Here is a 57,671-nt window from a genome sequence, read left to right as displayed (position 1 = left end):
ATCCTGAGGAAGATTACTTAAATGAATTGACTTTGTGTTTAGAACAAATTGCTTTTTATATTCATAAATTATTTCATATGCAAGCAGTTATCGGCTTAAGCGACCATCATAAAAAGCTTTCTGACTTGCGTTTTGCTTATAAAGATGCAATAACGGCATTAGAATATAAGGTTTTAGAAGGCAGCGATAAAATTATAATTAAATCCAATATAGAAAAGAAATCTTCTTTTGCTTTTCATAAAATAGATGAGCAATTATTGAAACTAGAGTATTCTATAAAAGTAGGAGATTTAGAAACCTTAAAAAAAAATATAGAGTACATTTTTTCAGTAATAAAACATGAAAATATTGATATTAATGACTTTAGAACCTTGTTACTTAAAATGATTATATCTATATATAAAGCATATAATGATATTCGCTCCACAGAGGAACAGGAAGAAATTATGGAATTTGCTATATTTAGCAAAATATTTGAAATGAATGATTATAAAGAGATAAAGAATTATTATATAGATTTATGCGAAAAATTGTCAAATAAAATTAGAAATATTAGAGAAAAAGATGAAAAAAATTATGTAAAAGAAGCTTGTGATTATATTGAATTAAATTATTCTAATCCTTTTCTAGACTTGGAAGAAATATGTAAGGAATTATTCTTAAGTCCTGGGTATTTTAGTAGGCTGTTTAAAAAAACCACTGGGATAACCTTTGTAGACTATTTAACTAATGTAAGAATGGATAAAGCAAAATATATGCTAGCAAACACTACTAAAAAAATGTATGAAATATCAAGAGATATAGGCTATGAAGATCCTAATTACTTTAGCTATAATTTCAAGAAAAATGTTAATGTAACACCTTCGGTATGGCGCAAGAAAAGTGGGTATAACAATGAAGTGGAGTAAAAGTAAAATTTCAAGTCTTCAAACCTTAATTGCTTTGTCTTATTCTATAGTTATAGTTTTAATGATTAGTATTATTGGGTTTACCTCTTATGCTTTTACTACAAGAACTGTTGAAGAAAATACAAATGATTATGTATTTCAATTGGTTACACAGATTAATTATGATATAGAGTATTATTTAAGGAATATTGAAAACACTGTTAATACTCTTAAATCTACTGAGGATGTTAAAGAATATTTTAAAATAAGTGATGAAGAAATATTGATGAAGGAAACTCTTTCTGATAAACTTAATAATTTTATGGTGTCTAGAAATGATATTGTAAATATTTTTCTTCTCCGCAAAGATGGAAATATTATTGTAAATAAAGGCGATTATGAATTTAAACCTAATGTTAATTACAAAAATGAAGAATGGTATAAAAATTCAATTACAACAGATAAAATGATTATTTCAGATTCTCATATACAAAATATATTAATTAAAAGATATAAGTGGGTAGTGTCTTGTGGTAAAAGGATTCTAGATGAGGAAACAGGTGAATTTTTAGGAGTTGCAGTGGTTGATTTAAATTTCAATTTAATTAATGACATGTTAAACAATTTAAGTCTTGGAGAAAAAGGCTATATGTTTATAGTGGACAGTGAGGGTAATATAATTTATCATCCCCAAAATGAACTTATCAATAGCGGAATAAAAGATGAAGATATAGATTTCATACTAGGGTCACAAGATGGATATATTTCAACTATTGAAAATGATAGAACTAAAAATTATATAGTAGCCACCTCCGAGTACTCTGGATGGAAGATTGTGGGGACTGTTTATGAGGATGAAGTAAATAAATACAAATATATAACAAAACAAATTTTTTCTATAATGATTGGTTTATCATTAGCTGTAGCAATATTAGTTTCTTTAATTATTTCAAGAAAGTTTTTACATCCTATAAAAGATTTGCTCAAGGGAATGAATCAATTTAAAAATGGAAACTTGGATACTATTATACAAGTTAAACATGGTAATGAAATAGGGGAATTAGCGGATGAATTTAATGATATGACCGTAGAAATTAAGAAACTAGTTGAAGAAAATAAGAAAACCGAAAATTCAAAGAGAAAGTATGAATTAAAAGCTCTACAGTCTCAGATAAACCCTCATTTTCTATACAATACCCTTGATTCAATTGTGTGGATGGCAGAAGCAGGCATTAATGAAGATGTGGTAGCTATGACTTCTTCTTTGTCAAAACTTTTTAGAATTAGTATAAATCGAGGTTCTGAATTTATAACCATAGCTCAAGAACTAGAGCATATTGAAAGTTATTTAAAGATACAAAAACTTCGTTATGGCTCAAAGATTGATTATGATATAAAGGTACAGGAAGAACTTTTACAATATAGTATTATCAAGATTATTATCCAGCCTATTGTAGAAAATGCTATTTACCACGGAATCAAAACTATGCAGGGACCAGGATTTATTAATATTGAAGTGAAAGATGTAAATAATAAAATTTGTATTATAGTTGAAGATAATGGGGTAGGCATGGAAGAAGAAAAATGCAAACAACTTTTAGAAGATAATTCAGCTAATGAAACCAAGAAAACAGGTATTGGGGTTAGAAATGTGGATCAAAGGATAAAGCTGTATTATGGGGAAGAGTATGGAATAGCAATAGAAAGCGAGATTTTTGAGGGTACTATAGTTACAATATTGCTACCTAAAGAGAAGGTTGAGAAGGAGGATTCTAATGAAAAAAAATAAACTTCCTTATATTCTTATAACAGTAATTGCTATTCTATCTATTCTTCTATATAATATGTTTTTCTTAATGAATCCAGAAGATAAGGAAAATGAAATTATTTATTTTGTTTCAAAAACAAGCTCTGAAAACAACACCTTTTGGCGTAGTGTTGAAAATGGTGCAAAAGTTGCTGCTAGTGAACTAGGGGTTGATTTAATATTTGTTGGACCGGAAAGAGAAATTGACCTAGATACACAAGTTGAATTTGTAGAAGAAGGAATTAGAATTAATCCTAAAGCAATTATTTTGGCAGCTAGCGATTATAATTATTTAACAGAAGTTGCTGAAAAAGTGATTTCTAATAATATAACTTTTGTTACTGTAGATTCAGATGTGGGTATAAAAGAACCTCATAGTTTTATTGCAACAAATAGTATTGAAGCGGCTAAACTCCTTGGAAAAGAGGCAGGAAGGTTAATAGGGCGAAAAGGAGAAGTTGCTATAGTATCTCATCTTAAAGGGACTTCTTCTGCTTTTAATAGAGAAGAAGGATTTAAACAAGGAATAAGTTTATATAAAGATATTCAATTAATTGATGAAATTCAATACAGTAATAATGATGTTACAACAGCTTATGAAAAAACTAAAGGCTTAATAAAAAAATATCCAGATTTGAAATGTATGTTTGGTACCAATGAAGCCACTCTTATTGGAATGGCAAAAGCTATAAAAGAATTGGGAGTTAAAGACCAAATTACTTTAGTAGGTTTTGATATTAGTGTAGAGGCAGCAGGTTATCTTGAAGAAGATGTTATAAAAGCAATAATTGCACAAAAACCTTTTAATATGGGCTATTTAAGCGTAAAAGAAGCCATAGAACTCTCAAAAAACAATAAAGAGTATCATGAAATAGATGTAGATGTAGTTCTTATAAACAAAGAAAATATGTTTGACAGCCAAAATCAAAGATTACTGATACCATTTTTAGAAGAATAAAATAAGCAATTCAAAGGGAGACTATAAAGTTTCTCTTTTTTTTATGAAAAAAATTCAATAGGTCAGAAAATTCAATTTTCTAATCAAGATATTCAAGTTTTTATTTAAAATATTGTTTTATAATAAATACAAGAAGTAAACAATTTCAGTTACACATTATTTATAAAAAGGAGAATGAAAATGATTATAAGTGAAGAATTAGTATTATTAAATCTTAAAGCGGATTCAAGAGAGGATGCTTTAAAACAACTAGCTCAAGTTGCAGCAGCTAATGGAAAAGTTAATAATGAAGAAGTTTATATACAAGCAGTTTTAAAAAGAGAAGAGGAATATAGTACAGCAGTAGGATTTGGAGTTGCTATCCCTCATGGAAAAACAAATGCAGTTAATGAACCATTCTTTATGTTTGCAAGCGTAGATCCACTTGAATGGAAAGCTTTAGATGGGGAACCAGTTGATTTAATCTTTTTAATAGGTGTTCCAGAAAGCGATGCCTCTACTCTTCATTTAAAGATTTTATCTAGTCTTGCTAGACAATTAATGAAAGAACCTTTTAGAGTTGGTTTAAGAGAAGCTAAAACAGAAAAAGATATTATTAAATTATTAGAAGAAAGTAATATCGGAATATAAATTATTGGATTAATAGGGGGTAAAGGAATGATTACTACAGTAACTCTTAATCCTGCTATAGATAGAACTGTTATTGTTGATAAATTAAACAATGGTGCAGTGAATCGTGTTAAAAGCGTACGAGAAGATATAGGTGGAAAAGGTATTAATGTAACTAAGGTTTTAAATTCACTAGGCAGCACTTCAACAGCCATTGGATTTATGGGTAAAAAGAATTATGAAGAAACAAATGCTTTATTCAAAGAAGTTAACATTGAAACAGCTTTTAAAATGGTGGATGCAAAAACTCGTTTGAATATTAAAGTAGTTGAATCCAGCAATAATGAAACAACAGATATAAATGAAAGCGGTTTTGAAGTTTCTAATAAGGAAATTGAAGAAGTTATTGATTTAATCAAAGAATTTGCAATTAAAAGTGAATTTGTGGTTTTAAGCGGAAGTATTCCAAAAGGAATGGATGAAAATACTTATTATGAAATTATAAGCCAGATTAATGATAAAACAAAAACAGTATTAGATGCAGATGGAGCTTTGTTGTTAAAGGGATTAAAGGCCAAACCTTACTTGATTAAACCTAATATACATGAATTGGAAAATGCATTAAAAGTTTCACTTGAAAGCCATGAATCAATAGTTAAAGCAAGTAAACAGTTAATTGAAGATTTCGGCATTACCTATGTTTTAGTTTCAATGGGCGGTGATGGAAGTATATTAGTTGGTAAAGAAGAAGCTTATTTTGCTGAATCACTAAAAGTTGAAGTAAAAGGAACAGTAGGAGCAGGAGATTCCATGTTAGCAGGATTTCTTCATGGTTTAATAGAAAATGAAAATGCTTTAGCATATGCCACTGCATGTGGAGCTTTAGCAGTAAGTTTAGAAGGTACGCAAACTTTTTCAAAGAAGGATGTAATAAGTCTTTTAGAAAAAGTAAAAATAAATCTTTTAAAATTTTAAGCAATTATACAATTATACAATTATAAGGGGGAATTACCATGAAAATTTTAGCAGTAACAGCATGTCCTACAGGCATAGCTCATACTTACATGGCAGCTGAAGCAATTGAACAAGCAGCTAAAGCAAAAGGCTATGAAGTGAAAGTTGAAACAAGAGGATCAGTAGGTGTAGAAAACGAATTAACAGCAGCAGATATTAAAAGCGCAGATGCAATTATTTTGGCTTGTGATACCTCAGTACCTATGGACAGATTTGCAGGTAAAAAACTAATAAGTGTTCCAGTTGCTGAAGCATTAAAAAACACTGGAGAATTGATTGAAAGAGCATTAAAATCAAAAACTTATAAATCAAGTGATTTAACAGATGAAGTATCAAATTTAAAAGCTCAACGTTCTGAAGAAAGACAAGGATTCTATAAACACTTAATGAATGGTGTATCATTTATGATTCCTTTTGTTGTAGCAGGTGGTATTTTAATAGCTTTAAGTTTTATCTTTGGTTATGATGCCTTCCAAACAGAGGGTACTTTGCCAGCATACCTTATGGGTGCAGGTGGTGCAGCATTTGGATTAATGGTACCAATTCTTGCTGGATATATTGCATACTCTATTGCTGATAGACCAGGTTTAGCACCAGGTATGATTGGTGGTTCAGTAGCTGTAGCACTTAACGCAGGATTCTTAGGTGGTCTAGCTGCCGGTTTCTTAGCAGGTTATACAGTTGTTCTTATTAAAAAATACGTTAAGTTACCAAAATCATTACAAGGAATTATGCCAGTTTTAGTAATACCAGTATTAGGTTCATTAATTGTTGGTTTATTATTATACTATGTAATAGGTACACCAGTAGCAGCAGTAAATACAGCTATGAATAACTTCTTAACAAATATGTCAGGATCTAACGCAGTTGTTTTAGGATTGATTATTGGATTAATGATGGCCTTTGATATGGGTGGCCCTGTTAATAAAGCAGCATATGCATTTGGAACAGGAACATTAGTAGCAGGATCAGGTTCTGCAGTTATGGCAGCAGTTATGGCAGCAGGTATGGTTCCACCACTTGGATTAGGTATTGCTACACTTTTATTCAAAAACAAATTCTCAACAGGGGAAAGAGAAGCAGGAAAAGCAGCATTAGTTCTTGGAGCAAGCTTTATCACAGAAGGAGCTATTCCTTTTGCAGCAGCAGACCCTATTAGAGTAATACCATCAATAATGATTGGTAGCGCACTTACAGGAGCTTTATCAATGGCATTCAACGCTACATTATCAGTACCTCACGGTGGAATCTTCGTATTCTTCGCAGTAGGAAATTGGCCATTATATGTAGTTGCAATTTTAGCAGGTTCAATAGTATCAGCTTTATGTGTTGGTTTCGCTAAAAAAGCTTTATAATAGAAAAAATATTAAACCAGTAGAGTGATTTTACTCTACTGGTTTTTTTATTGTATGGAAATTTATAAAATAGTTCACGGTTAAAAGATAAAAGGATAGTTGACAGTGTACAGTAAAGGAGGATTTTCTTCGAAAATCTTTGAATTTAGTAAGGTCAAAAACCCTAGTTATATTAGTTTTAGCTACTATAATTAGGGTTATTTTTTTTGTTTAAATTAAAGCTTTCATGAAAATGAAAGGTATCCATACAACGAAGTTGTAATTGTTGTATTTATAAGTACTTTCCTGCTTCCTTTAAAAGTATATCTTTCTCATTAGATACTTGTTCATTAATAACTTGTTCAAGTAGAGCCTTTAAAATCTTTCCTATTTGTTCTCCTACAGGTATGCCCAAGTTAATCAAATCGCTTCCTGTAATAGCTAAGTCTTTTATAGTTGTGCAGGGGGAGTCTTTTATAACTTCATGAAAAATAAGTTCTATTTCTTGAATTTCTTTTAATCTATGGTTCAATTTATCTGGAGCTTGAGCCAAGGCGTCGGCTTTTTTTACTGAAAGCAATCTTTCAAATTGCACTAGGTTTCCATTCAATTTTGATAAAACTTTTTTTATGATGTTTTTCTTTGGTTCAATAGGATAATCGTGATATTTAATCAGCTCTAAAATATCTTTTAAGTCATTGCTATTAATGCCTTCAGCAGTGGTAAATTTCATTCTTTTAAAAATTTTAGTGGTTATTTCAAAAGAAACTTGAGGATGTTTATAAAAATGACCTACACCACGGGCATCTAGAGTAAAGCAACTTGGTTTTCCTATATCATGAAAGAACATGGTTAATTTTTCTATGAGATTATTGCAGTTACTCAAAGCAACTAGAGTATGCTGCCAAACATCATAACAGTGATAGGGGTTATGTTGCTGAAAACCCATCATAGCCTTAGTTTCAGGAATAATATAAGCAATTATTTCTTGAAATTCATCAAGTACATTCATTGCATTTTGCCCTTGTAATAGCTTAACAAATTCTACTGTGATTCTTTCCTGTGAAACCTTGGATAAAAGTTCTTTATTATTAAACATAGCAATCTTTGTAGATTTTTCTACTTCAAATCCTAGTTTAGATGCAAATCTAAGGCCTCTTATAATTCTAAGAGCATCTTCTTTTAATCTAATGTCAGGGTTTCCCACACATTTTAAAACTTTATCTTCAATATCAGCGCGTCCATTAAAGGGGTCAATAATGCCTTGGGTTTCATTATAGAATATAGCATTTTGAGTGTAATCTCTACGGCTTAAATCCTCTATTAAGCTTCTAGTAAAGCATACAGTATCAGGTCTTCTGCCGTCAGAATAATCACCATCTATTCTGTAAGTGGTGATTTCAATGTTTTCTTTATCTATAAGCACAACTACGGTGCCATGTTTTAATCCCATTAATATCATTTTGAAGTTCTTAAATACTGATTGTATTTCCTGGGGAGTAGCAGAGGTGCAAATATCCCAATCATGGGGGACCTTACCCATAAGTGCGTCTCGAGTACAGCCACCTACCACACCTGCTTCAAAGCCAGAATCAAGTAGCATTTTTATGGCTAATTCTGGAATTTTTGGTATTTCTATATTAAAGTTCATAAATTGCACACTCCTTGATAGTTTCTTAGCTAAATAATATAAAATAATAAAATTCGAAAAATAGACAAAACAATAAGAGTCTTTTATAATAAAAGAAGTAGAATTAATTATATTATACTTCATAACAAATGTTTTAGTCTATTATGCATGAAAAATATTATATTTTATGATAAAATTGTGAAGGATTTAATAAGTTAAAGGAGAAAATCATGTCATTAAAAATTAAAATTGAAAATTTCGAAGGTCCTTTTGATCTTTTGCTTCACTTGATTAGAAAAAATAAAATGGATATATATGATGTAAAAATATATGAAATAACTAATCAATATTTGAAATATATTGAGTCAATGAAAGAAATGGATTTAGAAGTAACCTCAGAATTTATAGTAATAGCTGCTACTTTGCTATATATTAAATCTAGTATGCTTTTGCCTAAAAGTTTTAATGAAGAAGAAGAGGATGAAACAGATCCAAAAGAGGAACTTATTAAACGTCTTATAGAATATAATAAGTTTAAAAATGTGTCTCACTTTTTAGCTACAAAGGAAAGTGAAGTAGGAGTTAGATTTTTTAAGAAAGCTGAAATAATAGAAATTGAAGAAGAACCAACAATTGAAGATTTATTAAAAAAAGTATCTATTTTAGATTTATTCTTAATTTACAATGATATTATTTCCAGATTTAGTGAGAAAATAAATGATAATAACGTTATTCAAAAGGAAATACCAATGGATAGGTATAAAATAGAAGATAAAATGGAGGAATTACAGGAAGCAGTAAAAGAAAATAAACGAATGAATTTTACAGAGATAATGAATAATTGTGAGTATAAAATAGAGATTGTAGTAACTTTTATGGCTATGCTAGAATTAATTAAAACTAGAACTATTAAGGTATTGCAGGACAAAAATTATCAGGATATTTATATTGAAGGAGTATTGACAGATGAGTGATTATAAAATAAATCAAATGCAAATTGAAGGGATTAATAATGAAGATAGATTATTTTCAGTTATAGAATCCATTTTATTTGTGAGCGGAGAACCCATAAATTTAAAGGAAATAGCTTCTGTTATTGAATGTTCTGAAAGATTCACAGAAGAATTATTAGCAAAAATGAAAATTAATTATGAGGAAAATAGTAGAGGACTTGCTTTGATACAATTAAAAGATAAGTATGCTTTAGGAACAAAATCAGAAAATAGTGAATATATACAAAAAATTTTAAAAACAAATACTAGACAATCTTTATCCAAAGCATCCTTAGAAACTTTAGCTATTATAGTATATAAACAACCTATAACTCGTGTAGAAATAGACGAAATAAGAGGGGTTAAAAGTGATAGAGCACTTCAAACTCTTATAGAAAAAAGTTTAATAAAAGCAGCAGGAAAAAAAGAGGTTCCAGGAAGACCTATCCTTTATGCAACTACAGATGAATTTCTTAATTATTTTGGATTAAAGGATATTGAAGATATGCCTGCTTTAGAAAGCTTTATTGAAAAAATAAATGAGCATATAGAGGATGAAGTTGCAGTAGATGAAGATTTAGATGTAGATGAAGATATAGATAGCATTTTTAATTCAGAAAAATATGAACTTATAGAAAAAGAGGAAGAAAATTAAATTTCTTCCTCTTTTTTTATTTCGTCTTCATTCATGTATTCTTCATTTATTTCTTCTTCAGTTGAGGAAGAATCTTTTTCTTCTTTTGAACTATTATTTTTACCATCTTTTTTGTCTATTATTTTAGATAAAAGATCAATTGCATTAGGAAGTTGTTCTAGTAATTTATCATAATTAGACTTTTTATCTAAGGTAAGTAATCTAACTGTATTTTCTTTAACTACTAAAAAAGCAATAGGTTTAATGGACACTCCCGACCCAGAACCGCCTGCAAAGGGATTTTCATTCAAAGAAGAATTTTTTTTCTCTGGAAGGTTAGCTCCTCCAGAAGCAAAACCCACACAAACCTTTGAAATGGGTAAAATTGTGGCATCTTTAGTTTCTATGGGATCACCTATAATAGTATTCACATCTACAATTTTTTTTAAATTTTCCATGGTTATGTTAATAATCGAATTTATATTGTTATCCATCTTATGTTTAATCTCCTTTTTAATTAATAGTTTTTTTTAAAAATTTATGTAGGCAATGATTTTTTTAGGGACTTGAGTTTTTTTGATTTATAAAAAAATAATAAAAGCAAAAAAATTATAATGAATAAATTAAAAATAAAAATAATATTTAATTTAATCAAAAACTTCTCTTCATTCCATGCTGGGTTAATTTGAAATTTTAAAATTTTTAAATTCATAATAGATTTTATCAAAGCCAAGGGGATAGCATTGAAGGCAAAAATCAATCCGTAGATGATTCCATCTAAAGCAGCATCACCAACTCCGTACTCATTATATAGGGATACAAATAAATAAGGTTTTATATAAGACTTTGTTAAAGAAAAATATAAAGCTTTTAAATTTGTTAAGGTATTATTTTCAGATTTTTTATCTTTAGATTTATTTTTCTTTGTTTTTTTATGATTTTTCTTTTGTTTGAATTTGTTCATTAATGAAGAAAACTCAACTTTGAATCCATAAAATTTGAAGAAGAATTCTTTATCTTCATTAAAAAATACTCCTAAAACAATTGGTAAAGGTAAAAATAAAACAATGAATATTATAATTAATGTTCTCAAAAATAGTCCTCCTATAACATTAAATAGTATAACCAAAAAAAGGATTTATTATAGCAATGTTTTTAAATCTATAGAATAATATTAAAAAACCATATATTACATGAGTAATTAAATGAAAAACACAAAAAATAGAATAATTAGGAGGGGATCAAATGAAAAAATCAAAAAAAGCATTAATAAGAATATTATTAGTGATTTTTGTTGCATCTGACTTGTTTGTCATTACTTCAAACGCTAGTCCTATTTATATTAAAGCAAGATGTGCTATAGCAATGGATAGTAAAACTGGTATAGTTTTGTTTGAACAAAATGGGAATTTTATTACACCTATGGCAAGTACAACAAAAATAATGACTTCTTTAGTTGCTATTAAGTATGGCGATTTAAACAAAAAAGTAGAAATCTCAAAAAATGCAGCAAGTGTTAGAGGATCAAAGGTAGGATACAGAGAAAAAGAGCAAATTACTATAAAAGAATTATTGTACGGCTTAATGCTAAGGTCTGGAAATGATGCAGCTATTGCATTAGCAGAGGGAATAAGTGGAAGTGTAGATGAATATATGGAATTAATGAATGAATATGCTGAGGAAATAGGAGCAGTGAATTCTCATTTTGAAACTCCTCACGGATTAGACTCTCAAAATCACTATTGTACTGCATATGATTTAGCTTTAATAACCTGTAAAGCTAAAGAAGAGGATTTATTTGAGAAAATAGTAAGTTCAAAAGATGTGGATGCAGGTGAATATAATTTCACAAGAAGTTATCACAACATAAATAAAATTCTTTATCATATACCTAATGCAAATGGTGTTAAAACAGGGTATACAGGTGGCGCAGGAAAATGCTTAGTTACATCTGTAAATGTAAATAAGTCTGATATTGTTTTTGTGCTTATAGATTGTCCGGGAAGATGGGGAGAAACTTCAAGAATGTATGATTATTGCATGAAAAACTATGAATATAAGGAAATTGCAAAAAAAGGTACTAAATTAAGTGAGTTTGTGCTTGATGGAGAGGAATTAGTTGGTTTTGTAGCTCCAACAGATGTAGTTGTACCTATTAAAAAAGGAATGGAAGTTACTTTTAAAGCTTATTCTCCTAGTACAATACCCAAAGTTATTAATGAAGGTGATAAACTAGGCAAATTAGAAATTTTTCAGGGAGAAGAAAAAATATTAGATTTACCACTAGAAGCAGATAAAAGTTATAAAAAAAGTAAGGATAAATTTTTGAAAAATATAATGGAAAAATTAAAAAAATAAACAAATCCTTTGGATTTGTTTATTTTAGTTTCTGCTTAAAAAGAACCATTTCATCATCATCATTTATAGGTTTCCATAATTGAATCTCAGTTATTTCTGGAACAATATCATAACTTAAGTTCATAATATATTTACAAGCACTTTCAAATTCATTTTTTAGCCACTCTTTTTTTGAAAAAACAGTATTGGCTAAGGAAATATGTAAATCCCAGTCATCTACATTTTCTCTAACTTTAAAGTTGTAGGATTTTAAACAATGATTCACATCATAAACAAATTCTTTGATATTTTCATCGTTTTCCACTTTTAAGTTAACTGACTTGAAAGGAGGTTCAAAACAAATTCCATTCTTAATTTTAATTTTCATTTTTTTTGTATCTTTGAAAATATTATGAAGTGATGGTATTAGTTTTTCTAACTCAGCATCCTCTATAACCTCTAAAGTCATATGAAGCATAGGCAATTTATCATACAAATCGTATTCATCTGATAATTGTTTTTGCAATGATTGTATTTTGATGTAAGAATTTTCGTCAATTAAGGCAACTAAATAGTAATTCATAATATCACCCATTTTCTTTAATTAAAGTATAATATATTTTAAATTATAACATCTTATAATTTAAAAAGCTATTAATAAAAATTGATAATTTAAAATTTTCCAATAAAAATAATGTAGTAAAGAATTTTTTTTATGAATAGAATGTAATAGGTAGAATAAAAGATCAGTAAAAAATCAATAAAAAAGGAGCCTTTATGAGATTAGCTTTTAATTTTAAAAATGGCAAAAAAATTATTCTAACAGAAGATGAAACTTCTAAATTTTTAAAAAGATTGAATTACTTAAAATTATTAAAATTGGTAACCTCCTCTAAAAATAATAATTCAGGCACTTTTATGGTAAAAGAAAAAGAAGTGAATTCTCAGGAATTGTCTTCGATAGAAATGCATTTATAGAAAAAAAGCCTAAAGTTAATATACTTTAGGCTAAAAAACGTTTTTGGGTGTAACAAAAGTTGCTTTTGTAAAATATCTTAATACTAGAGTGCTACAGGAGGTAAATTATGAAGTATGAAATTATAGATTGTATAGACTCTGGTACAGAATATTGCCCTTGCAAATTAGCAGAAACTGGAGATTGCATTCTTTGTTCTCAATTATCAGGGAAATGTTTTTGTGACTGCACAAATTGGAAGGGAACTTGTATATATCAAGAGTATTTTTGGAATGGCTCTAAAGCAAAAGAAGGAAGGAAGACCTATAGAAGCAAAATAATTAAGAAAAAAGTTTTAAGTAAAGATGTTATTTTATTAACAATTCTTCTTCCTCATAATATAGTAAGAGATTTGTTACCACCAGGCAGTTTTGTGTTTTTAAGAAATCCTAGTTGCGATATTTTGCACAATGTACCGATTTCAATAATGGAGTCAGATATTACTGAAAATACTATAACAGTTGCAATAGAAATTAAGGGAATAAAAACTAAAAAAATAGATGAATTAAACGAAGGAGAAAATATAATGGTAAAAGCACCATTTTGGAATGGTGATTTTGGATTAAAACATATACTTGAAGAAAAAGAAGGAACTTCATTGATAATAGCAAGAGCTATTGGGCAAGCTCCTATGATTCCAGTAATGAAAAAACTTTATTCTAATGGAAATAAAATTATAGTGGTTTTAGATAAAGCCAATTACGAGGAAATATTTATAGAAAAGTATCTTAATGAATGTAATGCAGAAGTTATCTTATGTAATACTTTTCAGGATGGAGAAATATCTGAAGAATTAAAGAATATCATTGATGAGAAAATTAAAGATAATAATATTAATCTTATTCACGTATCAGCAGCGGATATTTTAATTATTAAAACTATGAATTATATAAAGGGTAGAGTTCCCCTTAGTTGCTCTAATAATGCCAAAATGAGCTGTGGAGAGGGAATTTGTGGAGCATGTACAGCAAGGTTTAAAGGGCATAAAGTAAAAAGACTTTGTAAACTTCAAACTGATCCTGAATTTATATTTGAAGGGAGAAGATTTATATGAAAGTTGTTATTATTGGAGCAGGTTGGGCAGGATGTGCAGCGGCTATTTCAGCTAAAAAAGCGGGTGCAGATGTTGCATTATATGAAAAAACTGATATGCTTCTAGGGCTTGGAAATGTAGGCGGCATAATGAGAAATAACGGAAGATATACTGCTGCAGAAGAACTTATAGAGCTTGGAGCAGGAGATTTAATTAATATAACAGATAAGAATTCTAGGCATAAGAATATTTCTTTTCCAGGACATGAACATGCTTGGCTTTACGATGTAAATATTATAGAAGCAGAAGTAAGAAAACATTTAAAGTCCTTAGGTATTGAAATGCATTTTATGAAAAGAGCCATAGATATCAAAAATGAAGAAGGAAATATTAAAGGTGTTTATTTTGCAGAAGGAGAATATGTTGAATGTGATTCAATAATTGAAACCACTGGTTCTACAGGCCCTATGGGGAATTGTTTAAGATATGGTAATGGTTGTTCTATGTGCGTTTTGAGATGTCCAGCCTTTGGACCTAGAGTTAGTTTAAGTTCTAGAGCAGGAGTAATGGATCTTCAAGCAGAAAGAGAAAATGATAGCTTAGGAGCAATTAGTGGCAGTTGTAAGCTTTGTAAAGATAGTTTGGATAAAGCTATTGTTGAGGAATTAGAGAAAACAGGGGTTTATATAGCAAAACTTCCAGCAGAAGATGTTAATTTAGACAAGTTAAAAACAAAAGTTTGTCAACAATATGCTTTAAAAGAGTTTGCAGAAAATCTTATTTTACTTGATACTGGTCATGTTAAATTGATGACTACTTATTATCCCTTAGAAAAATTAAGAAAGATAGAAGGATTTGAAAGAGCAAAATATATTGATCCATACGCAGGAGGAAAAGGTAATTCCATTAGATATCTTTCAGTAGCGCCTAGAACTGATGATATGAGAGTAAAAGGCGTTAAAAATATGTTTTGTGCAGGAGAAAAATCGGGTTTATTTGTAGGACATACAGAAGCAATATGTACAGGAGCTTTAGCAGGTCACAATGCAGTTAGATATAATTTAGGATTGCCATTATTAATATTACCAAAGGCAATAGCTATAGGAGATATAATTGCTTATGCAAATTATAAAATGATGACTCCAGAGGGTAGAAGAAATAGATATACTTTTGCAGGAGCGGAGTATTTTAAAAGAATGCAGAAATTAGGGCTTTATACAATTGAAAAAGAAGAAATAGCAAAAAGAATCAATAAATGGAATTTAAATGGAGTTTTTGAAGAAAAATTAATCTAGGATATTGGAAAACTTTTAAAATCTATAGAGAGAGTGACTAGGCTTGAGTAAGAAAAATCTACTCACTCTCTATTAAAAGTAAAGAGATATTTTGGTAAAGCACTAATATAAGAATAAAGGAGGAGAGAACATTTAATTTAAAGTTTAGGAAATATAACAAATCATATCTGAAGAGTTGTGGCGAGCTAATAAAAACTACGTGGAAACTAGAGGAAGAATTTGACCACCCTAAAAAAATCAACTTAATCTACGAATACTATTTATTATGTTGTATTAATTATTCTGAACATTTAGATGTTCTTGTAGACGAAAAGGAACATGTTAAAGGGTTACTTTTTGCTAGTATAGAAGATAAAGATTTTAAGCTAATGTTAAAATACAGGTTAAAACTATTGTCCAAGGATTTTTGGGCAGCTTATAACTTGATACTTGGAAATTTTGGTGATTTTAAAACAGCGTTGGAATTTAAAAAAAATATAGATTCTATGGATAAACTTGGAGAATCGTATGCTAATGAATTTGATAGTGAAATAACTTTATTTATTATAAGTCCAGAATTAAGAGGTATGGGTTACGGAATAAAGCTTATGGATAGATATATTAATTTCTGCAAAAGAAATCAGCTTAATGAAGTATTTCTATGGACAGAACTTGGGTGTACCTTCACTTTTTACGAAAAATATGGTTTTAAACTTTATAAAAAGTTTTATCATAAAAATTTAACAGAAGGACATAAGCTGAAACCAAATGGAATGATATATAGTTATACTATAAACAAAAGCAAGATTAAAAACAGTCTTAATAGAAGGAGATATGTTTAATGGAAGATTGGAATGTAGTAAAATATACTTTGGTTAAATTGTATAATTGTGACAAAAGTATATTAAATGATTATTTATCAATAAAGAAATTATTAAAAAAAGTTTCTATAAATATTGATGGAATAAGAAATAAAAAATATTTGCCTTTGTTTAACCCCTACGGAATAAGTGGGTTAGTAATTACTAAAGAGACTCGTTTAATTATTGATACTTGGCCTAAGTATGGCTATGCAGAAGTCAAATTATTCACTTCATTAAATAATATTAATAGTAAAATTGTTTTTAAAGAATTAAATGAAGAAATGGATGCAAAGAAATATGAGGTTTTAAATGATTGTGCTAGTATACCAGCTAAAATAGATGAAGGAAATAATTACTTAAATAAAAGTAGATTTAAAAAAGAAATTAACTCATATGAAGGAGTTCCCGTTATTTCAATTCTTGGTAGTAGCGGTGGGGTGCTAAATCAATTCTAGCCATCTTAAATAAAGCGGTGATGGATAAAAATGATTCAATACACTCTTATGTGAGTAAATGTGAATTTAACTTAATTGATTCTAAACAAAAAAAATAAATTACTATCAGCAATGGTTTCCAAATTTAAAAGATAATATTACCTTACATGAATTTGATTTAAAAGATACTGTGAAATTTACACAATTCTTAAAAATAACAAATACCACTCATGTAATAGATATTTCTTATGCAGATACTCTTGAAATGTTAAGATGCTGCAATGAATCAAAAGTTATTTATATCAATACGGCCTTTGAAAACACAAGTGTAGATGAGAATATTTATTTAGAAGGATTTACCTTACAAGAAAGATATGCAATCTATGAAAAGAATAAAAATCAATTTAAAAATACTACTGCAATTATTTGTTCAGGTATGAATCCAGGAGTAGTACAGTGGATGGCAATCGATTTAATGAAAAAGTTCCCAAAGGAAACTCCAAAAGCCTGCTACATTGTTGAGAATGATACTTCTTTTTATGAAGATGAATCTTTAGCAGATAAAAATACTATTTATACAACTTGGTCACCAATTTGCTTCTTAGATGAAGCCATATATAGCTACCCAGCTTTTATGCAACAGCATATGTGTTTGATTTTGTATAAAGCGGTATATGATCTTCAGTTTAAAGTAACTTTAGGGGATAGAGAATTTGCAGGGTGTCTTATGCCTCATGAAGAAGTTTTAACTTTAGCTGCTTTATATAATATGGAAATGGGATTTATATATAAAGTTAATGATCATACAACTAAATTGATTAAGGATAATATAAATAACCTTGGTGATTTATGGAATTACCCCATGAAGGTATTAGATCCAGTAGAAGCGCCTCTGAAAGGTGAAGATTTAGTTGGTGTGCTTCTTGTATATGACGACAAAGAAAGGTATATGTACAATGCTTTAGATAATAAAGAAATATTTAAAGAGTTCGGAACTAATGCCACTTATTTCCAAGTGGCTTGTGGAATATATGGTGGTTTAGCCTCAGTATTATTAGATGATATTCCAAAAGGGATTTATTACGTTGATGAATTACTTCTTAAAACAAATAGTAATTATAAAGAATATCTGAGCTTTTATATGAAAGACTTTGTGGTGGGGGAAAATAAAAAGTCGGAAGGTAATTTATTAGACAGAATTAAGGAATAGTGAAATTTTTGCTACTTGAGACAAATTAGTTATGGTATGATAAAATAAAAGTATAAATTACATTTATAAATTAAGAAAAGAAAGGGAAAAAACGTGGCTACATTAACAAAAAAAGCACTAGCCGAATCACTGAAAATACTTATGAAGAAAGCAACTTTAGATAAAATTAACGTTACAGATGTCGTTTCTCATTGTGGAGTTAATAGACAAACATTTTATTATCACTTCAAGGATATATATGATTTAGTTGAATGGATTTATAAAACAGAAGCTGTTGAAAGCATTAACAAATATAAGTCATATAATACCTGGCAACAAGGATTTTTTATGATATTTGAGTATGTTGGAAATAATCTTGAATTCTGTACTAATTGTTTTAATTCTTTGGGAAGAGAACATTTAGATAGATTTCTTTATGATATAACTTTTGGTTTTTTAATGGGGGTAGTGGATGAAGTAGCAGAAGATACTGATGTAAAATATAGAGAAAAAAGATTTATTGCAAATTTCTATACTTATGCTTTCATAGGAATAATGACTCAATGGATTAGAGAAGGAGCTAATGAAGACCCAGCTAATATAATCAATGATATAAATCAATTAATAGAAGGAGATATCAAGAGAAAAATTCACAATTACCTTTAAAATTTCTTTAGACATATTGGGGAAATTGTATGAATTTTATACATTAAGGTAAGATTGTTTATAGTTACTTTCTATAAATTAATATATTATTAAAATATAAATTATAAATTATATTAATTCATAGGGGGTAATTTTATGACTAGCTCGCAAAATAATAAACAAGCATATTTCATTGGAGGTGGACTAGCTTCTTTAGCTGGTGCAGCTTACTTAATAAAAGATTGTGGTTTCAATGGACAAAACATTCATATTATTGAAGGAATGCATATTCTTGGTGGAAGTAATGATGGTATTGGAAATCATACTAAAGGATTTGTATGTCGTGGTGGACGTATGCTAAATGAAGAAACATATGAAAACTTTTGGGATTTGTTTAGAAGTATTCCTTCATTAGAAATTCAAGGTAAATCAGTAACCGATGAGATATTAGATTTTGACCACGCACATCCAACTTGTGCAAAAGCTAGACTTATAGATAAAAAGGGTAATATCCTTAATGTTGAATCTATGGGATTTAATAGAGCAGACCGTATGGCACTTGCTAAGTTAATGGTTACTTCTGAAGAAAAATTAGACAATTTATCTATTATGGATTGGTTTGGTAAAACACCACATTTCTTTGAAACTAATTTTTGGTTTATGTGGCAAACTACTTTTGCTTTTCAAAAATGGTCTAGTTTATTCGAATTTAGAAGATATATGAATAGAATGATGTTTGAGTACTCTCGTATTGAAACTCTAGAGGGAGTTACAAGAACAAGATATAATCAGTATGATTCAGTAATATTACCTTTAAAAGCTTTTCTAGATGAAAAGGGGGTAGATTTTACTATTAATTGTACTGTTACTGACCTTGATTTTGAAGAATCTGATGAAATAACAGTAACAGCAATACATTATACAAAAGACGGAGAAATAGATGACTATATTCAACTTCGTGAAGGCGATATATGTATAGTTACAAATGGTTGCATGACTGATAATTCTAGACTTGGTGATTTAAAAACAAAGGCAGAAATGGATATAGAAAAACCTATTTCAGCACAACTTTGGGCTAATATTGCAAAAAAGAAAAAAAATCTTGGTAATCCAACTCCATTCTTTGGTAATGCTGAAGAAACTAATTGGGAGTCATTTACTGTTACTATGAAGGGGAATAAATTACTGGAAAAAATCGAAAAATTTAGTGGTAATGTACCTGGTAGTGGAGCTTTAATGACATTTAAGGAATCAAATTGGCTAATGTCTATAGTTGTAGCAGCACAACCTCATTTTAAGGGACAAACAGAAAATGAAACAATATTTTGGGGATATGCTCTTAACACAAATATAAATGGTGATTATGTTAAAAAGACAATGAGAGATTGTACAGGAGAAGAAATATTAACAGAACTTCTACATCATTTACATTTTGAAGATGAAAAGAATGAAATAATGAAGGATGTTATTAATGTTGTTCCATGTATGATGCCTTATATTATATCAATGTTTCAACCACGTGCAATGAAAGACCGTCCACAGGTTGTGCCAGAAGGATCTACAAATTTTGCAATGATAAGCCAATTCGTTGAAATTACAGATGACATGGTATTTACAGAAGAATATTCAGTTAGAGCGGCTAGAATTGCTGTATACAAATTAATGGGTATTAACAAAGAAATCTGTCCAGTTACACCTCATTCTAAAAAATTAAGTACAAAAATTAATGCCATAAAAACATCTTATCGTTAATATACAAAGTTTAGGTAATAAGCAAGCAGCTCTTGTACGCTTCGATCTCAAGTGCTGCTAGGACCACTAAGGGCTGTGAACATATATTCACAATTTATTAATAAAATGTTATTTGCCCCCTGGGGGCGTAGTGAGGAAGCGAAGGCGACGAACTTACTTATTTATATTATAGACATGGGTTTTATAAGCAACAGAGATTGTTCGTTTGGAGTGAGGGTGTTTTATATAAATAATTATGTTAAAATGAATGAGTCCCTTTACGGGATAAATTGAAAATATGTAGGAGATGTATTATGGAAGTTATATATTTTGCTGGTGGGTGTCTTTGGGGTGTGCAAGCATTTATAAAGACTCTACCGGGTATTAAATCCACTGAAGCAGGAAGAGCTAATGGTGCTACAAACACACTTTCAAGTGAATATGATGGTTATACTGAATGTGTGAAAACTGAATTTGATCCAAGTATTGTGATGATTGAAGATTTAATAGAGTGCTTCTTTGAGATCATTGATCCATACAGTTTAAATAAGCAAGGTGAAGATGTGGGTAAAAAATATCGAACAGGTATATATAGTGAAAGCCAAAAACATCTTGAAGCAGCCAGAAATTTTATTAGTGAGAGAGATGATAGCGAAAAAATAGTTGTAGAGGTACTACCACTTACAAACTATTTAAGAAGTGCCGAAGAACATCAAGATAGATTAGCAAGATGTCCAGATGATTATTGCCATATTCCAAAGAATTTACTAACCAAATATTCGTGAAGTTGGAAAAAAAGTAAGCATAACAATAAAAGAGCCTGTTTCTTTAGAGTGAGAAACAGGCTCTATTTAGGTTGATTTGTTTTGGAAATTGAGGGTGTAAATATTTTTGTGTATTCTAATTTTCTTATTAGAAATAATTTATAACATTAGTTATTAGACAATCTTTGATTGTGTCTAATTATGTATATTTATAGTGGTTCAATTATTTATCCTATATGCACATTATCTCCAATTAATGTCAATAATATGCATAGGTAAAACATTATAAAGGACTTTAATTTCAAGATTTTCTTGATTTAAGGTTCTTTTTTATTGTGCTTTTTTATCTAACACTTCACTAAATACTATTTGAAGTTGATTGATAACTAAGTCCCATTCTGGGTAATTCCTGGTCCATTTTTTAGATACTCGTTCAACAGCTAGATATAGCATCTTCATTAAGCTATCATCATTAGGAAATATTAATTTGGTCTTGGTTACTTTCCTAAACTGGCTGTTTATGCTCTCGATAACATTTGTTGTATATATTATTTTTCTTATGTTTTTTGGAAAAGCAAAGAATGTACTTAAATTATCCCAATTGCTTTCCCAACTCTTAATTGCATTTGGATATCTATCTGCACATTTATCTCTCAATGATATTAAATTTTCCATTGCTACTTCTTCATTAACAGCTCTATAAATGCCTTTTAAATCAGCTACGAAAGCCTTTCTATCTTTATAAGGAATATACTTCATGCTAGATCTTATTTGGTGAATTATACATCTTTGTATTTTACAAAATGGGAATGCAGCGCCTATAGCTTCTTTGAATCCTGATAACCCGTCAACGCAGAATATAAGCACATCTTCAACGCCTCTGTTCTTAAGATCATTTAGTACCGATAACCAAAATTTGCTGCTTTCATTAGCTCCAATCCATATTCCTAAGACTTCTTTTTCACCATTTAAATTTACGCCTATGACAACATATGCTGCTTTAATAACAACCTGTTTATCTTCTCTTACTTTGTAGTGTATAGCATCCATAAAAACAAATGAATAGGTTCTTTCTAATGGCCTATTTTGCCAATCTGATACTAATGGTAATATTCTATTTGTTATATTTGATACGGTTTCTGCACTTATATCTACGCCATATAGCCCCTTTATTTGTTCAGATATATCTCGAGTTGCATACCTGTTGCATAAAGTGCGAGGATTTTATCATCTATCCCATCAACAGTTCTTTGATGTTTAGGAACTATCTTAGGCTCAAAATCGCCATTTCTATCTCTTGGTACATTAATCCTAATAGGTCCAAGTTCAGTTTTAATAGTTTTCTTTGAGTGACCATTTCTACTATTAGCACTAGTCTTTTCAATACTATCGTATTTTCCATATCCTAAAGCCTCATCCATTTCAGCTTCTAGAGATTCTTGCAAAACATCTCTAAACATACCCTTTAATTAATCTAATATATCTGTTGAACTAGTGAATTTTTGTTCTTGGATATATTCTCTTAATAATACAGCTTCCTTCTCTAAACCGTAACAATATGCAACTCCCATGTGAGTATATTCATGGATTTTGGTATATTCTATAATCTCATCAATACGTGTAAGAGTACCCGCTCTACCATTATCAATTAAACTAGAAGCTGACTTTGTATAAAGTTGATTTTCCTCAGATGAATAGTTTTCAAGATATTCGTTGCTTCTATCAAAACAAGGAGATAGTTTTCTGCAACCTTTTAATGAACATTTTGTGCAATCCATTGTATCCTCCTAGAATTAGAAATTAAGTTTCGTAAAAAACTATAAATCAGTGATAATAATATTATATTAATATATACCCCATGCCAAGTGGATGTCAAGTACCATTTTATACTCAACAGCATATACTTATGACGCAAATGGAAATATTTAAACAATAACAGAAAATGGGAAGGAAATAAAGGTTAATGAATGTACATAGGGCTATTGACCTAAATAGATAGCATGTGTTACAATGAACATACCAAGTGGTATGTGGAGGTGAATATGGAAACTAGAGATTTAATTATTGAAGCAGCATTTATTGCATTTATTGATCACGGATATGGAAGAGTTTCATTAAACCAGATTATTAAGACCACGGGTCTTACAAAAGGAGCTTTTTATCACCACTTTTCCTCCAAAGACGAATTGATTAAAGAGGTAATGAATACATATTTCTTCGGTCATATTCAGAAAACAATGGACATTGTTGGTATTGAAGGACAATCCTTTAAAGAACGTATCAATGTTGTTTTTGAAAATGTAATGAATATAGATATTCGCCTTGCCAGTCAACCAGAGCGGATAATTGAACGTGATGACTTCCTGAAATTGTTATGGGAATCCATGAACTTAAATGAAGAAATGAAGCAAATGAATGATCAGTATCAGCAAAATATCATTAAGGTTATGACACTTGCAATCGAGAGTGGAAAGAAGGAGAAGGTCGTAAAAGAAGATATTGATGCACAAGAGATTGCAGGGGTACTAAGTGCTGTGGTTAGAGGTACAATACTAATGACAAATCAGATGACAAAGAACGAATCAGAACAAATGTTGAGAAATAATGTAGGATCACTTATGAAGTTGATACAACAATAAATTATATGTATGGTACATGGTGAGGAAAAGTCTTTACCATGTATCCAAGAACAAATTTTTTTAACTATTACATACCAAATGGTATGCAGGGGGGTCAAATATGAAATTTCCATCCATTGAAAAATATATAAACAAAGAAGACCTATTAATAACAAGTAATGAGCACAGTCGAGAGCAGCAACATATACCGGATTTAATGAGAGAATATGGCGGAGGAACCCTAGCTGGGTTAAAAAGCAGAAAGCATACTTTGCATCGAATGGTAGGATGTTTATATGAAGCAAGGAAAAGTGCTTCAAGTATTGATAAGAATCCTAAAATGGCAAACAAAGTAATATCAGATGCTGATTTATCCGAACTAGAAAAATATGCAAAAGCCTTAGGAGTCAGTGATATTGGTTATACAAAAGTGGATCAAAGACATATTTTTAAAAGAGAAAGAATTCTCTATGAAAATGCCATTGTCATAACGATGGAGATGAAAAAAGATAAAATTAAAAAGGCTCCGTCGAAGGAAGCAGTTACAGAAATCTTTAGGACCTATTATCAGCTAGGGGTTACAGTAAATAAAATCAGTGATTTCTTAAGGAAACATGGATATAAGGCCATGGCAGGACCGGCTATTGGAGGAGCGGTCAGCTATGTACCATTAGCTATGGATGCAGGACTTGGTGTTATTGGCAAGCATGGGCTCCTAATCTCAGATAAAAACTATGGACCAAGTCTAAGGATAGCAGCTGTTTATACTGACATTGAGAACTTGCCTATTACAAAGGAAAATCCACATATGTGGGTCAAGGAATTTTGTAATAAGTGTAATAAATGTTTGAAAAGCTGTCCTGCAGGAGCAATATATAAAGAATCGATTAGGGTACCTGAAGATCCGGAAGGCTACAGGTGTGTTGATGTGACAAAATGTGCTACACCTTTTGCAAATAATTACGGCTGTACTGTTTGTATCAAAAGCTGTACATTTTTTAATAATGATTATGAAAAGATTAAACAGAGCCATTTAAAGAATTTGAAATAGGAAGGAAAGTAATATGGGAATGGAATCTACAAAAGTAGAAGTAAAATTTTTGAATCAAATAAATAAGTATCCGGATAAAGTTTATTTAGCTGTTGATGGTGCAGACCAAGAAGGGTTTGAGTACTTTGGAACAAAAGAGTATACAAGTAAGCCAGGAGCTAAATCACCAAGCATAAAAAATAAACTTATCCAGATGGGACCTAAAAATGCTATGAAGATGCTAGGTATGATAGTTTCTCATATGCCGATGATGATGAAGGGAATTAATGGGAGTTATAAGGATATTGGATATTTAGTTGAAGGATTAAAAAAAGGAGTACCAACAAAATTAGATAAACATGACTTTCTAGAGAGTGTTCCAAATGATCACATGTGGGAAGAACTTAATAACTATGCCTGGGATGTATTCTATACATAATTTTTAGTCCAAAAGATAATTAAAGACCTTTCCACCAAAAATTGTAAATTAGTTTTCTAGATTGTTAAGCCAATCTTTAGTTTCTTTCATCCTGTAAGAGTTTCCATTCATGTTAACAACATAAGATTTATGAGTTAACCTATCGGTCATTGCTGCCGTCATAACTGGGTCACCAAAATTTCGCCCCAACTATCAAAAGAAAGGTTAGTAGTTATTATTGTAGATTTCTGCCCAGTCCTTAAAGATATATGGGTGAATAGAAGCTCCGCCCCCTCATTGTCAGCAGAAATATATCCAAATTCGTCCAATATAACCAAATCATATTTAGAGAGTTTGTTTTGATATCCTCTTAAACTTTTATTTGATTTTAATTCTTTCAATTGTGTAATAAAAAGAGGCACAATTGTAAATAATACTTTATATCCCTCTAAACATGCTTTTATTCCTAATGCTATGGAAATGTGAGTTTTCCCAGTCCCACAATTTCCAGAAAATATTACATTTTGTCCATCCTTTATAAACTTTAGACTACTAAGGTGCTTTAATTTTAATTGAGCATCAGATGGCAAATCCTCAATAGAAATATTTCTTTAAGAGTTTAAAAGATTGTTAAATTCATTTAGCATGTTAACAGAATTATTCATTATTTCATCATTATGATCTTCTAGATATATGATTTTAGGGTCATTTTTTCTAGAACACATAAACTCAATTTTATCAATGCTAATAGTAGTAGCACATACTTCTTGTAAATTTTTTATGGCATTATTAACAGGGACAAGCCCGTAGATACCAACTAATTCAATAAGCTTTACAAAATCTCGCTCATTATTGTTAAAATATTCAAAATAAATCTCTTTTAGTATTCTATCCATTTGATCGAAAGCAGTGCTATTAACTAGAGCCTTCGGCTTTCTAAAAAGTGTCTTACAATAGTGGGAGATATCTATTTGCCATAGATTCATACCGTAAACCTTATTATGTCTAGCTATTTCTTCTTCATTATAAAACATTAGAATTTTAGTAGTGTATATCTTACATCGTACCATTGTACCAACATAATCATCTGGTACGGAGTAATAACAAGAATTCACCATAATCGTTGAATATTTGGTTACTCGTAGGTCAGAAATAGTAGCTGTCTCATATAAGGGCATATCTGGCAATAAGTACTCTCGTTCTTCATCTAATAGTTGAAACGGTAACTTATTGGAATTGGATAAGTTTCTTGAATTTAATTTTTTTAGCACTTCATCAAGATAGGTGTTAGCCTCATTCAATGAGGAAAATGTGCAGTCTCTTGAAAATGCTTTCCTTCTTATCAATTCAACACTTCTCTCAACGTGACCTTTTTCATTGCCACTATATGCATTACAAAATCTAAACCTAAATTTGTAATATAGCGATAGCTTTATAAGTGCATCTGTTGGCTCCTTTAATGTATGCCCTACAAACTTTGCTACTGCAACTCTAGTATTATCATACACCACTGTTCTATGATTACCTTTAATGTACTTGAAAAATGAAGCATGCGCTTCTAAAAAACATCCTGTATTTTGCTTTGGAAACAATCTAGCCCACCTATAATTACTATAAGCTGCTACAAATACTGCTAATTGAAATTCTTTTATGCTACCATCATTCATTGTCAATTTAACTAGCCCAAAATCAAATTCTACTATATCTCCTGGAGTATATTCTTGACGTATATAAGCTTCACGTTTTTTTCTTTCGATGGTATTTACAGCTTTTACTACAGCGGCATAGCTTATATTGTGGCCTTCTTCTATTAAAGTTTCATACATATCTATTTTTTTCTTTTGTTGCTTAGATAAGCCTGTGAGTCGTTTTTGTTCATTTTCTTTTAAAAATTCTTTAAGTCTTTCTAAAACATCTTCTGTTAAAGCTTTCTTTATTCTTGGAGACGATAAATACTTAGGTTTAGCTGTTATATCAGCTATAATATTAGTTTTATCTATTTCACCCAAGTCAGCAGTAACTTTAACTAGTTTATCTTCATATTCTTTAATATATTTTCTTATGGTTTCCCTAGAAACTCCAGTTTCTTTGCTTATTTGTCTCTGAGATTTACCTTCTCTAGTATGTTTTAATACAATATCTTGTTTTTGATTCAAAATTATCACCTTCCCCACTTCCTTCTATATCCAATATTATTACCTGAATATTGTGTGTATAAAAGGTTTGGAAAATACTAGTGGGCAGGTTTTTAATTATTTTTTGGTACAGTTATAGTTTATCCAATACACATGAGATGTATTTAAATTAACTTATAATATTTTTTTCAATTTTTTTAATAGTGCTGAACCTTAACATGAGATGTATTTAGAGCAACAAAAACTATTTCAGTTTTTGCAAGGGGTCAGGTATTCTACAAAAATTGTAAATCAAATGAGCGATTTTTGTTGCTGAAAATTGTTGCAGAGGGAATTGAAACTATTGAGCAATATGATTTGATTAAGTCACTTGGATGTAATGAAATACAAGGATATTATTTTAGTAAGCCATGTGAAGCAAATAAAATTATTGAACTTTTCAATGAGAATTTTATTGTTAGTGCTTACTAAATAAACTAAAATTAATTGCATAAAAAATATAAATGTTATCTAAAGTTTTTGTTTAAAAAGCTTTAGATAATTTTTTTGCAAAAAATTAGTATAAATATTAGTGAATTGGCATGTAAATTGCTAAATAATTAAAGTGTTAAATGAAATATTTAAAGGAGGGTGGAAGCGTGGAATATAATAATTTAATTTATAGGCAAGAAAAAAATGTAGGTATATTAATTATTAATAGGCCAAAGGCATTAAATGCTTTAAATGAAGAATTGTTAAAAGAATTAAATTTAGCAATAAACAAAATAATTAAAGATGAGACAGTATATGTTCTTATAATTACAGGAGAAGGAAAAGCATTTGTAGCAGGGGCTGATATTGCAGAAATGAATGTCATGTCTCCAGAGTCTGCAAGAAAATTTGCGGAACTTGGATCAAGCATTTTTAGAAAAATTGAGCTTATGGATAAACCTGTGATAGCAGCAGTAAATGGGTTTGCATTAGGTGGAGGATGCGAGTTAGCTATGAGTTGTGATTTAAGAATTGCCAGTGAAAAAGCAAGATTTGGACAACCAGAGGTGGCTTTGGGTATAACTCCAGGATTTTCGGGTACACAAAGACTTTCTCGTTTGATTGGAATTGGAAAAGCTAAAGAATTGATTTTTACAGCAGCAATGATAAAAGCGGAGGAAGCAAAAAATATTGGGCTTATTAATAAAGTAGTTCCACATGAAAATTTATTAGAAGAAGCTTTAAAAATAGCTAATAACATATGCATTAATGGGCAAATAGCTGTAAGATATTCAAAATCCGCAATTAATAGAGGAATAGAAACAGATATAGAAACAGCAATAACCATTGAGCGAGATTTATTTTCTCTTTGTTTTGCCAATGAAGATCAAAGTGAAGGTATGAAAGCTTTTTTAGAAAAAAGAAATGCAAATTTCAAAAATACATTTTAGAAAGGAGATTTTATGAAAATATTCGTTTTAGGGGCAGGAACCATGGGAGCAGGTATTGCTCAAGTTTTTGCAGAATCAGGATACAAAGTTATCATGAGAGACATTAATGAAAGTTTTGTTGAAAAGGGCTTTTCATTAATAAATAAAAATTTAAACAGAAGTCTTCAAAAAGGAAAAATAACTGAAGAAGGAAAAGAAAATATTTTAATGAGGATTACAGGCACTGTTGATATTACTATGGCGAAGAATGCTGATTTGATTATAGAAGCTGCTGTTGAAAACATGGAAATAAAGAAAAAAATATTTGCTGAGCTAGATCAAATTTGTAAATATGAAGCTATTTTAGCAACAAATACATCATCACTTTCCATAACAGAAATTGCAGGTGCTACAAAAAGACCAGATAAGGTTATAGGAATGCATTTTTTCAATCCAGTTTTAGTTATGAATTTGGTTGAAGTTATAAAGGGAATAGCTACTTCAGAAGAAACAAAAACAACAATTTTGCAATTGTCTGAGAAAATAGGTAAATTTCCTGTTGAAGTTGAAGAAGCTCCAGGGTTTGTTGTTAATAGAATACTTATACCAATGATTAATGAGGCTATAGGTATATTTGCAGAAGGGATTGCAACAGCTGAAGATATTGATAAAGCAATGAAACTCGGAGCAAATCATCCAATGGGGCCACTTGAATTAGCGGATTTGATTGGAAATGATGTAAATTTAGCTATTATGGAAGTTTTATATAAAGAGTTTGGAGATTCAAAGTATAAACCACACCCATTACTTAGAAAAATGGTTAGAGGGGGACTTCTAGGTAGAAAAACAGGAAAAGGATTTCATGATTATACAAAGTAATCATTCAATTTAAGTAATATGATGCAAAGCTGCCGACCTTATATGGCGGGAGACTCTACTGCATCATGCTAATATAATTTTCCAAAAAAAGGATTGAAGGAGGTATTTTAAGTGAAAGGTTTGACTATAAAGGATATAAATATAGGAGACAAAGATTATTTTCAAAAAACAGTTTCAGAAACTGATGTTTATTTATATGCAGGAGTAACAGGTGATTTGAATCCGGCACATATAAATCAACTTGAAGCAGAAAAATCAATGTTCAATGGACGAATTGCTCATGGAATGTTAATAGCAGGATTTATTTCAGCAGTATTGGGAATGAAATTACCAGGGCCAGGCACTATCTATTTAGGACAAGAGCTTAAATTTACAGCACCAGTTAAATTTGGAGATACAGTAAAAGCCGAAGTTGAAGTTATTGAAAAAAAAGAAGAAAAAAATATTATAAAATTAAGTACCATATGTACTAATCAAGATGGCGTTATTGTTCTTAAAGGGGTTGCAACTGTTATGCCTCCAAAATAATAGTAAACTATACAGTGCAGTGCTTGGATTTTAAATATTAATATATTTAAGGAGGAAAGGCTATGGATTTTTCGATTTTAAAAGAATATGAGATGTTAAAACAAATGTATAAAGAATTTGCTGAAATAGAGGTTAAACCTTTAGCACAAGAAGTTGATGAGGAAGAAAGATTTCCTTTAGAAACAGTAGAAAAAATGAGTAAATGTGGATTTATGGGTATACCAATTCCTAAAGAATATGGTGGAGAAGGTGGCGATAATTTAGGTTATGCTATGGCTGTAGAAGAATTATCTAAAGTATGTGCTACCACAGGTGTTATTGTTTCAGCTCATACATCTTTATGTTGTTCGCCTATTTATGAATTTGGTACTGAAGAACAAAAACAAAAATATTTAATTCCTCTTGCAAAAGGAGAATTATTAGGAGCTTTTGGTCTTACAGAGCCTAATGCAGGTACTGATGCAGCAGGGCAACAAACAACTGCAATTTTAGAGGGGAACCATTATATATTAAATGGATCTAAAATTTTTATTACAAATGCAGGTTATGCTGATGTATATATTATTATGGCAATGACTGACAAAAGTGCAGGAACTAGAGGAATATCAGCATTTATAGTTGAAAAAGGGTTTAAAGGATTTAGTGTTGGTAAAAAAGAAGCTAAAATGGGTATCAAAGGATCGTCTACTTGTGAATTAATATTCGAAAACTGTATAGTTCCAGCAGAAAATTTATTAGGTAAGATGGGAAAAGGATTTGGAATAGCTATGAAAACTCTTGATGGAGGACGTATTGGTATTGCTGCTCAAGCATTAGGAATTGCGCAAGGTGCTATTGATGAAACAGTAAAGTATGTTAAAGAAAGAAAACAATTTAAAAGATCAATTTCTCAATTCCAAAATACTCAATTTCAATTAGCAGATATGCAAGTAAAGGTTGATGCTGCAAGGTTATTGGTTTATAGAGCGGCTAAAGCAAAAGACAATAAGGAAACATACTCAGTATATGCTGCAATGGCTAAACTTTTTGCATCTGAAACAGCTATGGAGGTTACTACAAAAGCTGTTCAATTACATGGGGGATATGGATACACAAGAGAGTATCCCGTTGAAAGAATGATGAGAGATGCCAAAATAACAGAAATATATGAGGGTACTTCAGAAGTTCAAAAGATGGTTATATCAGCTAATATGTTAAAATAGGGAGGTTCTAAATATGAAGATAATTGTTTGTATTAAACAAGTTCCAGATACTACAGAGGTTAAAATAGATTCTAAAACAGGAACATTAATAAGAGACGGAGTTCCAAGTATAATAAATCCTGATGATAAAAGTGGACTTGAGACTGCATTAAAATTAAAAGATGAATTTAATGCTCATGTTACAGTAATCACTATGGGGCCACCTCAAGCAGAAAAAGCGTTGAGAGAAGCACTAGCAATGGGAGCGGATGAAGCAATTTTACTAAGTGATAGAGCTTTTGCAGGAGCTGACACTTGGGCAACATCGTTAACATTATCAGGAGCATTAAAAAAAATTGATTATGATTTAATAATAGCGGGAAGACAAGCAATTGATGGGGATACAGCTCAAGTTGGTCCTCAAATTGCCGAGCATTTAAATATTCCACATGTTAGCTATGTTGATTCATTGATAAAAGAAGAGAATAATTTGATAGTAAAAAGAGTTTTTGAAGATGGTTATCAAATGATAGAAATAAAGATGCCATGTCTTATAACTACTCTTAGTGAGAATAATAAAGCTAGGTATATGTCTGTTGCAGGAATATTTGATGCATATAGAGATAAAGAAATTAAATCTTGGACATTAGTAGATATAGATGTAGATCCTTTGAAAATTGGCTTAAAGGGTTCCCCTACAAAAGTAAAAAAATCTTTTACAAAGGGAGCTAAGTCTGCTGGGAAAATATATGAGGTTGATGCCAAAGAAGCAGCAAAAATTATAGTGGAAAAACTTCAAGAAAAATATTATATATAAATTTATTTGAATATGAGGTGGGATTATAGTGAACATTAAAGAATATAAAGGCGTTTGTATATTTATTGAACAAAGAGAAAAAGTGGTTCAAAAGGTTTCTTTTGAACTTTTAGGAAAGGGTAGAGAACTTGCAGATAAATTAAATGAAAAATTAATAGCCGTATTACTAGGATATGATATAAGCAATCTAGCTAGTGAATTGATTAGTTATGGAGCAGATGAAGTTATATATGTTGATGATAAAGCTTTAGAATTGTATATGAATGAGCCATATACTAAAGCATTTTCAAAGGTAATAAAAGAAAAAAAACCAGAGGTTGTTTTATTTGGAGCTACAACTATTGGAAGAGATTTAGCACCTAGGGTTTCTGCTAGAATTTATACAGGGCTTACAGCGGATTGTACTTCTTTAGATATTGAAGATGAAACAAGAAATCTATTGATGACAAGACCGGCTTTTGGAGGAAATATACTTGCAACAATTATCTGTCCAGATTTTAGACCCCAAATGTCTACTGTAAGACCAGGAGTAATGCAGAAATTTAAAAAAGATGAAGCACGAAAAGGATTAATTCAAAAATTCGAAATTGAATTTAAATCTGAGGATATGAATATCAGAATTTTAGAGACTGTTAAAGTAGAAAAAGAAAAAGTCAATATCGAAGATGCAAATGTTTTAGTTTCTGGTGGTAGAGGATTGGGAAATGCTGAAAATTTTCAGATGCTTAGAGAATTAGCTCATGAGTTGAAGGGGGTTGTATCATCTTCTCGTGCTGTTGTAGATGCAGGATGGCTTCATAGAGACCATCAAGTAGGACAAACAGGCAAAACGGTTAGACCAGGAGTATACTTCGCATGTGGGATATCAGGGGCTATTCAACATCTTGCTGGAATGGAAGAATCAGAGTTTATTGTTGCAATAAATAAAGATGCTGGTGCACCAATTTTTGAAGTGTCAGATTTGGGAATTGTAGGAGATATAAATAAAGTAATACCTGAATTGATAAAAGAAGTAAAAAATATTAAGGCTACTAGATAATAATAAATACTTGTGGCAGTAAATTTTAAGTATTTGAAATTCATTAATGATGGAGGTTTTATAATGAGAGAAGTTGTAATAGTTAGTGCCGTTAGGACTGCTATAGGATCATTTGGAGGCGGATTAAAAGATGTTTCAGCAATAGATTTAGGAGCAATTGTGATTAAAGAAGCTGTTGAAAGAGCAAATATTGATGTGAGTTTAATAGATGAAGTAATTATGGGAAATGTATTACAAGCTGGTCTTGGTCAAAATCCAAGTAGGCAAGCTTCTATTAAAGCTGGGCTGCTAGTAGAAACCCCATCTTTTACTATAAATAAAGTGTGCGGTTCTGGCTTAAGAGCCGTGAGCTTAGCATATCAGATGATTCTTTCAGGTGATACTGATGTTGTTGTAGCGGGTGGAATGGAAAATATGTCTCAAGCACCTTATCTTTTAAATAAAGCAAGATGGGGACAGCGAATGGGTAATGAAACTATCATTGATGAAATGATAAAAGATGGTTTATGGGATGCTTTTAATAATTATCATATGGGTATAACAGCAGAAAATATTGCTGAGCAATGGGGTATAACTAGAGAAATGCAAGATGAGTTCGCTTTGAATTCTCAAATAAAAGCTGAGAAGGCCCTAAAACAGGGTAAATTTAAAGATGAGATAGTTCCTATAGAAATCCAAAAAAGAAAAGGGAAAACTCTAATATTCGACAAAGACGAGTACCCTAAATTTAGTGCTACAATTGAAAGTCTAGTTAAGTTAAAAGCAGCATTTAAAAAAGATGGAACTGTTACAGCAGGAAATGCATCGGGTATAAATGATGGAGCAGCGGCTTTTGTAGTAATGAGTTCTGAAAAAGCTGAGGAACTGGGAATTAAGCCTTTAGTTAAAATAGCATCTTTTGCTTCAAAAGCACTTGATCCATCAATAATGGGATATGGGCCAGTAGCATCTAGTAGATTAGCGCTAGAAAGAGCGGGCATGACCATTGAAGATATTGATTTAATTGAAGCAAATGAAGCTTTTGCAGCACAAAGCTTAGCTGTTGCAAAGGATTTGAATTTTAATATGGATAAGGTTAATGTTAATGGTGGAGCTATTGCATTAGGACATCCCATTGGTGCTTCAGGGGCTAGGATTTTGGTGTCTTTGATTCATGAAATGATAAAAAGAGATTCAAAATCAGGTCTTGCAACTTTATGTATAGGTGGAGGACAAGGAACGGCTATGGTAGTAAAAAGATAGTTAGCATTAAAACTATAAAACACACCAAATTAATTGGTGTGTTTTATAGTTTATAATATAATTTCTATATTTATTATTTTGATTGGATCTCATTTAACTTTCTATAAAGGGACATTCTAGGAATACCTAAAGCTTTAGCTGTTTGAACTTTGGTATTATTGAATTTTTCTAAAGTGTCTAGTATTAACTTGTTTTCCATGTCTGAGAGTATATTTTTTAAGTAGTTTTCTCCAAATTCGTGGGTTTCTTTTAATTCTAAATTATTTTTTTCATAAAAGTTATTTTTTTTAGTATTTTCTAAAATATACTCAGGTATATCTTCGATTTTAACACTTTCTCCAGAAGCTGTAACAGCCATTCTTTCAACAATATTCTTTAATTCACGTACATTTCCAGGCCAGGAATAATCAGTGAGTATTTTTTCCACATCTTCTGGAAACTTTTTAAAAATATTGAAATCTTGATACATTTTAGTTATAAAATGATTTATTAATAATGAGATATCTGTTTTTCTTTCCTTAAGGCTTGGCACTTTTAAGTTTAATACATTTAATCTATAGAATAAGTCTTGCCTAAATTCTTTAAGTTTAATCTTTTCTTCTAGATTGCAGTTTGTTGCACAAATAACCCTTAAGTCTAAGTGGATAATTTCATTGCCACCAATTCTTTCAAGTTCCTTTTCTTGTAGTAGTCTTAAAAGTTTCACTTGTAGATACAAAGGAATTTCACCAATCTCATCTAAGAATATGGTTCCACCGTTAGCTAGCTCGAATTTACCCATTTTACCAGTGGAATGTGCACCAGTAAAGGATCCTTTTTCATATCCAAATAGTTCTGCTTCAATAAGTGATTCTGGCATGGCAGCAAGATTTATGCGAATAAATGGGCCATTTTTCCTTCTACTAAAAGAATGGATTGAATGAGCAAAAAGTTCTTTACCTACACCACTTTCTCCAACAATTAAAACAGAAAAATCTGTGTCTGCATAAGATTCGGCTTTAGCTTTACTTTTTTTACCTAAATGAGAATGAGTTAATATATCGTCAAAAGTATATTTTGCTTTGTATAAATCCGAAATTTTATTTGAGGAGCTTTTTTTTAGGTTTTTTAAAATGTTTTTTTCCTCAAAAAAACTATAAAAATGGCCTAAGTTATGAATAAGTATTATACCAGCACCGCCAATGATTACATCTTTATAAAATAAAGGAATTCTATGAACAATTGCTTCTTTACCACTTTGAAATTTATGTTTTTGACCAACTTCTGCTTTGCCGGTTTTAACAACAATAGGAAGACGTACGCTAGGATCAATATCTGTAAGTAATTTTCCTATTACATCTTCAAGTTGTAATCCAAGAAAATCTAGGAAAGCTTGATTCATAATAATTATACGGCCATTAACATCGATAAAGTTTATTGGAATGGGTAATTGATCAAAAAGTAGCGAAGTCATTGATACAAAAATATCGGAGATTTCATCCGGATTAATATCTGAACTAAAATAGTTGTTCATTGTAATCATCCTCTCTAATATATATAAAGATTGTTAAAATTTACTTAATTATATCATTGAAGAGGTTTTCTTTCAATGAGGTATACATTGTGATATATTGAAAATATAGTATTAATTAGTATATCTAAAGTAGTTATTCATTTCTATATACGCACATGTAACAATTAGGTGCATGTAACAATCAGGTGCATGTAAACATTTCCATTGAAAAAACTGGATAGTACTTAGTATTAAAGAATTCGATGTAACAATTTGATACATCTTATAGTATTACGTAGAAGCAATTTGAGGAAGTTTTATAAATAAAATATCTAATTCCACATAAAAATCGATTGGCATAGAAATTGCTATACAATATTAGTAATAAATTGACTTTCGATAGCGCTATTGATATTAGTTTATTAGAAAGGAGTTATAGTAAAAAAGAGCTTTCAAGTTTATAAAATAATTCGGAGGTGTATTAATTGGATAAGAACAATAAGTTTGTTTTAGTAGTTTTAATTTCAACAATACTAGTAGTTTATGCGCAATTATCACAAAATGAAACAGCATTTGCTTTAGGAATGGGTTTAGTAATTTATAGTTGGCTTTTCCTTGGTGCAGCTAAAAATGGCAAAGTACCAAAAGTATTAGCAATAATGTGGGGTATAACTTTCTTAATTATGACAGGATCACTTCTCGCTATGTTAAATATTGTTAAGGTTCCAGAGAATATTATTAGTAGTCACTTCCTTGGGTTCCCGTTACCAACTGCAATACTTTTTTTCTTATTCTGGATGTTAGTAGGATTAGTTAATAATGCAACTTATTCAGTTAGATTTAATAAAGATATTATGAAAAAAGAATGGGTTGAAGAGTTTGAAGAAAAAACAGGAACAGTTTTGTTATCAAAGAAAGCAAATGTATTAAAAGATAATAGTGTAAAGGAGGAAGCATAGATGAACTTATCTTCTTTTTTAATATTAAGTAATCAACTACCCTCAGATCCAACTAGTTTAGTATCCCAATATAAAGGTATGGGAGTAACTACAGCTATAGTAATTGTATATTTACTTATTGTATTAGGAATTGGTTATTGGGCTACTAAAAGAACAAAAAGTTCAAAAGATTTCTTTATCGCTGGTAAACAAATAGGCCCTGTTGCACTCGCTTTAGCAGCATTCTCTGCAACTTTATCAGGATGGTTATTTGTTGGAGCACCAGGATTAATATATAGCATAGGAACAGGTGCAATGTGGTTTACTATGTCGACGGCAGTATGTTATACACTTCTATGGACCATTTTAGGTAAAAGAATGAGATTGTTAGTTGAAATAAAGGATGTTATGACTGTTGCAGATGCAGTAAATGAAAGATTTAAAAGTCAATTTGCATCTGGACTAGCTGGTATTGCAACACTTATAGGGGTTGTATTATATTTAGCAACACAATTATTAGCAATGGGTGTAATTTTAAGTTATGTATTTAATATATCAGTTGCAACAGGCGTGATCATAGGGATGATTGTTACATTGCTTTATGCAATAGGCGGAGGAATGATAGCTGGTATATATACTGACGTTTTCCAAGGAACAATGATGGTAATTACTTCAATAGTAATCTTCGCTATTGCTATGAGTAAAGGTGGAGGAATGTTGAATATTACCAATGTTATATCAACTGCACCAGCACTTTCAGAAGGAGCACTTGGACTTAAATTTGTAGGACCTTTTGGTATAGTAGCTCCAATAGTAGCAATGAGCTGGTTTTTCTTATTAGCTTTAGGTATAGTTGGACAACCACATCTTGTGCATAAGTTTTTCATGATAAAAGATATTAAAAGACTTAGACATGGGGCTTTATTAACAACAGTGCCAGCTATTATTTCAGGATTATTATCTTTTGGTGTTGGTATAGTTGTTAAATCCAAGGTAATGTCAGGAGAATTAGCTGTATTAGTTAAAGCAGATGATGCTATTACAGTTTTCTTACTTAATTATACAACTCCTGTTTTAGTGGGATTAGCTTTCGCAGGAATTGCTTCAGCAATAATGTCAACTGCTGATTCATTTATAAATATAGCGGCTGCGGCAGCTGTTAGAGATTTGCCAAATGCCTTAGGTAAAAAACTTTCAGAAAAATCACAATTAAAATGGGGAAGAATTACTTCACTTGCATGTGGGGTAGTATCAGTATCTTTAGCACTTGGATTAAGTTCAGGGGGTATTGCCTTACTTGGAGCATTTGGATACGGTACTTTTGCAGCAGCTTTAGCTCCTACAATAGGAATGGGCTTTAACTGGAAGAGAGCAACAAAAGAAGGTGCTATTTCTTCAATTGCAGTAGGTCTTATTGTTGGTATTGTACTAGAGGTTGCAAAGGTTTTAAAAATGGGATGGTATATGAATGGACTTGGATCTCTAGGAATATATAATGGATTGTTTGCATTAAGTATTTCCACAATTGTATTTATTGCAGTTTCATTCTTAACAAAACCTGCAGAACTAGATAAAGGTATTGAGGCTGTAATGGATTGTTAAAATAAAATAAGCGAATGAACTTAAGGTTCATTCGCTTGAATATAAAGGGGTAGGGCTATGAAGCAAGTAAGTGAAGCTGAATATAGTAAAGAAATTATTACAAAAGTTGATAGCATGTTGAAAAATTGTCCTTTGGATACTATGTATTTTAATGTTATTTTTACCGAGAAAGAAATAATTTTAGATTTTGTAAATAGAAGTTTTAGAACCTGGTTATTGAGAATTAAGCCTTATAAAGCCCTAGAGTATGAAGGGATAGATATAGCTACCATAAAAAAGCGAAATGAAGAAAATCTAATAATTAAATATAAAGATATAAAAAACATTAAATTAAGTGATAGAACCTTCTTTAAAAATTCTTATATGGAAATAACGGCTGAAGGATTGGATGAAAAATTAAGATTGTTTAGTAGAAATAAAATATGCTTTCAGCAAGATAATGATTTATTAAAGGAAGTATTATTAAATAAAATAGAATTCAACTAAATGTAAAAGATGGAGGAAAAATAATGAAGGTAATAGGAATTACAGGAAGTCCTCGTGAAAAAAGTAACACAAAGTATTTTGTAGAGAATGCATTAAATGAAATTAGCACTTATGGATTAGAAACTGAGCTTATTAGTTTAGATAATAAATATGTTAAACCATGCAAAGGGTGCTACAGTTGTGTAAAAAATAAAGAATGCATTCAAAAGGATGATGACTTTGAGGAGATTTTCGAAAAAATCAAATCAGCAGAAGGAATTATTGTAGGTAGTCCTGTATATCATGGAGCAACTACCCCAAATCTTAAAGCATTATTGGATAGAGCAGGTTTTTTAGGACGTTGGGTTTCTAGTGACATGAAAGCAAAAAATGAAAGTTATGATTTTAAAGGAACTGTATTTTCTGGAAAAGTAGGAGCACCAATTACTGTGGCAAGAAGAACAGGGCAGACATTTGCTTTTGCAGAATTATTACTTTGGTTTACTGTAAATGATTTTATAGTTGTAGGTTCAAGTTATTGGAATGTGGGTATTGCTGGAAAAGGTGGGGCAGTAGATGCTGAGAATGATGATGAAGGAGTACTGAACATCAAGCATTTTGCTTCAAATATGGCTAATGCTATCAAGAAACTCAATGCTTAACTAATAATATAAAAAAATTATGGAGGAATTATATATGGAAAAAAGATTTTGCGTAGGTGTTTTAGATTATTCGATTTATTTACCAGAAGAAACAATTACTGCAGAAGAGTTATCTGAACAGGTAAATATACCTGCTAAAATATTAAGAGAAAAAATGGGTATCAACAAAAAACATTTAGGTGGACCAGAAGATCATCCAGGAATAATGGCTACAAAAGCTTATAAAGCTTTGTTGGAAAAAACTAAAATAAACCCTAAAGAAATAGATATGATACTTTATGCAGGGGAAGCATATAGTGAGTATATTTGCTGGACAGTAGGAATAAAGATACAAAATGAAATAGGGGCGGATAATGCTTATGCATGGGATTTATCATATAGATGTGCAGCTACACCTCTTGCTTTAAAAATCGCAAAAAATATGATGTATGCTGATGAAACTTTAAATACTGTACTAATTGCGGGTGGAAATTCTAATGCATACTTAATTGATTATAAAGATCCAAATCAATCTTTTATGTTTGATATGTCACCAGGTGGATTTGCACTAATATTAAAAAGAGACCATTTTGAAAATGAATTATTGGGGTCAGGTATAGTAAGTGATCACGTATTTTGTGATGATGTAAAAGGAAAATATGGTGGTACTTTATATCCAATTACTGAGGAAATTGCAAGTGATCCAGAAATGCTAAGAAAAGCTAAACTTATTGACCTTCCAGATCCAGAAGGTATGAAGAAAAGACTAGGGGAGAGATCTTTAGGTGACTTTGACCTTGCTGTTAGAAAAGCATTAAAAGCTTCAAATTTAAATGAAAGAGATATTGATTTTATTGGCATTAATCATATAGGACCAAGGGCTCATTATGCAATTATGGCAGGCCTTGGAATAGATAAAGAGAAAACTGTATATTTGTCTGATGATGGACATTGTGGACATGTAGATCAGTTTTTAGCTTTAGATTATGGAATCAAAGAAGGAAAAGTAAAAGATGGTACTGTTTGTGCTCTTTTGGGAGCTGGTACTGGATATGCATTTGCTTGTTCACTAGTTAGATGGGGAAAAATCCAAAAATAGGAGGTTCGACATGAATACAGATATCCATGAGATGTATAAAAGTAAAGTTAAAAGTATACCAGAAGCTTTGAATGTAATAAAGTCTAATGATTGTATTTTAACTGGATTAGGGGGAAGTGAACCGATATCAATATTAAGTAGCTTGCATACAATTAAAGATAATAATGTAATGGGGTGTGAGCTTATAAATTGTTTACCAATGGGTAATTATGAATTTATAAAAAGTCATGATTATATGGATAGTATATTAGTAAACGGATGGTTTTACACACCACCTTTAAGAAAGGCTCATGCAAAAGGTATAACCACATTTATTCCTCAACATTTACATCAAGCTTTAACAAAAAAATTATTTACTTTAGAAGGGCGTAGATTAGTTTTACTTGTAGTTTGTTCACCCATGGATGACCATGGATATTTAAGTCTTTCATTGGGATGTACCTATGAAAGGGATGCAATAGATAATGGGGCTATAGTGATTGCAGAAGTAAATCCAAACTTTCCAAGAACTTTTGGCGATACAATTGTTCATATAAGCGAAATAAAAGCATTAGTGGAAACGTGCAATGAAGTACCTGCGTTACCAGAAATACCGATAACAGAAAAAGATAAAAAAATAGGAAAATTTGTAGCGGAGTTAATTGAGGATGGATCTACAATCCAACTTGGAATTGGGGGTATACCTAATGCTGTTGCAGAAGCATTAAAAGAAAAAAAAGATTTAGGAATTCATACAGAAATGTTTACTGATGGTATGGTGGATTTGATTCAATGCGGGGCTGTTAATAATTCGCGAAAAACTTTATACAAAGGTAAATCTGTTGCAACTTTTGCTTTAGGTTCGAAAAAATTATATGAGTTTTTGGACAATAATCCATCTGTAGTATTTTTAAATGGAAAATGGACAAATGACCCTCATGTTATTGGACAAAATCATAAAATGGTTTCAATTAATACAACTATTGAAGTAGATTTGTTTGGTCAATGTGCTTCTGAATCCATAGGGCCTAATCAAATTTCTGGGACAGGTGGACAATCTGATACCGCAGTTGGAGCACAGATTTGCCCAGAGGGTAAATCTTTTATAACACTTTATTCTACAGCACAAGTTAAGAATGAAAAAGGTGAAAAAATAACAGTTTCAAAAATCACTCCCTTGTTAAAACAAGGAGCGGCAGTTAGTTTATCTAGAAATGATGTGGATTATGTAGTTACAGAATATGGAGTTGCATGGTTAAGAGGAAGATCAGTAAGAGAAAGAGCTGAAAGATTGATTAATATTGCTCACCCTGATTTTAGAAAAGAATTAAGAGAAGAAGCTGAAAAAATGAAACTATTATAATAGTTGACTTTAAATTTAAAGTTTATTTTTTATTTCCACATAATTATAGATAGAATATTTTTAAAATACTAGAGTGATGAACTAATCTATCAAGAATAGCGCTAGCTATCATATTGTCCACAAATATTTGACTCCAATTAGATAAATTAATGTTGCTGGTGATTATAGTGCTCTTTTGCTCATATCTCTTATCTATTAATTGAAAGAACATCTTAGCTTCTTGCTCACCAATAGGCAAAAATCCAATCTCATCAATTATTAATAACTTGTACTTACTAAAATGTTTTATCCTACTATCAAGCCTATTTTCTAAATAGGCTTTCTTTAGTTGATCAATTAAATCATGACACTTTATAAAGTAGGTGCTAACCCTTTTTTTAGCAGCAGCTATCCCGATTGAGGTTGCTAGATGAGTTTTACCAACACAACTATTGCCAATCAAAATTATATTGCTATTACTCTCCAAAAATCTTAAACTCGCAAAATCCAAAAATTGATTTTTGTTTATTTTAGGCTGAAAGTCGAAATCGAAGTCCTTAATTTCCTTTAAGTGTGGAAATCCAACTACCTTTACCATTGCATTAGTAGCATTGAAGTTCTTCTCCTCTATTTCCTTTGCTGTAAGCTCGTAGAGCGCGTCTACTAAGCTTATTTGTCCTTCATTTACCTTGGTTATATATTCATCTATCTTAAGGTTTATTTGTGTTAATTTTAGGTCCTTTAAATTTTCACATAACTTTTGATAACTGTTCATTAAACTTCTCCAATTCTTTAAAATGTTTATTTGCATAGTCTTCTACTGTTTCTTTTTCTTGTCCCTTAAATGTAATTCCTAATAATTGCACATGATGTTCTTTATGATAATTAATTTTGTTTTTAGAAATGCCATGTATTGTAACTAAATTTTTGTTATAATACACATAAAGGTTATCTTCAGTAACATCTATAGAAATTGTTTTACCAATAAGTTATGGTGGAACAGAGTACATGTTTTGTTTGTACTTAAACAGAGCATTGGTATTCACCTTTACTGAAGTGGTGACATTTTTGTAAAAAGAACATACTTTATCATTGGGTAGTGGTAGTAGATGTTCTTTTTCTTTGTTAAAAACTAATATAGGCGGTAAGCCTGTAGCTTGGCATATTCTTGCATTAGCAAGCATTTGAATTTCTTGTTTAGTAAGGATATTGGGAAATTTACGATGTCTTCGGTGGCGGGGGATTTGTTTATAATTTAAATTGATGTTTAAGGTTACACCATACAAAAATCTAAGACCCTATTATAGGAATTTACACTTCCAGAATCTAGCTTTTTTATAGCTGTTAGATAGTGAAGAAATTCTCTGATATGAGTTATATTGAGTTCAGTTGCAGGTTTATTAAAGTGATTTTGAAATATTTTGCCTTTAGTGTAGTATTCATCTTGAGTATGTTTGCTAAAACCTCGTAGTTCTACGTCAAACTTTAGTTGTTGCAAAACTTGTTCTTTTGTCATAATTATACATCTCCTTTATTTAAAATTATTTCCTTGATAAAGGGGTTGTATACAAAAGAGATAATACTTATATTTATATGATGCTACTATTGGATGGAGGGTTTAAGACCACCGCGCCAGCGGTTTAGTGCTATACATATTTGGACAAGTTACATTCTGGGTAAAATACCGACAATGTGAATTAATTTAAAATTTATGGAAACATATACTCATTCTTTTATAGCGATAGCACATATAGCATTGATTATTTGGATACCATAAACTAAATATACAATTAAAACAAAATTTTAATAAAGGGAGGATAATGTGTTAAATTTAGCTTCTACTTATCTTATAGTAAAGGATATTGAAAAATCAATAATATTTTATGAGGCTTTGTTAGAAATGGAAGTATCTGTACAAAGATTTGATAGATGGGAACAGTTGAATTTTAACGGCAATTGTATAGCTTTATCTAACTCTAAGTATGATGAAAAAAGAATAAAACTTAGAAATAATAAATACTGTCTATGATTTCTAAGAAATTGTATATAATAATGTTAAGAAAAGAATTATTAAGAAGCATTGGAGGAAAATAATAAGTGATTGCAATATTAGAAAAATAAGATGAATCTATAAATTTGACATATAACTATACCGATAGAATGTTGGTTCATCTGAAAAACATAAAATAAAATTTTAATAAATTAGATAATCCTAATGATATAACAATTGAAGTATATAGAGATTCTATTATTAAAAAATATGAAACATTAGAAGACTTGACTTGGAAGTTATTGTCTAAAATATTCAAAGCATCTGGCTTGTAAATAAATAATCCTAGAGGGTGTTATAAGCAAGCTTTTAAAGAAGGTCTTATAGATGACATAAATATTTGGAATGACATCTTGCTTTCAAGGAATAGTACTTCCCATATTTATAATGAAGAGGATTATGAAGATATAAAAGAGAAAATTTTAGATGAATATATTGATGCTATAGAAAAATTATTAAGTAATATTTCCGAAAAAGTGATTTTATTTGGTTCTAGAGCTAAGAAAATGGCTAACTTTAATTCACACATAGATTTATGTATAAATTATTTGGGTGTAAATAAAGGTAGTATTGTGGAAGCTATTAATAAATTAATAGGTATTTTCTCCTGGATCTCCCATTGTACAAACAAGTATTAAAAACCATATAAATTCTACACCTGGTATGAAATTAATTAAAATAAAAGCGCCACTTTTTCCAACATCGTGTAATCTTTTTATACAAAGAGCAAGACTTGGTAATAATATTGCAAAACTATATAATCCACCAATAAAACTAACATCTACGCCAATAACATAAGATAAAATAGAAATTAAGATAGAAATAATTAAGTTAAACAATACAAACATCCAAAATTCTCTTCTTCTTGCACGTCCATTAAATTGAACGAATATATCAATTCTTATACATAGCCAAAATATTAAGGAGTGTAAATGATGAAGTATGATTTTGAAACTATTGTAAATAGAACAAATAAAGGTTCTGCTAAGTATGAACAAATGAAAAAATGGAATCCTAATGTAAATGAAAATATAATTCCTTTCTCTATAGCAGATATGGAGTTAAAGAATCCACCTGAAATAGTAGATGGACTAAAAAAATATATTGATTCTACTATTTTAGGATATACTGTTCCAACGGAAAGCTACTTAAATGCCGTATGTGACTGGATGAAGAAAATGCACCATTGGGATATAAAACCTGAATGGATAGTAGGATCTCCTGGAGTTGTAAGCAGTTTTTATTCCGCTGTGAAGGCCTTTTCAAATCCAGGAGATGGAGTAATAATAATGACACCGGTATATAATCCTTTCTATAAAGCTTTAGAAAAGAATGATAGAAAGGTTGTGAAAAATCCCTTAATAAATACAGGGGATACCTACGTTATAGACTATGAAGATTTAGAAAGAAAAGCTGAAAATTCAAGAAATAAGATACTTCTTTTTTGTAGCCCACACAATCCCGTAGGAAGAGTATGGAAAAAAGAAGAACTAGAAAAAATAGGAGAAATATGTTTACGGAATAATGTTTTAATTATATCAGATGAAATACATTTTGATATTATTATGCCAGGATACGAACATACAGTGTTTGCAAAAATATCCGAGGAAATAACAAATAACATAATAGTATGTACTGCTCCAAGTAAGACTTTCAATTTGGCAGGGATGCACACTTCAAACATAATAATACCCAATAAGAAAATTAGACATACTTACAAAAAAGAAGTCTATTCAAATGGAGCTTTTCATTTGAATATTTTGGGGTATAAGGCATGTGAGATTGCTTATACTCAGTGTGGAGAATGGTTAAATGAACTTATTAAACATATATATCATAACCATTTGGAGTTAAGGAAGTATATTGAAGCTAATATTCCTGAAATAAAAGTATATAACCTTGAAGGGACCTACCTTCAATGGATGGATTTTAATGGAGTAGGCCTAGATAAAAATGAACTTCAAAAAATCTTACATATGGAAGCAAAAGTTTTCTTGGATGAAGGTTATATTTTCGGGGAAGAAGGAAACGGGTTTGAACGCATGAATATAGCCTGTCCAACTAAAGTTATGATGGAAGGCTTGCAAAGACTTAAGAAGACTTTCAAAAAATAGTAGCAAGTCAGCGAGCCTGAGGCTGTCATTTATATCTGTAATATTTCAAGGATGATAGGAGTATTTGGGACAATATTTTGTAGTTTTGGATTAAACATAACTTTTTAATAAAATTTAACTTTATTGTAACTTTTTTTAGCATTATAAGGTCTATAATACTATAAAGGAAACTTTATAGTATTTAACTGATTTTTCAGCATGAATGCAAATAGTTTTTCTATAAAAGATTCAACTAAATTTAGTTGCTAGTTTATTTCTTATTCCTGTATTTATTATCATAGGACTTGCTGTTTTTATAAAGCATAAGATGGGTTTAATTAATGGGATGCCTAGAAATTCAATTACTCAATTATCAGGATTCCATTCATATTGGTACATGCCATAAATATCATTAACTAGGAGAGTGAAAATGGAGTATTTATTAGAAAGAGATTTTGTAGTTATAGAAACAGAAAGACTAATTTTGAGAAGAATCGACTTATCTGATAACACAGATTTATTTGAGATTTTTTCATCTGAAAAAATCATGATGTTTTATGGTATGTTTCCCATGAAAGAACTAATAGAATCGGATAATTTAATTATGAATTTTAATAAAGGGTTTGAAGAGGGTAGAACTATTAGATGGGGAATTGAGTTAAAAAAAGAGAACAAACTAATAGGGACCTGTGGTTATCATAATTGGAATAAGAAAAATTTTAGAGCTGAAATTGGATATGAATTATCGGATAAATATTGGAGAAAAGGATATATAACAGAAGCTGTAAATGGAATTATAGAATATGGATTTCATCATATGTGTCTTAATAGGATAGAAGCCCTCGTTTATCCAGAAAATATTGCATCCCAAGAATCATTAAGAAAATTGGGGTTTGTAAAAGAAGGCCTCTTAAGAGAATATGCATTCTTGAGAAACAAAAAGCAAGATTTAATTATGTATTCACTTTTGAAGAGGTAAGTAAAGAGATTTATGTAAACTTAGTATTAACTTTAACAATAGAAGATTTCGAAATAAAATCCTCCATTGTAGCTATTGCACCATACCCCTATGGGGTAGTATAATATAATTATATCTTGATTTTATTTACTGCCAACTCTTTTATGTTAGAGATATAAAGATTTTGAAAAAATGTTGAAAGATGCTACGATTTATTTCATGGAGGTTAAAAGGAATATGACTAAAAAATTTACTAACTATCAAGATTCTTTTTTTATTATTACAATTTTATTTTTTATACTTGGAATGATCCATATATCATTTTCAATTCTAGGATTTTTATGTTTTATTACACCTTTTGTACTCTTTGGTATATATAAAGATAAAATTTGGTGTAAATATTATTGTCCTCGTGCAGGGTTCTTTATGAGATTTCTTAGTAAAATAAGTTTAAAGAAAAAACTACCTAAAGTACTAAAAACTGAAGGGTTTAAAAGAGGAGTAGTTATATACTTTATAATCAATTTATTCTTTGTTACCATGTCTACAATTATGGTTTCTCTGGGGAAGGTAGCACCTATGGGTGAAATTCGATTTATGATTTTATTCACTATGCCTTTTGATTTACCTCAACTTTTAAATATAAGTCTTCCTAATGGAATAATTCATTTAGGGTATAGGATGTACTCTATTATGTTTTCATCTACTATTGTAGGATTAATTCTTGGTATCTTATATGCACCGAGAACTTGGTGTACTATATGTCCTGTGCAGACTTTGACAACTGTTAAGAAAAAATAAGACAAGCTAATATACTCTGCTATAAAACCGAATACTGGTGACATGAAAGTGGTTCCTAAGTAGGCACATGCCATTTGCATTCCCATAATGGCCTGAGATTTATCAGAACCAAAATTATTAGGTGTCTCGTGAAGAAGACTTGGGAAGATAGGGGCACATCCTAATCCTACTAGAATTAGCCCCATAAGTGTTATAATATCTCCCAGAGGAATTAATAATAACAGGGTGCCTAATGCTGCAATGAAACCACTGACGAATCGTCCCAAGGTTATTCCAAGATAAAACAGGGATGCCCATGTTGCTGCTATTTCCGCATTAATTCCTTTGTGAAGCACCAAATAGCTGCTTGCCCAAAGACCAGTTTAGGCTTCTAAAGAACAATAACAGAAAAATGCCGTTAATATTGCCTTTGCTCCAGGTAGTTTTAGGGCTTCCTTTAAACTTATACTTTTTATCTCTTGGGTTGACGATTCACTTGCTTCTTGTTTTGTTTTCCATAAAGGTAAGGATATAATCAAACAAATAACAAGAACAATTTGTATAATACTAATGCTTTGATATCCAGAATTCCATTTCAAACCATTTGTCAAGCATAGTCCATAATATATGGAACAGCTGTTGCACCAACTCCCCAGAAGGAATGTAACCAGCTCATATGTCGTGATTTGTAGTGCAACGCCACAAAGTTGTTCAAAGCGGCATTCACACTTCCAGCCCCAAGTCCGTAAGGAATTCCCCATAAGCATAACTACCAAAAGGAATGAGAAAATGAAAATCCTAGTAATGCTACCGCTGTCATTGAAACGCTAATAATTGTTACTACTCCAGTACCTAATTTTCGGATTAATTTATCGCTAAATAAACTGGATATGATGGTTCCTCCTGCAATTACCATGCTAATGATTCCTACATAAGACACAGATACATTTAATTCTTTCTAAAACAGATAAAAAAATTGGTGTAGATTTAGGAATAAAGGAATTTGCAATAACAAGTGATGGAGTGTTTTTTAGTAATGCCAAGCACTTAAAGAAATCAGAAAAAAGGTTAGCTAAACTTTAAAAAAACCTATCACGAAAACAGAAAGGTAGTAACAACAGAAAAAAAGCTAGAATTAAAGTAGCAAAGCTGCACGAGAAAATAGCTAATCAAAGGAAAGATATTTTGCATAAAATAAGCACTCAATTAATTAACGAAAACCAAGTTATAGTGATTGAGGACTTAAAAGTAAGTAACATAATTAAAAATCACAAGTTGGATAAATCAATAGCAGACGTAAGTTGGAATGAATTTAGAAGGATGCTAGAGTATAAAGCAAAATGGTATGGTATAGAAATAATAATAGCATCATCAAATTATGCAAGTAGTCAACTATGTTCTAGTTGTGACAATAAATCAAGTCAAACAAAAGACTTATCTTGTAGGACTTATATATGCCCAGTGTGTGGAATGGTAATGGATAGGGATATAAATGCTGCTAAAAATCTACTAAAATTAGCAATGTAATATGAGATATATTGCTATAGAGGTTGGTTCTGACCTTGATAGCTTGGGTAAACTTGCTACAGTAGTAGTATTGACCAAGAAGCTTCCACCTCTTAGGTGGTGAGTAGTTCACTGAATAAGCATATTAAAGACATTGATTATAACAGAGATCAGTTATACAAATTACCAATTTCAGAAAATCGTAACTTTGAAGGTCTTTATTTAGCAATAAATGAGTTATTGGATAAAATCAACCTTGCAATCATGAATTTAAAGAACATAAATGAAAAATTAAACTTAGTTATGGATGAATCTGGAATATATTTATGGGAATTAGATGAAAATAAAAATAAAATATCATTTCCTTTCGGAAGGAAAAAAGAAATTGTAGCTAATAAATTTAACGATATTTATGAAATAATGGATAGTTTTCTTGATAAAAATGATAAAAGTAAATTTTTAGAATCATATAATCATTATAAAGAAGGAATTTGTGAAAAGATTAGTTGTGAAGTGGCAAGTAAAAACAGAGCTGTAGATACTAAATGGTTTTTTATTGTTGGGAAAAGAAGTGAAGATAATAACAAAAATATTAAGAGGATGAGAATAAAGCTAATGAATTTATGAATAAGCTAAAGTCCATAGGAACTAAAATAGCAATTGATGATTTTGGAAGTGAATATACTTCAATACAGTATCTAAAGATGTTTCCAGTTGATATTATAAAATTTGACAAAGCATTAATTTATGAATATTTGAATGAAGATAATAAACAGGTGGTTAATTGTTTGTTTATGCTAGCTAATGAATTTAAATTAGATATAGTATCAGAAGGAGTAGAAACTTATGAACAGTATGAGATACTTAAAGAACTTAACTGCCAGTTTATACAAGGATATTTATTTAGCAAACCCTTAGAGAAAGAGGGTATTGAAAGTATTATAAATATCAATTATTTGAGCAAAAATAAGTTGGAGTAAAATAAGCTAATTAAACCAATATAAAACCCCAGAAATAAATGAATTGGGGTTTTTAATGGTAAAATAATAACTTAATTAGTAAGGGTAGTATCTTCTAATTCTTTATTTTCTTCTAGTATAACTTCTTCTGATTCAGATTTTGTTTGAGTTAACTCTAAATTATCAAAGCTTGTTAAATCTATACTAGAATTCTCATTTATAAAATAAGAAATTTCAACATTGTCGCCTTCTTTTGTTAAAGGCAATTCATTACTCATATTCAAAGAAGAAATAAAGATTTTATCTAATCTTTCATTAATAACTATATAGTAATAAGTGGTGTCATCAATGATGCTAGAACCGATTCTTTTTACAATTCCTTTTTCCTTTATTTCTTCATTACTGTTTTGAAGACCTTGCCAATCTCCTTGATTTTTTAATTTTTTAATATAATTTGATTTTGTTTTACTTAAAGATTCCCCAACACCTACCAAACTATAATCTTTTACATTAACCATAGCATAAAGTTTAACTAAGCCTTTTTTATCTTTTAAGGTCATAAAATAGGTTGCTTGGCCATCTACATTTATAAGGATAGGAAAGGTTGCAGTGTATTCTTTTTCTTGAACTTGTCCCTCAGCAGATTGCATTGCAGCAATTTCATGGGAACCTGATACTTTATAAAGATTTGTTTCTTTTGTTTTTGTATTTACTAACATAAAACCAATAGTGGCTTCATCCGCACCAGCTGAAGTCATTCCGGTATAATAAAAACACTCTCCATTATTATAAACAATATTATAACCTTCAGTTGTTTGAATTACATCTTTGTTAGAAGGATTCCACCATCCATGGACGTACTTGCCCCATTGATTTAATTGTTTCATAACAAAATCAGCTGGTATAACTCTGTCTACCCATTGAGGAATTTCATTTAATCCATAGTCTTCAATTAAACCTGTTTCAGGGTCTACAATAAGAACACCAGAAGCATTTGAACCTGTAAAACCAAAAGTATTTTCATATTTAGTTATAACCCAAAATGGATTACCTTCATCATCTAACTCAAAGGAGTAGTCAGTAAGCCCAGTATTTTTATAACCAGCATTATATACATGTCTAGCTAAATCATCATTGAAAAATCCAGAAGGTTGATATTTTATTTTAACATCTTTGTTATTTATAGTTTGAACTAAGCTTATATCTCCTTGATTGGTTGCACTTATCATAATATAACCAGGAGTACCATCTTTATTTGAATTCCATTTGAAAAAACCGGAGTGTGTTAATGGAGCCACCCAAAAAAGTTTTCCATTTACATTTTGTTTTGTAAATTGTCCAAGAGTTACTTGACTTCCAAGAGCTACTTGCTCCCCAAGCTTTTTATCACCTAAGTTTTGTGCTAATTCTTGATCAACTACTGGGATTTGAGTTAAATCTATAGGGGAAATATCTGTAGAAAAATCCTTTGCTGTTATTTGACCTATTAAAGCACGTTTTTTTGTGTTATTCACTATACCACTTGAAATAATCATATTTGCCAGCATAAAGAGAATTATTAATGATGGAGCAATAAGATAGGCTAAGGTTTTTTTTGTGGAATAACCTATACCTATAGATAATGGAATAGATAAAATAAGAATAATTAGAACAGAACCAAAATATTTTAAATTTAAAACTGGTAAAAACAATTGATTGATGAACACTGCTAGTAGAATGGTAATGAACAATGAAATTAATATTGGAGCAAATTTCCTTTTCATGATTTATCCTCCTGATATTTACTTAATATGATTTAAAATACAATTTAATATTGTTTACATAATCATTATACATAGAAATTTAAACTATTAAGTAACAAATATATTACAAAATTTAATTTATTATAAAGTATATATATAGTAATTATGCAAATTATTGTATCAAAAAAAGATAGGCTTTATAAAAAAGCTTATCTTTTTAACATTTATTATGAGGCTGTAGTTGTATTTTCATCGGTAACTTCATTTTCAATAGTATTACTCCAAAACAAAGAAGCAGCTTTATAGCCAACCTTAAATAAATCAATACTTTTCTGTTTTGAAATATTAAAATCTGTAGCATCTACTCCATTTGTAGGAATAAATATGGTTCTTTCTTCATCTTCTTTTGTTAAAATTTGATCATGAGAAACAGTGGCCATTGTACTAGTAATATCCATTAAAAAGGACATTGCATCTGTTTTCCCTTGAGAAGTTAAACTTAAATCAGAATTCATAAATTTGAAACCTAGCGTTGGCTGTGAATACTTATTTTTATCATCAAAAATTCTTAAGGGGTAATTGCAACAAACAGCCCCATCAACTATATAGCTAAAATTATTGCTGTATTGAAATTTCACAGGTTTAAAATAAAAGGGGATGCTTATGCTCATCCGAATAGCTTTAGCTATTTCAAATTTCATTGGGTCTATTCCATAGTAAATTAAATCATCAGGTAATAAGAGTTTTCTTTTTAAAGTTATATCTGTGGCCATAATTTTTAATTTTGAAATGCCATTATAACTAACATCTTCAAAGGTTACTATTTCTTTTTTCATTAAAAGTTCTTTTATCCAATTTTCAAAATATTCTCCTGAGTATATACCTTTTTCTTTTAAAACGGATAAGTGCTTTCCTATTAAGGGTACTCTGTGTAAGTTTTCAGTATCTAAAAAATCTAGATAATTGATTTCAGATAGAATATCTTGCATTTCCTGAGGAGTATAATTAGCTGCAAGTAAAGCGGCGATTATTGAGCCTACAGAGGTTCCTGCGAAATTTTCCCATTCTATATTGCATTTATGCAAAAATTTTAAGGCGCCAATTATACCAATACCCCTAATTCCGCCTCCTTCAAATACTGCGTTATATCTTTGTATAGTGTCCATCTCCTTATTAAAAATAAATCCTTAAAAAAATAATATATAGAAAATAGTATAATATATAATATTCTACACAAACAATATTACCAATTAATGTATTAAATTTCTTAAAATTTACAGATAGTTATTATAAAATTTACAATTAATTAACAGACACTTGTAAATAGGTGAATTATCTGTATTTATGATATAATAAAAGTTAAGTTAAAATTAAAGGGTGATAGAATGTTGACAGAAGATTTATTATTACAAATATTTAATGAAGGAACAGCGGGAAAAAATCATGCTAAAGGGCAAAGAGTGCTTAATAATGATTTGATTTCCTCATTAGATATAAATATTGAAGAAAATTTTATTTGCATAGATGGGAATGTTATTTCAGAAAATTTATTTAATGAGTATCACACGAAAATTGAAATGGATTGGGAAAATAAAAGTATATTTACCACTCATTGTAGTTGCTTGGATTATGAAAAAAATGAATTTAAAAAAAGTAATTATTGTTGCAAACATTTAGTTGCTACCTATTATAAATCCTTGAGTGAGTTAGTTGAGCATCCATTTTTAAAAAAATCCGATAAAGTGGTAGAAAGTATATTTGAAAATAAAAATAATATTTTATCCATTCTTTTAGGAGAGGAAAAAAATAAAAAAGAAATTAAGATAGAGGTATTTGTAAATAAAAATCAGTGGAGTGACGAAATATCGGCTTACTTTAAAATAGGGGTTAAATCTACTAATTCAAGAAATCTTTACATTTTGAAAGATATTGAGCATTTTTTGGTGTGCTATCATAATAAATTTCCTTTAAAATATAGTAATAACTTTATATTTAATGTAAAGGAGAATAGTTTAAGTACAAAGGATAAAAGACTTATAGATTTTATTGAGATGTTAAAAGAAATGGACACAAATGAAAAGTCTTTTAATAGAGGTAAAGATAAATACATAGACGGAAAATATATTAATATTCCTAGATATTTGGTTAGAGAATTTTTTGAGCTTATCAGCAAGCATAGAGTGTATTTAAGTGAAGGTTTTTTTTCAAGAGATGTGGACACAGAAATTTTAAAACAGTCTCCACCCATAGATTTTGATTTGAAGATAATAAAAGGTGATTATATTTTAAAATCTGTTATCGGAATGCCCATGGTTTTAGGGTCTAAAAACAATGCTTTTTTATATGGAACTTCTATTTATATACCAGAGCATGAGTTTTGCTATAAAATAAGTCCATACCTTCATGTATTTAATGAAGCAAAGGTTGTAACTATAAGTAAGGAGGAGGAAGAAACTGTACTAAGAAAGTTAATTCCTGACCTTAATACTTTATCCAATAATGTTACGCTGGCCAAAACTATAAAGGATAAAATAGTTTCAGCTAAATGTGAATTTAATTTTTACTTTGATCAAATAGGAAAAAAAATTTCTCTTTTATTAAAAGTAAAATATAAAAACTTTGAATTTAATATAAATGAATATTGTGAAGAAAAAATAATATATAGAGATGTTAATAAAGAAAACCAAGTAAAAAAACTTCTTTACTCTCTAGGATTTGAAGAAATAAAGAAAGAATTTTATTTCACAAAGGAAGAAAATGAAATATTTGAATTCTTTAAAAATAAAATTGAAAAACTTCAAGAAATAGGTCAGGTTTATTATTCGGAAAATTTTAAAGGAATAAAATCTTTGGGCTCAAAATCAATTAATGGAGAAATTAAGGCAGGGAAATATAATTATTTAGAGATGGATTTTAAAATAGGTGATATTCCATTAAAAGAAACCTCAAATATACTTAAAGCATTTAGAGATAATCTTAAATATTATAAACTTAATAGCGGAGAATATCTAGATTTAAAGGAATTAGAGCTTAATAAATTTTTAAAGCTTTTGGATATGATTTCTCCTAAGGGAGTTAATGAAAATCATATTGATATAAGTAAAAATAAAGCAACTTTTATACATAATTATTTGGAAGAAAATAATATTAGATATTTAAAAGGAAAACAAGAACTGAAAGAAATTAAAGATAAATTAAAGAATATAAATAAACTCATATTCAAAGAGCCAATAGAATTAAAAGGGGAACTTAGAAAATATCAAAAGCTAGGGTATAATTGGTTTAAAACCTTAGATTATTTAGGATTTGGAGGAATTTTAGGAGATGAGATGGGCCTTGGTAAAACCCTTCAAGCTATTACTTTTATATTATCTAATAAAAAAAGTAAATCTTTGATTGTAGCTCCAACATCTTTAACCTATAACTGGGTAAGTGAATTTGAAAAGTTTGCACCTTCAGTTAGGGTTGCAGCTGCAAATGGCTCAATTGAAGAAAGAGAAGAAATATTGAAAAACATAGAAAAATTTGATGTTGTTATAACTACCTATAATTTATTAAAAAATGATTTAGAGGCTTATAAAAGTATAGATTTTGATTATTGTATTTTAGATGAAGCACAATATATAAAAAATCCTCATTCTCAAAATGCAAAAGCTATGAAAGAAATAAAAGCAAGATGTAAATTTGCTTTATCAGGAACTCCAATAGAAAATTCACTTATGGAATTATGGTCAATATTTGATTTTATTATGCCTGGATATTTGTATGATGAAAAGATATTTAGTGTAAGATATCATAAAAAACTAAAAGAAAGCCCAGAAGTTTTAGAGGAATTAAATAATCTTATCAAGCCATTTATTCTTAGGAGAAGAAAAAAAGATGTTTTAAAAGAATTACCGGAGAAAATAGAAAAAACACTTATGATTGAAATGAGTGAGGAACAAAAAAAGGTTTATGGAATATATGCAAATCATGCAGTGGAGCTTATTGAAAAAAAGGTTAAGGACGAAGAATTCAAAAAAAGTAAGATAGAAATTCTAGCTTATTTAACAAAGTTAAGACAACTATGCTTAGATCCTTCCGTATTGATGAAGGATTATAATGGAGGAAGCGGAAAAATAGAAGCTTTAATAGATCTACTTCATGAAAGCATAGAAGGAAATCATAAAATTCTTGTTTTCTCTCAATTCACCTCAGTGCTTAAAAATATAAATAAAAGACTTGTGGAAGAAAGAATCCTTTATAGTTATTTAGATGGATCGGTTCCTTCATCAAAAAGAATGGAAATGGTAAAGGATTTTAACCAGGGAGAAAATCTTGTATTTCTAATAAGCTTAAAGGCAGGTGGAACAGGACTTAATTTAACCTCAGCAGATATTGTAGTTCACTTTGATCCATGGTGGAATCCGGCAGTAGAGCAACAAGCTACAGACAGAGCTCATAGAATAGGACAAAAAAATGTGGTGGAAGTTGTAAAGATTATTGCTAAAGGAACTATTGAGGAGAAAATCATTTTACTTCAAGAAGAAAAGAAAAAACTTATATCAGAATTAATGGGAGATGAATTATCTAGCGGTGACAGTTTCGGGGCTATGAGTGAAGAGGAAATTATTAAGTTGTTTGATTATAATGAATAACTAATATAGATATACACATAATAAAATATAGGTTCTTAAACCTAAATTGTATATTTATTAAAGGAGAAAATTATGAAAAACAATAAAGATGACAGAACAGATAATGTGGATAGAATTCAATGTAATATTGATAACACTATTCAAAACGTTCGCTTAGCCAATGATGTGATTGAAAAAACCAGTGACGAGAAAATGAAAAAAACCTTAGAATCAAAAAATCAACTAAGAGAAGAAGCCCTTGCCGGTATGAAAAAAGAAATAAAAGAAGAAGCAATGGCAAAAGAAAATAATTATAAATAAAGTTTAATTATTTACTTCACAAAAACTACACATTACTACTTTAAAATATATTAAGTATAGAAATATACAATAATATAAAAGGGAGTGAAATAAAAATGATGATAAGCGGAGTTGGCAGTCAAGCTTACAATCCTTACAGTAGTAATGTTTTAAAAAATTCTGTTTCTGCAAAGCAACCAGAAGAAGAGAGCATGAGCGTTGATGCAAAAAAAGTTGGAGGTAGAAAACCACCACAAGGACCTCCACCAATGAAAGGGGCAGAAGGTAAAAGAGGTCCCAATGTTGATACTGATGAAGATGGAAGTTGGAGTGTAGATGAAGTAGAATCTTTTATCACAGAATCAGGATCATCACTAGATATAGAGGAGTTTTTTGGGGAATATGATACTAATTCAGATGGTATACTAGATAGTGATGAAGTTAATTCAGTTGCTGAAAATAATGGTCTTCAATTACCTATGATGCCAAAAATGATGGACCTTGAAACAAAATTATCTAGCTCAAATACGACTTATAGTAGTACTAACAGTAGCAGTGATAGTGATCTTATTAAGCAACTTATCAGTGCTTATACAACAAGCAGTGCTGAATATCAACAAAACTCTTATTCTTTTGATTTAAATGATACATTCGCATAAAAAAAGTAGCTAA

General features: G+C 30.1%; 59 protein-coding genes and 4 pseudogenes (1 of these 63 only partly in view). 46 read left to right on the top strand and 17 right to left on the bottom strand.

Annotation, left to right across the window (positions count from 1 at the left end; translation table 11 throughout):
• The 6 genes from BUB83_RS04130 to BUB83_RS04105 form a co-directional block, all read left to right on the top strand.
• A protein-coding gene (locus BUB83_RS04130; RefSeq protein WP_073337182.1) for a response regulator transcription factor crosses the window boundary here: on the top strand, positions 1-908 show its 3' portion. 727 nt of this gene lie to the left of the window's left edge; only the last 908 of its 1,635 coding nucleotides appear in the window; the start codon falls outside the window, past its left edge; the stop codon is at positions 906-908.
• Positions 895-2,676, top strand: a complete 1,782-nt coding sequence (locus BUB83_RS04125) for a sensor histidine kinase (protein ID WP_073337181.1) — start codon at positions 895-897, stop codon at positions 2,674-2,676. The genes BUB83_RS04130 and BUB83_RS04125 overlap by 14 nt, the downstream gene beginning before the upstream one ends.
• On the top strand, positions 2,663-3,652 hold the full coding sequence (locus tag BUB83_RS04120) for a substrate-binding domain-containing protein (protein ID WP_073337180.1): 990 nt from the start codon (positions 2,663-2,665) through the stop codon (positions 3,650-3,652). The genes BUB83_RS04125 and BUB83_RS04120 overlap by 14 nt, the downstream gene beginning before the upstream one ends.
• Positions 3,653-3,832: 180 nt before the next feature.
• The gene (locus BUB83_RS04115; RefSeq protein WP_159434045.1) at positions 3,833-4,282 is read left to right on the top strand and encodes a PTS sugar transporter subunit IIA; all 450 of its coding nucleotides are present in this window, start codon (positions 3,833-3,835) and stop codon (positions 4,280-4,282) included.
• Between the two features lie 27 nt (positions 4,283-4,309).
• The gene (gene pfkB / locus BUB83_RS04110) at positions 4,310-5,236 is read left to right on the top strand and encodes a 1-phosphofructokinase (protein ID WP_073337178.1); all 927 of its coding nucleotides are present in this window, start codon (positions 4,310-4,312) and stop codon (positions 5,234-5,236) included.
• Between the two features lie 38 nt (positions 5,237-5,274).
• Entirely contained in the window at positions 5,275-6,630 is a 1,356-nt protein-coding gene (locus BUB83_RS04105; RefSeq protein WP_073337177.1) for a PTS fructose transporter subunit IIC, read from the top strand.
• Between the two features lie 271 nt (positions 6,631-6,901).
• On the opposite strand, the gene BUB83_RS04100 is transcribed toward BUB83_RS04105, so the two are convergent.
• Positions 6,902-8,260, bottom strand: a complete 1,359-nt coding sequence (locus tag BUB83_RS04100) for a CCA tRNA nucleotidyltransferase (protein ID WP_073337176.1) — start codon at positions 8,258-8,260, stop codon at positions 6,902-6,904.
• Between the two features lie 209 nt (positions 8,261-8,469).
• Between BUB83_RS04100 and BUB83_RS04095 the strand changes: the two genes are divergently transcribed.
• Positions 8,470-9,213, top strand: a complete 744-nt coding sequence (locus BUB83_RS04095; protein ID WP_073337175.1) for a segregation/condensation protein A — start codon at positions 8,470-8,472, stop codon at positions 9,211-9,213.
• Positions 9,206-9,886 carry an SMC-Scp complex subunit ScpB gene (gene scpB, locus BUB83_RS04090; protein WP_073337174.1) on the top strand — a complete coding sequence of 227 codons (681 nt, stop codon included), beginning with the start codon at positions 9,206-9,208 and terminating at the stop codon, positions 9,884-9,886. The genes BUB83_RS04095 and scpB overlap by 8 nt, the downstream gene beginning before the upstream one ends.
• Here the strand turns inward: scpB and ytfJ are convergent.
• Both ytfJ and BUB83_RS04080 read right to left on the bottom strand, forming a co-directional pair.
• The gene (ytfJ, locus tag BUB83_RS04085) at positions 9,883-10,359 is read right to left on the bottom strand and encodes a GerW family sporulation protein (protein WP_073337173.1); all 477 of its coding nucleotides are present in this window, start codon (positions 10,357-10,359) and stop codon (positions 9,883-9,885) included. The genes scpB and ytfJ overlap by 4 nt on opposite strands.
• 44 nt (positions 10,360-10,403) lie before the next feature.
• Complete coding sequence (locus BUB83_RS04080; RefSeq protein ID WP_073337172.1) at positions 10,404-10,958, bottom strand: DUF2953 domain-containing protein; 555 nt, start codon at positions 10,956-10,958, stop codon at positions 10,404-10,406.
• Positions 10,959-11,110: 152 nt separating this feature from the next.
• Between BUB83_RS04080 and BUB83_RS04075 the strand changes: the two genes are divergently transcribed.
• Positions 11,111-12,223, top strand: coding sequence for a D-alanyl-D-alanine carboxypeptidase family protein (locus tag BUB83_RS04075; protein ID WP_073337171.1), 1,113 nt, complete (start codon positions 11,111-11,113; stop codon positions 12,221-12,223).
• Between the two features lie 19 nt (positions 12,224-12,242).
• On the opposite strand, the gene BUB83_RS04070 is transcribed toward BUB83_RS04075, so the two are convergent.
• The gene (locus tag BUB83_RS04070) at positions 12,243-12,785 is read right to left on the bottom strand and encodes a 2'-5' RNA ligase family protein (protein WP_073337170.1); all 543 of its coding nucleotides are present in this window, start codon (positions 12,783-12,785) and stop codon (positions 12,243-12,245) included.
• Between the two features lie 194 nt (positions 12,786-12,979).
• On the opposite strand from BUB83_RS04070, the gene BUB83_RS04065 reads away from it, so the two are divergent.
• The 9 genes from BUB83_RS04065 to BUB83_RS04030 all read left to right on the top strand — a co-directional run bounded on the left by BUB83_RS04065 (position 12,980) and on the right by BUB83_RS04030 (position 21,171).
• Positions 12,980-13,180: a hypothetical protein gene (locus tag BUB83_RS04065; RefSeq protein WP_073337169.1), complete on the top strand. Its 201-nt coding sequence runs from the start codon at positions 12,980-12,982 to the stop codon at positions 13,178-13,180.
• A gap of 107 nt (positions 13,181-13,287) precedes the next feature.
• Entirely contained in the window at positions 13,288-14,271 is a 984-nt protein-coding gene (locus BUB83_RS04060; protein WP_073337168.1) for a sulfide/dihydroorotate dehydrogenase-like FAD/NAD-binding protein, read from the top strand.
• On the top strand, positions 14,268-15,545 hold the full coding sequence (locus BUB83_RS04055; RefSeq protein ID WP_073337167.1) for an FAD-dependent oxidoreductase: 1,278 nt from the start codon (positions 14,268-14,270) through the stop codon (positions 15,543-15,545). The genes BUB83_RS04060 and BUB83_RS04055 overlap by 4 nt, the downstream gene beginning before the upstream one ends.
• Positions 15,546-15,913: 368 nt before the next feature.
• On the top strand, positions 15,914-16,366 hold the full coding sequence (locus tag BUB83_RS04050) for a GNAT family N-acetyltransferase (protein ID WP_084133400.1): 453 nt from the start codon (positions 15,914-15,916) through the stop codon (positions 16,364-16,366).
• The gene (locus tag BUB83_RS22190) at positions 16,366-16,842 is read left to right on the top strand and encodes an S-adenosylmethionine decarboxylase (RefSeq protein ID WP_200801429.1); all 477 of its coding nucleotides are present in this window, start codon (positions 16,366-16,368) and stop codon (positions 16,840-16,842) included. The genes BUB83_RS04050 and BUB83_RS22190 overlap by 1 nt, the downstream gene beginning before the upstream one ends.
• 169 nt (positions 16,843-17,011) lie before the next feature.
• Positions 17,012-18,031 carry a hypothetical protein gene (locus BUB83_RS22185; protein ID WP_200801428.1) on the top strand — a complete coding sequence of 340 codons (1,020 nt, stop codon included), beginning with the start codon at positions 17,012-17,014 and terminating at the stop codon, positions 18,029-18,031.
• Positions 18,032-18,124: 93 nt separating this feature from the next.
• A complete protein-coding gene (locus BUB83_RS04040; protein ID WP_200801427.1) occupies positions 18,125-18,676 on the top strand; it encodes a TetR/AcrR family transcriptional regulator C-terminal domain-containing protein in 552 nt (183 codons plus the stop codon).
• Positions 18,677-18,811: 135 nt separating this feature from the next.
• Positions 18,812-20,407 carry an oleate hydratase gene (locus tag BUB83_RS04035; RefSeq protein ID WP_073337165.1) on the top strand — a complete coding sequence of 532 codons (1,596 nt, stop codon included), beginning with the start codon at positions 18,812-18,814 and terminating at the stop codon, positions 20,405-20,407.
• A 293-nt stretch (positions 20,408-20,700) separates the two neighbouring features.
• The gene (locus BUB83_RS04030; RefSeq protein WP_073337164.1) at positions 20,701-21,171 is read left to right on the top strand and encodes a peptide-methionine (S)-S-oxide reductase; all 471 of its coding nucleotides are present in this window, start codon (positions 20,701-20,703) and stop codon (positions 21,169-21,171) included.
• 309 nt (positions 21,172-21,480) lie between these two features.
• On the opposite strand, the pseudogene BUB83_RS04025 reads toward BUB83_RS04030, so the two are convergent.
• Both BUB83_RS04025 and BUB83_RS21220 read right to left on the bottom strand, forming a co-directional pair.
• Positions 21,481-22,721: pseudogene (locus BUB83_RS04025) on the bottom strand (IS256 family transposase).
• Positions 22,701-22,928: pseudogene (locus tag BUB83_RS21220) on the bottom strand (DUF1847 domain-containing protein); the annotation flags it as partial. The pseudogenes BUB83_RS21220 and BUB83_RS04025, both read right to left, overlap by 21 nt.
• A gap of 264 nt (positions 22,929-23,192) precedes the next feature.
• On the opposite strand from BUB83_RS21220, the gene BUB83_RS04020 reads away from it, so the two are divergent.
• The 3 genes from BUB83_RS04020 to BUB83_RS04010 all read left to right on the top strand — a co-directional run bounded on the left by BUB83_RS04020 (position 23,193) and on the right by BUB83_RS04010 (position 25,237).
• On the top strand, positions 23,193-23,789 hold the full coding sequence (locus BUB83_RS04020; protein ID WP_073337163.1) for a TetR/AcrR family transcriptional regulator: 597 nt from the start codon (positions 23,193-23,195) through the stop codon (positions 23,787-23,789).
• Positions 23,790-23,889: 100 nt separating this feature from the next.
• Positions 23,890-24,819: a 4Fe-4S binding protein gene (locus BUB83_RS04015; protein WP_073337162.1), complete on the top strand. Its 930-nt coding sequence runs from the start codon at positions 23,890-23,892 to the stop codon at positions 24,817-24,819.
• Between the two features lie 13 nt (positions 24,820-24,832).
• Positions 24,833-25,237 (top strand): hypothetical protein, encoded by a 405-nt coding sequence (locus BUB83_RS04010; RefSeq protein WP_073337161.1) that lies wholly within the window; start codon positions 24,833-24,835, stop codon positions 25,235-25,237.
• 48 nt (positions 25,238-25,285) lie between these two features.
• Here BUB83_RS04010 and BUB83_RS04005 read toward each other — a convergent pair.
• Both BUB83_RS04005 and istA read right to left on the bottom strand, forming a co-directional pair.
• Positions 25,286-25,806: pseudogene (locus BUB83_RS04005) on the bottom strand (ATP-binding protein).
• Positions 25,807-25,827: 21 nt separating this feature from the next.
• On the bottom strand, positions 25,828-27,381 hold the full coding sequence (istA, locus tag BUB83_RS04000; RefSeq protein WP_073337160.1) for an IS21 family transposase: 1,554 nt from the start codon (positions 27,379-27,381) through the stop codon (positions 25,828-25,830).
• A 276-nt stretch (positions 27,382-27,657) separates the two neighbouring features.
• Between istA and BUB83_RS21215 the strand changes: the two genes are divergently transcribed.
• From BUB83_RS21215 to BUB83_RS03960, 8 genes are all read left to right on the top strand, one after another.
• Positions 27,658-27,822, top strand: coding sequence for an EAL domain-containing protein (locus tag BUB83_RS21215; RefSeq protein ID WP_242950626.1), 165 nt, complete (start codon positions 27,658-27,660; stop codon positions 27,820-27,822).
• Positions 27,823-27,989: 167 nt separating this feature from the next.
• The gene (locus BUB83_RS03990; RefSeq protein WP_073337159.1) at positions 27,990-28,772 is read left to right on the top strand and encodes a short-chain-enoyl-CoA hydratase; all 783 of its coding nucleotides are present in this window, start codon (positions 27,990-27,992) and stop codon (positions 28,770-28,772) included.
• Positions 28,773-28,784: 12 nt separating this feature from the next.
• Positions 28,785-29,630: a 3-hydroxybutyryl-CoA dehydrogenase gene (locus tag BUB83_RS03985; protein ID WP_073337158.1), complete on the top strand. Its 846-nt coding sequence runs from the start codon at positions 28,785-28,787 to the stop codon at positions 29,628-29,630.
• A 111-nt stretch (positions 29,631-29,741) separates the two neighbouring features.
• The gene (locus BUB83_RS03980) at positions 29,742-30,158 is read left to right on the top strand and encodes a MaoC family dehydratase (RefSeq protein ID WP_073337157.1); all 417 of its coding nucleotides are present in this window, start codon (positions 29,742-29,744) and stop codon (positions 30,156-30,158) included.
• A gap of 62 nt (positions 30,159-30,220) precedes the next feature.
• A complete protein-coding gene (locus BUB83_RS03975) occupies positions 30,221-31,360 on the top strand; it encodes an acyl-CoA dehydrogenase (RefSeq protein ID WP_073337156.1) in 1,140 nt (379 codons plus the stop codon).
• A 13-nt stretch (positions 31,361-31,373) separates the two neighbouring features.
• Complete coding sequence (locus BUB83_RS03970; RefSeq protein ID WP_073337155.1) at positions 31,374-32,156, top strand: electron transfer flavoprotein subunit beta/FixA family protein; 783 nt, start codon at positions 31,374-31,376, stop codon at positions 32,154-32,156.
• Between the two features lie 28 nt (positions 32,157-32,184).
• Positions 32,185-33,195: an electron transfer flavoprotein subunit alpha/FixB family protein gene (locus tag BUB83_RS03965; RefSeq protein ID WP_073337154.1), complete on the top strand. Its 1,011-nt coding sequence runs from the start codon at positions 32,185-32,187 to the stop codon at positions 33,193-33,195.
• 63 nt (positions 33,196-33,258) lie between these two features.
• Entirely contained in the window at positions 33,259-34,437 is a 1,179-nt protein-coding gene (locus BUB83_RS03960; RefSeq protein WP_073337153.1) for an acetyl-CoA C-acetyltransferase, read from the top strand.
• Between the two features lie 73 nt (positions 34,438-34,510).
• Here BUB83_RS03960 and BUB83_RS03955 read toward each other — a convergent pair whose 3' ends face one another.
• Complete coding sequence (locus tag BUB83_RS03955; protein WP_073337152.1) at positions 34,511-35,950, bottom strand: sigma-54 interaction domain-containing protein; 1,440 nt, start codon at positions 35,948-35,950, stop codon at positions 34,511-34,513.
• Positions 35,951-36,414: 464 nt separating this feature from the next.
• Between BUB83_RS03955 and BUB83_RS03950 the strand changes: the two genes are divergently transcribed.
• Genes BUB83_RS03950 through BUB83_RS03925 form a run of 6 tightly spaced genes read left to right on the top strand, consistent with a single transcriptional unit; the run spans position 36,415 to position 42,016 of the window.
• Entirely contained in the window at positions 36,415-36,888 is a 474-nt protein-coding gene (locus BUB83_RS03950) for a hypothetical protein (protein WP_073337151.1), read from the top strand.
• Entirely contained in the window at positions 36,889-38,469 is a 1,581-nt protein-coding gene (locus BUB83_RS03945; protein ID WP_073337150.1) for a sodium:solute symporter family transporter, read from the top strand.
• A gap of 57 nt (positions 38,470-38,526) precedes the next feature.
• On the top strand, positions 38,527-38,955 hold the full coding sequence (locus BUB83_RS03940; protein WP_073337149.1) for a hypothetical protein: 429 nt from the start codon (positions 38,527-38,529) through the stop codon (positions 38,953-38,955).
• 23 nt (positions 38,956-38,978) lie between these two features.
• Positions 38,979-39,596, top strand: coding sequence for a flavodoxin family protein (locus BUB83_RS03935; RefSeq protein ID WP_073337148.1), 618 nt, complete (start codon positions 38,979-38,981; stop codon positions 39,594-39,596).
• Positions 39,597-39,630: 34 nt separating this feature from the next.
• Positions 39,631-40,674, top strand: a complete 1,044-nt coding sequence (locus BUB83_RS03930) for a 3-oxoacyl-ACP synthase (protein WP_073337147.1) — start codon at positions 39,631-39,633, stop codon at positions 40,672-40,674.
• 10 nt (positions 40,675-40,684) lie between these two features.
• Positions 40,685-42,016: an acetyl-CoA hydrolase/transferase family protein gene (locus BUB83_RS03925; protein WP_073337146.1), complete on the top strand. Its 1,332-nt coding sequence runs from the start codon at positions 40,685-40,687 to the stop codon at positions 42,014-42,016.
• A 43-nt stretch (positions 42,017-42,059) separates the two neighbouring features.
• Here BUB83_RS03925 and istB read toward each other — a convergent pair whose 3' ends face one another.
• From istB to BUB83_RS21210, 3 genes are all read right to left on the bottom strand, one after another.
• Positions 42,060-42,770 (bottom strand): IS21-like element helper ATPase IstB, encoded by a 711-nt coding sequence (gene istB, locus BUB83_RS03920; RefSeq protein ID WP_073337145.1) that lies wholly within the window; start codon positions 42,768-42,770, stop codon positions 42,060-42,062.
• Positions 42,745-42,936, bottom strand: coding sequence for a hypothetical protein (locus BUB83_RS03915; RefSeq protein WP_073337144.1), 192 nt, complete (start codon positions 42,934-42,936; stop codon positions 42,745-42,747). The genes istB and BUB83_RS03915 overlap by 26 nt, the downstream gene beginning before the upstream one ends.
• Positions 42,937-43,268: 332 nt before the next feature.
• Complete coding sequence (locus BUB83_RS21210; protein ID WP_341465340.1) at positions 43,269-43,511, bottom strand: phage integrase N-terminal SAM-like domain-containing protein; 243 nt, start codon at positions 43,509-43,511, stop codon at positions 43,269-43,271.
• A gap of 306 nt (positions 43,512-43,817) precedes the next feature.
• On the opposite strand from BUB83_RS21210, the gene BUB83_RS03905 reads away from it, so the two are divergent.
• Both BUB83_RS03905 and BUB83_RS22395 read left to right on the top strand, forming a co-directional pair.
• The gene (locus BUB83_RS03905) at positions 43,818-44,024 is read left to right on the top strand and encodes a VOC family protein (RefSeq protein ID WP_073337143.1); all 207 of its coding nucleotides are present in this window, start codon (positions 43,818-43,820) and stop codon (positions 44,022-44,024) included.
• A gap of 296 nt (positions 44,025-44,320) precedes the next feature.
• Positions 44,321-44,683 (top strand): nucleotidyltransferase substrate binding protein, encoded by a 363-nt coding sequence (locus tag BUB83_RS22395; protein ID WP_278336915.1) that lies wholly within the window; start codon positions 44,321-44,323, stop codon positions 44,681-44,683.
• On the opposite strand, the gene BUB83_RS22900 is transcribed toward BUB83_RS22395, so the two are convergent.
• Complete coding sequence (locus tag BUB83_RS22900; RefSeq protein ID WP_423231137.1) at positions 44,636-45,043, bottom strand: DUF805 domain-containing protein; 408 nt, start codon at positions 45,041-45,043, stop codon at positions 44,636-44,638. The genes BUB83_RS22395 and BUB83_RS22900 overlap by 48 nt on opposite strands.
• On the opposite strand from BUB83_RS22900, the gene BUB83_RS03890 reads away from it, so the two are divergent.
• The 3 genes from BUB83_RS03890 to BUB83_RS22180 all read left to right on the top strand — a co-directional run bounded on the left by BUB83_RS03890 (position 44,981) and on the right by BUB83_RS22180 (position 47,897).
• Positions 44,981-46,159: a MalY/PatB family protein gene (locus tag BUB83_RS03890; protein ID WP_073337142.1), complete on the top strand. Its 1,179-nt coding sequence runs from the start codon at positions 44,981-44,983 to the stop codon at positions 46,157-46,159. The two genes, BUB83_RS22900 and BUB83_RS03890, sit on opposite strands and share 63 nt — an antisense overlap.
• A gap of 409 nt (positions 46,160-46,568) precedes the next feature.
• Positions 46,569-47,117, top strand: a complete 549-nt coding sequence (locus BUB83_RS03885; RefSeq protein WP_073337141.1) for a GNAT family N-acetyltransferase — start codon at positions 46,569-46,571, stop codon at positions 47,115-47,117.
• 216 nt (positions 47,118-47,333) lie between these two features.
• Positions 47,334-47,897 (top strand): hypothetical protein, encoded by a 564-nt coding sequence (locus BUB83_RS22180; protein WP_073337140.1) that lies wholly within the window; start codon positions 47,334-47,336, stop codon positions 47,895-47,897.
• A 362-nt stretch (positions 47,898-48,259) separates the two neighbouring features.
• On the opposite strand, the gene BUB83_RS22845 is transcribed toward BUB83_RS22180, so the two are convergent.
• A complete protein-coding gene (locus BUB83_RS22845; RefSeq protein WP_341465339.1) occupies positions 48,260-48,487 on the bottom strand; it encodes a hypothetical protein in 228 nt (75 codons plus the stop codon).
• A gap of 158 nt (positions 48,488-48,645) precedes the next feature.
• Entirely contained in the window at positions 48,646-48,792 is a 147-nt protein-coding gene (locus BUB83_RS22840; RefSeq protein ID WP_341465338.1) for a hypothetical protein, read from the bottom strand.
• A 38-nt stretch (positions 48,793-48,830) separates the two neighbouring features.
• Here BUB83_RS22840 and BUB83_RS03870 point away from each other — a divergent pair.
• The 3 genes and pseudogenes from BUB83_RS03870 to BUB83_RS03860 form a co-directional block, all read left to right on the top strand.
• Positions 48,831-49,403: pseudogene (locus BUB83_RS03870) on the top strand (RNA-guided endonuclease TnpB family protein); the annotation flags it as partial.
• 96 nt (positions 49,404-49,499) lie between these two features.
• On the top strand, positions 49,500-50,009 hold the full coding sequence (locus BUB83_RS03865; protein ID WP_073337138.1) for a hypothetical protein: 510 nt from the start codon (positions 49,500-49,502) through the stop codon (positions 50,007-50,009).
• Positions 50,006-50,362, top strand: coding sequence for an EAL domain-containing protein (locus tag BUB83_RS03860; RefSeq protein WP_073337137.1), 357 nt, complete (start codon positions 50,006-50,008; stop codon positions 50,360-50,362). Before BUB83_RS03865 ends, BUB83_RS03860 begins: the two co-directional genes overlap by 4 nt.
• A 71-nt stretch (positions 50,363-50,433) precedes the next feature.
• Here BUB83_RS03860 and BUB83_RS03855 read toward each other — a convergent pair whose 3' ends face one another.
• Together BUB83_RS03855 and BUB83_RS03850 are read right to left on the bottom strand one after the other, a co-directional pair.
• Positions 50,434-52,104 (bottom strand): hypothetical protein, encoded by a 1,671-nt coding sequence (locus BUB83_RS03855; RefSeq protein WP_073337136.1) that lies wholly within the window; start codon positions 52,102-52,104, stop codon positions 50,434-50,436.
• 206 nt (positions 52,105-52,310) lie between these two features.
• Positions 52,311-53,249, bottom strand: a complete 939-nt coding sequence (locus BUB83_RS03850) for a patatin-like phospholipase family protein (RefSeq protein ID WP_073337135.1) — start codon at positions 53,247-53,249, stop codon at positions 52,311-52,313.
• A gap of 219 nt (positions 53,250-53,468) precedes the next feature.
• Between BUB83_RS03850 and BUB83_RS03845 the strand changes: the two genes are divergently transcribed.
• The 3 genes from BUB83_RS03845 to BUB83_RS03835 all read left to right on the top strand — a co-directional run bounded on the left by BUB83_RS03845 (position 53,469) and on the right by BUB83_RS03835 (position 57,658).
• On the top strand, positions 53,469-56,720 hold the full coding sequence (locus BUB83_RS03845) for a DEAD/DEAH box helicase (protein WP_073337134.1): 3,252 nt from the start codon (positions 53,469-53,471) through the stop codon (positions 56,718-56,720).
• A 72-nt stretch (positions 56,721-56,792) separates the two neighbouring features.
• Positions 56,793-57,020 (top strand): small acid-soluble spore protein Tlp, encoded by a 228-nt coding sequence (gene tlp / locus BUB83_RS03840; RefSeq protein ID WP_073337133.1) that lies wholly within the window; start codon positions 56,793-56,795, stop codon positions 57,018-57,020.
• Positions 57,021-57,115: 95 nt separating this feature from the next.
• A complete protein-coding gene (locus BUB83_RS03835) occupies positions 57,116-57,658 on the top strand; it encodes an EF-hand domain-containing protein (RefSeq protein ID WP_073337132.1) in 543 nt (180 codons plus the stop codon).
• The last annotated feature ends 13 nt before the right edge of the window (positions 57,659-57,671 follow it).

The sequence above is a fragment of the Clostridium grantii DSM 8605 genome (genome assembly GCF_900129965.1).
Taxonomy (GTDB): domain Bacteria; phylum Bacillota; class Clostridia; order Clostridiales; family Clostridiaceae; genus Clostridium_AF; species Clostridium_AF grantii.
This window is presented reverse-complemented; position numbering and strand designations above follow the sequence as displayed.

Bases quoted from the DNA above. Each gene is read 5' to 3' on its own strand.
- pfkB (WP_073337178.1), top strand. From the start codon at position 4,310: ATGATTACTACAGTAACTCTTAATCCTGCTATAGATAGAACTGTTATT.
- BUB83_RS04060 (WP_073337168.1), top strand. From the start codon at position 13,288: ATGAAGTATGAAATTATAGATTGTATAGACTCTGGTACAGAATATTGC.
- BUB83_RS04015 (WP_073337162.1), top strand. From the start codon at position 23,890: ATGAAATTTCCATCCATTGAAAAATATATAAACAAAGAAGACCTATTA.
- BUB83_RS04105 (WP_073337177.1), top strand. From the start codon at position 5,275: ATGAAAATTTTAGCAGTAACAGCATGTCCTACAGGCATAGCTCATACT.
- istB (WP_073337145.1), bottom strand. From the start codon at position 42,770: ATGAACAGTTATCAAAAGTTATGTGAAAATTTAAAGGACCTAAAATTA.
- BUB83_RS04100 (WP_073337176.1), bottom strand. From the start codon at position 8,260: ATGAACTTTAATATAGAAATACCAAAAATTCCAGAATTAGCCATAAAA.
- BUB83_RS03945 (WP_073337150.1), top strand. From the start codon at position 36,889: ATGAACTTATCTTCTTTTTTAATATTAAGTAATCAACTACCCTCAGAT.
- BUB83_RS03970 (WP_073337155.1), top strand. From the start codon at position 31,374: ATGAAGATAATTGTTTGTATTAAACAAGTTCCAGATACTACAGAGGTT.
- BUB83_RS03885 (WP_073337141.1), top strand. From the start codon at position 46,569: ATGGAGTATTTATTAGAAAGAGATTTTGTAGTTATAGAAACAGAAAGA.
- BUB83_RS03940 (WP_073337149.1), top strand. From the start codon at position 38,527: ATGAAGCAAGTAAGTGAAGCTGAATATAGTAAAGAAATTATTACAAAA.
- BUB83_RS04055 (WP_073337167.1), top strand. From the start codon at position 14,268: ATGAAAGTTGTTATTATTGGAGCAGGTTGGGCAGGATGTGCAGCGGCT.
- tlp (WP_073337133.1), top strand. From the start codon at position 56,793: ATGAAAAACAATAAAGATGACAGAACAGATAATGTGGATAGAATTCAA.
- BUB83_RS22190 (WP_200801429.1), top strand. From the start codon at position 16,366: ATGGAAGATTGGAATGTAGTAAAATATACTTTGGTTAAATTGTATAAT.
- BUB83_RS03850 (WP_073337135.1), bottom strand. From the start codon at position 53,249: ATGGACACTATACAAAGATATAACGCAGTATTTGAAGGAGGCGGAATT.
- ytfJ (WP_073337173.1), bottom strand. From the start codon at position 10,359: ATGGATAACAATATAAATTCGATTATTAACATAACCATGGAAAATTTA.
- BUB83_RS04075 (WP_073337171.1), top strand. From the start codon at position 11,111: ATGAAAAAATCAAAAAAAGCATTAATAAGAATATTATTAGTGATTTTT.
- BUB83_RS22180 (WP_073337140.1), top strand. From the start codon at position 47,334: ATGACTAAAAAATTTACTAACTATCAAGATTCTTTTTTTATTATTACA.
- BUB83_RS03935 (WP_073337148.1), top strand. From the start codon at position 38,979: ATGAAGGTAATAGGAATTACAGGAAGTCCTCGTGAAAAAAGTAACACA.
- BUB83_RS04125 (WP_073337181.1), top strand. From the start codon at position 895: ATGAAGTGGAGTAAAAGTAAAATTTCAAGTCTTCAAACCTTAATTGCT.
- BUB83_RS04095 (WP_073337175.1), top strand. From the start codon at position 8,470: ATGTCATTAAAAATTAAAATTGAAAATTTCGAAGGTCCTTTTGATCTT.
- BUB83_RS03955 (WP_073337152.1), bottom strand. From the start codon at position 35,950: ATGAACAACTATTTTAGTTCAGATATTAATCCGGATGAAATCTCCGAT.
- BUB83_RS03855 (WP_073337136.1), bottom strand. From the start codon at position 52,104: ATGAAAAGGAAATTTGCTCCAATATTAATTTCATTGTTCATTACCATT.
- BUB83_RS03890 (WP_073337142.1), top strand. From the start codon at position 44,981: ATGAAGTATGATTTTGAAACTATTGTAAATAGAACAAATAAAGGTTCT.
- BUB83_RS04120 (WP_073337180.1), top strand. From the start codon at position 2,663: ATGAAAAAAAATAAACTTCCTTATATTCTTATAACAGTAATTGCTATT.
- BUB83_RS04010 (WP_073337161.1), top strand. From the start codon at position 24,833: ATGGGAATGGAATCTACAAAAGTAGAAGTAAAATTTTTGAATCAAATA.
- BUB83_RS04065 (WP_073337169.1), top strand. From the start codon at position 12,980: ATGAGATTAGCTTTTAATTTTAAAAATGGCAAAAAAATTATTCTAACA.
- BUB83_RS04030 (WP_073337164.1), top strand. From the start codon at position 20,701: ATGGAAGTTATATATTTTGCTGGTGGGTGTCTTTGGGGTGTGCAAGCA.
- BUB83_RS03925 (WP_073337146.1), top strand. From the start codon at position 40,685: ATGAATACAGATATCCATGAGATGTATAAAAGTAAAGTTAAAAGTATA.
- BUB83_RS22840 (WP_341465338.1), bottom strand. From the start codon at position 48,792: ATGGTAATTGCAGGAGGAACCATCATATCCAGTTTATTTAGCGATAAA.
- BUB83_RS03845 (WP_073337134.1), top strand. From the start codon at position 53,469: ATGTTGACAGAAGATTTATTATTACAAATATTTAATGAAGGAACAGCG.
- BUB83_RS04070 (WP_073337170.1), bottom strand. From the start codon at position 12,785: ATGAATTACTATTTAGTTGCCTTAATTGACGAAAATTCTTACATCAAA.
- BUB83_RS04020 (WP_073337163.1), top strand. From the start codon at position 23,193: ATGGAAACTAGAGATTTAATTATTGAAGCAGCATTTATTGCATTTATT.
- scpB (WP_073337174.1), top strand. From the start codon at position 9,206: ATGAGTGATTATAAAATAAATCAAATGCAAATTGAAGGGATTAATAAT.
- BUB83_RS03975 (WP_073337156.1), top strand. From the start codon at position 30,221: ATGGATTTTTCGATTTTAAAAGAATATGAGATGTTAAAACAAATGTAT.
- BUB83_RS03835 (WP_073337132.1), top strand. From the start codon at position 57,116: ATGATGATAAGCGGAGTTGGCAGTCAAGCTTACAATCCTTACAGTAGT.
- BUB83_RS04115 (WP_159434045.1), top strand. From the start codon at position 3,833: ATGATTATAAGTGAAGAATTAGTATTATTAAATCTTAAAGCGGATTCA.
- BUB83_RS03930 (WP_073337147.1), top strand. From the start codon at position 39,631: ATGGAAAAAAGATTTTGCGTAGGTGTTTTAGATTATTCGATTTATTTA.
- BUB83_RS04035 (WP_073337165.1), top strand. From the start codon at position 18,812: ATGACTAGCTCGCAAAATAATAAACAAGCATATTTCATTGGAGGTGGA.
- BUB83_RS03985 (WP_073337158.1), top strand. From the start codon at position 28,785: ATGAAAATATTCGTTTTAGGGGCAGGAACCATGGGAGCAGGTATTGCT.
- BUB83_RS03860 (WP_073337137.1), top strand. From the start codon at position 50,006: ATGAATAAGCTAAAGTCCATAGGAACTAAAATAGCAATTGATGATTTT.
- BUB83_RS21210 (WP_341465340.1), bottom strand. From the start codon at position 43,511: ATGACAAAAGAACAAGTTTTGCAACAACTAAAGTTTGACGTAGAACTA.
- BUB83_RS04050 (WP_084133400.1), top strand. From the start codon at position 15,914: ATGTTAAAATACAGGTTAAAACTATTGTCCAAGGATTTTTGGGCAGCT.
- BUB83_RS03960 (WP_073337153.1), top strand. From the start codon at position 33,259: ATGAGAGAAGTTGTAATAGTTAGTGCCGTTAGGACTGCTATAGGATCA.